Here is a 56,849-nt window from a genome sequence, read left to right as displayed (position 1 = left end):
AACAAAAATTATCGCCATCTCTGTTCCAATTCTACTTGTTGTATATCCAATTGCAATTGTTCTTGTTCTACTATCATTACTTCATAAATATTTCGGTGGATATCGCTCTGTTTATGTAGGTGCTTTAATTGGAGCAGCATTCGTAAGCGTATTTGATGGATTAAAACAAGGTGGTATTTCAGTTTCATTTATCACTCCATATTTTGAATTCATCCCTTTATATAATGAAGGAATCGGCTGGCTCATACCAGCATTAGCCGGAGCTCTTATCGGCCTTATAATCGCTAAGTTAAGCGGTGCGAAAAAAGTGCCCTTACTAAACGAATCTCATGAAGTAAAAGCATCCTAAAAAAACTCCCTTTCGGGAGTTTTTTACATTTGAAAAGCAGTATGGTTAAAACTACTTATTTTATAAGCTTTCGTATAATAGTCGATATTTGTATCCACTGTTTCTACTTTGACAACATCGTAGCAATCTTCTTGTTTCACTAAAAATAAATAGTACTCTTCTGTCGCCTCAACAATTGCAATTTTATCTGTTTCCACATTATATTTTTCACAAAGCGCTTGCAATGCGTTCACATAATCCCCTAATTTTTTAGACTTATCCATGCCAAATATAGTTTGAACTAACATATACATTCTCCCCTTTGTATGTACTGTTAACAACTTAATGATAACGCTTACATCAATTAACGTCAATAAAAAGATTTGGCACAAACTAATAAGCAGTGGAGATAACCCCCACTGCCTAAAGTTTCACTTTATCATTTCGTCAATTGATGTCTAAACGCATAAATAACCGCCTGCGTACGATCACTTACATTTAATTTATTTAATATATTACTTACATGTGTCTTTACCGTTTTAAGTGCAATAAATAGCTCATCCGCAATCTCTTGATTACTTTTCCCCTCTGCAATTAATAACAAAATTTCAGACTCTCTTTCTGTTAACTCCTCATGCAAAGGTTGTTCTTTCTTCTGACGCATACGAGACATCATTTTACCAGTAACTTTTGGCTCTAATACCGTTTCTCCATCATAAGTAGCTCGTACAGCGTCTGCTATATCACTCGCTCTTGATGTTTTTAATAAATAACTAGTCGCTCCCGCCTCAATAACAGGATACAATTTCTCATCATCTAAAAAGCTCGTTACAACTACAATTTTCGCTTCTGGCCATTCCTGAATAATAGCACGTGTTGCTTCAACCCCATCCATCTCGTCCATGACAAGGTCCATCAAAATAATATCTGGTCTTAATTGCAAAGCTAACTCTGAACCTTTTCTTCCATTTTCAGCTTCTCCAACTACTTCAATATCTGGTTGCGTTGATAAATATGCTGATACACCCATTCGAACCATTTCATGATCATCAACTAATAATACTTTTATCATGACTCTCCCCCTCTCTCAATCATAATCGGTACTTTCACTTCTATTTGTGTACCTTTATTTGGAAAACTAAGTACTTTTAATGTACCACCAATTTCATGAACTCGCTCTTGCATTGATCTTAAGCCATACGAACCAGCTTTATTAACCCCTACTTTAAAACCGACACCATCATCAATAATTTTCAATATTGCATATTGCTCAATTTTGCGTAGACGTACTTCCGTTTTCTTTGCTTTCGCATGCCTTAAAGTATTAGACAGCGCCTCTTGTACAATACGGAATAAATGATCTTCTACACCCTTTTTTAATTGAATTGGTTCAATTAACCATTCAATTTTCATATGTTGCTTTCTAGACAGTTCTGTTAATAATTCTTCTATACCCTCTGTTAGTTTCTTGCCTTCTAACTGCACTGGGCGTAGATGAAGAAGCAATGCTCTCATTTCTGACTGTGCATTTACAACCATATTTTCAACAAGCTGCAACTGCTTTTTCGTCATTTCTGGAATTTCAGCTACTTGTTCATTAATAGCCGACATCATCATTGACATTGCAAAAAGCTGCTGACTTACAGAATCATGCAGCTCCCTCGCTAATCGATGCCTTTCCTGGGAAATCGCTTCTTGTCTCATCTCTTCATTCCAATGAGCTCGTTCATTCGTTACTTTTTGAAAGAGTCCAGCTTGCTCCTCTAATCGACGAGCCAAAACGATTACTTTTCGTTCCACTTCATGAAATTCATCATCTGCCGTAAACGAAACATCGCTCGGAAAATTCCCTCGCTCTACTTCAAATAGAAACGTATTTAATCCTTGTATACGCTGCTCTATATAGTAACCGATTGCATATCCTACAATTCCCCCAATAAGTAAACTTGTAGTCATAATAAACAAGCCAATTGGAACAGAAGCGATGGATTCCTTCCATAATAAATCATACACTTGTTGCTCGCTTTTCCATACATATACAATTGTACAAATAAGTGCGATACTCACAGAGGACAACATAGAATAACGAATATACATCCACGAAATATTTTTTTGTTTTTTCATTATACTTTCCTCACTTCCGTATCGCCTACGACAAGCGAAGAAATAATTTTAATACGACGAGGAGCCTCTTTATACTGCTCTGTTCTAAATGTAACATTGCGGTTAAATCCTGTTTCTTCATGACCTGGCAGAAGCACACGTCCGACAAGAACAGAATGATTTAAAGACAGTTCAATATCATATGGCACATATAAACGGATATTACCAACGACACCGCGAATAACAATTACCGTCTCCCCTTCTGGGATCATAGCAGTTGTTAAATCTATTTCCACATCACAAGCACCATATTGAACATTAATATCCTCAAGTTCATAAATATGATCCATCATTCGTATATTCCCTACAAACATATTTTTTAAATACGGTTCTGTACGATATATTTGCTTCTCTTCGTCTATAATCCCTTTTTCTTTAATTTCAACCTTCATTGCTTTTTGCTGATGTCCTTGTTGAATCAGTTGATAACCAATTAAAGCTAAACAAGCAAATACGACAAGAACAAATGCTGCTGAAGAAAATAAGAAGAATAAAAATACGATACCACCAACAAATAAAAATACATTTCCCCGTACGTAACGATTCTTTTTACGATAATGCCTTCCAAACATAAGCATAATAAATGCAAAAATGAGACCACCTGGTTCAAAATGTCCAAGTATCATATCAAGAAAAAGACCGAATCCAAATATGATGAGGAGCATCCCCATTAATTGTGTTTTTGAAAAATGCTTCTTCATTTCAGCTCCCCCCTTCTTTTCACATATACATAGAAGAAAAGGCATTGCTTTCCAACACCTTTTCTCCTATCACTATATCATAAGCCTGTTTTATAATATACTACTATTATTTTGTTAACTCTTTCGTTAACGATACATCATTCTTTTCTTTCATTTCACGCTCAAGCTTTGCAATCTTCATATCAAATGTGTCACGTTCATGCTCCTCATTTATACGAGTTTCTAAGTCACGAATATGATCATCAATTTCTTCAAAACGTAAGAACGGATTGTTTTCATCCATTTTATGCATCGCTGTATTCATACGACGATTTGCATGTGCCATATTTTCACGCGCCATTAGTTCCATACGCTTTGCGTGCATTTCTTTTAATTTGTTTTTCATTTCAGAAAGACGACGCTCTAATTCATCGATTTGCTCTACAACACCTGCATACATTTCTTCTAAACGAGTTACTTGCCCTTCATAATAAGCTACTTCTTCTAATGCACGTTCGTGTAACTGTAATTCGCCTGCTTCTTGAGCGATGATAGCCTGTTTTGATCTTTTATTAACGAAATAACGTGCTTGCTCAAGCTCACGAGCAAAATTAGATTTTAATGTTTTATGACGCTGAATTAACTTCTCAATTTTTGTTGTTTCACGCTCACTATCGCGTAAATATTGGTTTAACATAGCGATTGGATTTTTTCTTTCTTTCTCATCTAACACATTATGAAAATCTGCTAAAATTGCATCGCGTACACGTCCGAATAAAGATTGTTTCATTATAATCTTCCTCTCTTCTACTTTATAAATTTAATTTGATTTTTATTATTTTTTTATTAGTTTTTCATTAACTTGTTCCACTCATCTTCAAAGTTGCTATATGGTTTAGAACTTTCTGGTGCAGAATCAACAACTACATTTTTTTCTTTTTTCCACTCACGGTATCCGTAGTATAAAACTACTAATGCTGCGATACCGATTAGTGCTGGGGAATGAGAAAGGGCGATGGACAAGCCGATCAAACCAACAATACCCCAAGCTAACTTTCCAAAAAATGATTGTGCTCGCACAAATGATTTATAGCTCCAGTACACAACTCCTGCTCCAATTGCGAACCCTATAATACCAGCAAGACTGCCAAGAGCAATTAAAGCTAAAATACCAGCCGCGATAAACGCTAGAAATTGTTTCATCTTGTGCTTGCCTCCCTTCGATTTGATACTCTTATCTTAACTATTTTTTCATCTTTCCATAACGAGCTTAAGAACCGTTTTTAACTCAGACTTAAGACCGAGTCGCGTTCAGCCTTTTGTAAAAACTACGATTGGATAAGCTGATTCACTTTTTTATCGCACATAAAAAGCCGTACAGAGAATATTCTCTGTACGGCTTTCGTTACGATTCATAAACTTCATTTTTCATTATGCTGTTTTATGATACTCTTTCTTTCCCGTCACTTTAGAAAACCTCGGGAAACCAATTAATATAGAAATGACTCCACATACTCCAACTAAGATTGGATAAAACGCATATGGTAACAATTCAACCGGAGATAACGCCGCAAATCCTGCTGCTGTTAACATTTGGGCACCATACGGAATTAATCCTTGCACACAACATGAGAAAAGATCTAATACACTCGCTGATTTACGAGGATCAATTTCATATTGATCTGCAATGTTTTTCGCAAGTGGGCCTGTAAAGATAATAGAAATCGTATTATTCGCTGTACACATATTCGTCATCCCCACTAAGCCAGCGATACCGAACTCTGCTCCTTTTTTCGAACGAATGTTACGCGTTAAAATATTCATTAAATATTGAATGCCACCATTATATTGAATCAGTTCGACCATACCGCCAATTAAAATAGCAAGTAATACTAACTCCATCATACCGCCCATTCCAGTCGTTACACTTTTAAAGAAACTCTCTAACGTGTAACTTCCATCTAAAAGACCGATAACGCCGGATAATACAGTCCCACCAGTTAACACAATAAGTACATTCCAACCAAGTAGCGCTGTAATAAGTACTCCTGCATACGGTAAAATCTTTATCCAGTCAAAGCTATGTGCTTTAACCTGCGTATCGCTTCCTAAAGTAATGATTACTAATAATACAATTGTAATAATCGCTGCTGGCAATACAATTAAAAAGTTCGTTTTAAACTTATCTTTCATTTCTGTTCCTTGTGAACGTACAGCTGCGATTGTTGTATCTGAAATAAATGATAAATTATCACCAAACATCGCTCCGCCAACAACTGTCGCCATCGTAAGTGCAATTGAGATATCAGTTTGCCCACTAATACCTACAGCAATTGGTGCTAATGCCGCAATTGTTCCCATTGAAGTTCCCATCGCTAATGAAATAAATGCCCCTATAACAAAAATTCCAGCTACGATAAATCCTTGCGGTAAAATGGATAACGCTAAGTTAACTGTAGAATCAACGCCACCCATTCCTTTTGCTGTTTCAGAAAACGCTCCTGCAAGCACAAAAATTAGAACCATAATCATAATATCTGGGTTCCCTGCACCTTTAGCAAATCGTTCTACTTTTACATTAAAGCTTTCTTTACGATTCATTGCTAAAGCGACCCCTACAGCAATTGAAATTGCTACAAGTATCGGCAATTTATAGAAATCACCTGTAATAATTCCAGAACCAATAAATAGCGCCAAAAATATCCCAAGTGGTAATAAAGCCAAACCATTTCCTCTCGTTTCTTTCAAAGTACCATCTCTCCCTAGTTTCAACCTTTTTTTAATGAATAACAAAAGACCTCTTCCAATGAGAAGAGGTCTTATACATCTATAAGAAACGCTCTTCTCATCTTTCAAGCACATGCTTGCTGGATTTGGCACAGCACTCTGAAATCGAGTCCGCTGCCGAGGCATCGTAGGGCCAGTCCCTCCGCCTCTCTTTATAAGAAGGTTTCATATTTATTTTTTAATAATAATTTCTTCCCTAACTTTACTCGCTTACAAAACAAAAGTCAATTATTTTTTGTATAGATTTTTTTGGTAATTATGCAAAAATTTGAATACAATAATCATTTTAACTTTTTGATTTCTTCTTCCAATATTGAAATCCAATAAAATTCACTATTTTTTATTGCATCTATGATCCATTTCGTAGTGTACCAAGCTAACTCATACTCTTCTTTTGTAACATCGCCACTTTGATAAGCATCCTCTAGCTCATCTTCATCCAATATATACATTTTACCGTTTGGTAATAACACTACATCTAAATATAAATCATCAAAATAAGGTAAACCACGATCGTCTATTTCATATTCTTTCGCCACATCAATATAATATTGCACTAATTTTTTCTGATCATCTAACATAGCTGTAATCGCAAAGTTTTTCCCGTCTACGAAATATTGAATCCACGTATACTGATTCCCCGCAATACAAAGTTCTTTACCATCATATTCTTTACAACTAGGTTCTCTCACCTTTTTTATTTCCAGTATTCCTAGCATTCCCTCTTCTATTTGCTTAACTGTATAATCTTTCTCTATTAGTCGCTTCCACGAAGAACCGTCACCATATTTACGTTTCATTACGTCCGCTTCCCTTCTATATAGAAAAGCCCCCACATATTATGTGAGAGCTTGTTCAAATTATAATTAAGCTGCTTGCTTATTAGAAATCTCTTTCAAATAGGCCTGTCCTTTTTCAGCGTCATACTGACCTTCCCACTTAGACATAACTACAGCCGCTAAAGAGTTACCTACAACGTTAACTGCTGTACGAGCCATATCTAAAATACGGTCAATACCAGCGATGAAGGCTAAACCTTCAGCTGGAATACCTACTGTACCAAGTGTCGCTAATAATACAACGAATGATACGCCAGGTACACCCGCAATACCTTTTGATGTAAGCATTAATACAAGTAATAATGTAATTTGTTGTGTAATGGATAAATCAATACCGTACATTTGCGCTAAGAAAATAGCTGCAATTGCTTGATATAAAGTTGATCCATCTAAGTTAAATGAATAACCTGTCGGAATAACGAAAGATGTAATTGCCTTCGGACAACCGAACTTCTCCATTTTCTCCATGATTTTCGGTAAAACTGTTTCTGAACTCGCTGTAGAGTATGCTAAGATCAATTCGTCTTTTAAAATCTTAAAGAATTGGAAAATGTTAATTCCAAATATTTTCGCTGTAATCCCTAATACGACTACAACGAAGAAAATCATTGCTCCGTATACTACAATTAATAATTTCCCTAATGGAATTAATGAAGAAAGACCAAATGTAGAAACTGTGACTCCAATTAGTGCAAACACACCAAATGGTGCAAATTTCATAACTTGGTTTGTTACGTAAAACATTGCATCAGCTACACCTTGGAAAAATTGAAGAACCGGTCTTCCTCTTTCACCAATTGCCGCTACACCTAAACCAAATAATACAGAGAAGAAGATAATAGCAAGCATATCTCCGTCAGCTAATGACTTCATAATGTTCGTTGGAACAATATTTACAAATGTATCTGCAAATGAATGACTTTGTACTTGCTCTGTCGTATGTGTATATTTTGAAATATCTGTCTTTGTTAACTGCTCCATATTTACGCCTTTTCCTGGTTGGAAAATATTCGCAATCAATAGACCGACAATAATTGCAATTGTTGTAATAATTTCAAAGTAAATAATTGTTTTTCCGCCTAGTCGGCCTAATTTTTTAACATCGCCAACACCAGCAACCCCAACAACAATACTTGCTACAACAATCGGTACAACGATCATTTTAATTAATCGGATGAAAATATCACCAATTGGTTGTAAGTAACTCACCACTGCCGGATTGCCAAAGAAAATCGCCCCAACTGCAATACCTAGCGCAAGTCCTATTAATATTTGCCATGCAAGTCCTATTCTTTTCATATTTGTTGTAACCCCCTCTTCGATGTGTCACTCTATCTCTCATTCTATCTCTATAAAACTTGAAATTAAGAGTATTACATATTATTCGACAATTCACTACATTTTGTCCCTGTTAAAAATCATAAATCAAAATTTAAAATCTGACAACAAAATAAGTTTGCCCGAACGCAAATAATTTTCTTGACAAAAACAAAACCCATGTCAGAAAACCTCACATGAGAACGATTCCTTATCAGTGTTTTATTGGATTTCTATCTACTAATTAATTATATAAAACAAATATTTTTTCCCTTTATTTTACAACAAAAACCAAAAAATACATCCTTGTTACACGAACAAAAAAGTGCATCCAACATGACAATTATCATTAAAAGATGATAAATTCCGACAAAACTTAGCAATTTTATAAAATTTTCTTTACATTATGATTACAACGATAGACACTCTTCTTCTTATGATATATAACATTCATAGGGAAAGGAGCCAGACAACCATGAAAAAGAAATTTGCAGCGTTTAGTGTTTTAGCAGCAGGAACGATTTTTGTTTCTCCGCTACTTTCACCCGTATACGCTGAAACGAATCAAGATAAATTATCTAATATTCAATCTGAATTAGAAGGAAAACAAAATGACTTACAAAATAAATCAGCTGAGAAAGACCAAATAGAAAAAGAAATTCAAGAATTACAAAAGAAAATTGACGATTTAACTACTTCTATTAATAAAAACGAAGCTGAATTAAACGATACAAAAAAAGAAATTAGTAAAACACAACAAGTAATTGCTGAAAAAAAGAAACATATAGAGCAATTACAAACAAACATAGATACGCGTCAGGAAGTTATTAAGCAACGTTTACAATCTATGCAAGAAAAACCTCGTACAAATATTATTACAGAGGTAATAACAACTTCTACAAATATCGCTGATCTTGTTGATAATATGTACTCTGTAAGCTTAATTTTAAACAACGATACTGATATTGTGAAAAAACAAACAACTGATCAAAATGCTGTAACGAAAGAAAAAGAGGCTGTTGAGAAAAAAGAGCAGCAACTAAAAGAAGCTGAACAAAAATTAGTTCAAAAACAACAAGAGTTGCAAACGAATCAACAACAGCAGCAAACATTTATTAGCGATCTACATACGAAAGTAGCAAAAGTAGATTCAGAGATTGAAGGGTTAGAAGAATCTAAAGGTATTTTAGAAAATCAGCGTCAAGCCGTTCAAAAAGCAATTGAAGAAGAAAAACGTGCGGAAGAAGCTCGTAAGGCTGAAGAGGCACGTAAGGCAGAGGAGGCTCGCAAACAAGCTAATACATCTGCTCAAACAGCTCAAGCAGCTCCAACACCACACGATACAAATATTGGCGGTTTTATTAAACCAGCAGCCGGATCAAAAACTTCTGGATTTGGTGTGCGCTCTATAGATAACCATAAAGGAATCGATATCGCAGCTTCAGGAACTGTTCCAATTATAGCCGCTGCAGATGGCGTCGTTATTCGCTCAGAATTATCATCTAGTTATGGAAATGTTGTGTACTTATCTCACCGTATAAACGGAAAAACATACACAACAGTATATGCTCATATGAGTAGCCGTTCTGTATCAAATGGACAAACTGTAAAACAAGGTACTCAACTCGGATTTATGGGGAACACTGGCCAATCATACGGACAACATTTACACTTCGAGCTTCACCTTGGAGAATGGAATGTCGGCAAAACAAATGCAGTTGATCCATCTCCTTATATCGGATTATAGAAAAAAACTCGGTGCATACCGAGTTTTTTATTTATACTTCACACAATATAGGCTTTCCACATAGACTAAAACTAAATGCCTATAGTTTACGGGGTGATCAACTATGAATACACAATTGCTACAAGAAATAGAAGAAGCTAGAGAGACGTATATCGGCCGGATATTTACGTTTGGCGGTTCAGCGTTATTTTTAATCGGATCATTCTTCGCAGTCGTCACAGCCTACAAAGCATACAATCGCTTATTAAATACACCTCCAACACAATAAAAAGACGGAGAATTCTCCGTCTTTTTTTATGCAAACATTTTAAATACGCCTATCGCATTTAAAAATACAATAATTACAGTTACCGGAATAACATAACGAAGCAAGAAGAACCAAATGTTAAATAATGTTTTCCCTTTCGTTTCCGTAACTTCTAATTCTTTCATTAGCATTTCTTTACTCATTTTATTTGGTACGAATAGCGAGATGGCTAGTACGCCAAGCGGCAGTAATACATTACTTACCGAAAAATCGACGAAATCAAAGAATGTCTTACCAAATATTTTCACATCACTCATAATTCCAAACGATAATGCTGACGGGATTCCAACTGCAAAAATAAGAATACCAATTAATAATGATGCTGACGGACGCTTTTTCTCATTATCTTTCGCAACAGATGCTACTACAATTTCAAGCATAGAAATCGCAGATGTTAACGTTGCAAAGAAGAATAAAACTAAAAACATAATGAAGAAAAATTGTCCAAATGGTATTTTCGCAAATACTGCTGGAAGGACGATAAACAGTAGTCCTGGTCCTTCAGTCGGCTTAACGCCTAATGCGAAAATCGCCGGGAAAATCGCTAATCCTGCAAGCACTGTAATAAAAACAGTTAAACTTACAATAGATGTTGCTGATTTAGCTAAATGTTCTTCTTTCTTTAAATATGAACTATACGTGACCATTACTGAAGCACCTACTGTTAGCGAGAAGAACGATTGTCCCATCGCGTATAAAACCGTATCTGCTGTCAGCTTTGAAAAATCTGGTTTTAAGAAGAACTCTACCCCAGCAAAAGCACCATCAAGTGTTAAAGCACGAACTATAATCGCAATAAACAAAATAAATAATAGTGGCATCATATACTTACTTGCTTTTTCTATCCCTTTCTCGACACCTTTACTTACAACAAAAATAGTGCAAAGCATAAAGATAAATTGCGCTCCAATCGCGCTTACTGGATTTGAAATTGTTTCACCAAATAATTTCCCGTAATCAACAACACCATTCCAGAAGCTTCCTGTAACACTATAATATAAGTACAGTAAAATCCATCCACCTACAACACTATAAAAAGATAGTACACTAAAACAAGTAACAACTCCCATACGACCAATCCAAGGATATAACTTACTATTTGGCACCAATACTTTATATGCTGTCACTGCCTCTTTTTGCGTACTACGGCCAATAACAAATTCAGCTAAAAGAAGCGGCATACCTATAAATAAAGTTAATAGTAAAAATACAAGGAAGAATGCGCCTCCCCCACCATTACCTGCAACATATGGAAATTTCCATATGGCACCAAGACCTACTGCGGCTCCGGCTGCTGCGAGTACAAAGCCTATTTTCGACGTCCATTGCTGTGTTTCTTTCATCATAATTTCTCCTTTTCTGAATATTTAAACTTTTATCAATTATACACTTTCATTTCATACTCGCACACCTCCTTTAGAAAATAAAAAAGTCCCCTACACGCAAATATGCATGTAGAGGACGATATATGTAATGTAAATACCGTGGTACCACCTCAATTGGATTGATAAATCCCACTTGTTCAAGTACAGGAAACATTCCGATACTCTATCCTTTTAACGGCGGAACCCGGGTTGCCTACTACAATGTTCAACATACCTCTCGCAAGCCCATTCTGTATATTTTATCGTACCGGGCTCACACCTTACCCCAGCTCTCTGATCGTATCAAATATACGTACTCTTCTTGCTCATCGATTTTATCTATTGAAGTTACTTGTGATTATAAATTATATTTTTATAGTTGTAAAGTACAATTTCTTCATTATCCTATATGAACTCTTCTCTCTAATTCTTGTAAAAACAATTCTCTTTTTTGTTCATTTTGAACATATACCGACTTTAATACTTCTTGCAACAATATATTTCTCTGCTGTTTCTCTATTTGTAATTCTTTCACTTTAATTCTAACTTCGTATAAAAAATCAAGATATGATTCATACGCCTCATCATATTTATTTGCGATATCATCACGAATTTTTTTTGCAAGTTTCGGACTCGCTCCTCCAGTAGAAACAGCCACATTCAGTAATCCACGATGAATCGCCGCCGGAAAATGAACATTCCCACTTTCCGGGTTCGTAATAACATTTACTAATTGATTCTCTGCACTATCTTCAGCAACTTGTTCATTTAATACAGCATCACCACTCGCTGCAACAACTAAAAAAGCACCTTGAATATCACTTTTTTCATACTCCCTTTGATACCAACGAATTTGCTTTTCTTCCACAAGTTTCACTAAATTCGCATCCAATTCAGGACTTATCACAATTATATCCGCACCTTGTTTTAATAAAGGAATAATTTTGAATCCCGCGACTTTTCCTCCTCCAATGACAACAACACGTTTCTTCTCAACTCGCACTGTAAGTGGATACATATTGATCTCCCTTCAATAATTTCTTCGTTTTCTGAATTAACATATATTGAAACGCTTCATTCTTTCCTAAATACGGACTTATTTTTATCTCATCCGACTCATATTGGCGCACTTCTTTTTCAATATGTTTCATAAGTAAACCGGTAAATAACAAGTAAGGCAGCACAACAATGTTCTTTTCTTTTCGTTCTACAACTTCCTTTAACTTCTCCTCAAATTTCGGCTCGGCAGCTGCTAAATAGCAAACCTCTACTTTTTTAATTTTCTCTTCCGTTTGAAATAAAGAAGCGATCCAGTTTATATCCTTTAATACTTCAGGATCGCTACTCCCTCTTGCAACGAGAAGTAACGTCACTTCATTCGTCTCTTCCTGTTCGATCCCACTTCCGTTATACACTGATTTAACGAGTGTTTCTGATACACCAAACGGATTACCATAGGTCACTTTAACACTTGAAAATTGATTATTTAACTTTTCTAATTCAAACGGGATATCTTTTTTCACGTGACCTGCCGCTAATAGAAAAACCGGAATAACAATAATCTCTGTAGCACCACGGTTCACACATGTACGGAACCCTTCATCAATAGTTGGACTCGCTAACTCTAAAAAACAAACTTCTTGAATACTTGCCTCTACACGATTCATACATGACGTAATAAATGCAACCGCTTCTTCTTTAGCTGCTTTCAAACGACTTCCATGACATATATATAAGATGGCTTTCATTTTATAACACTCCGCTTACTTGATACGTACTTTCAGTCTGCTTCTCAAACCAATGGATTTTTTCTCTAAAACGGACCACTTCTCCAATTACAATCATGCTCGGATTTTGAATTTGTTCTTTTTTCGCGACATCTACAATTGTTCCTAGCGTCCCGACAACTGTGCGCTGCATAGAAGTCGTTCCCCTCTCAATAATAGCAGCAGGCGTACTTGTATCTTTTCCATGTTTCACCAGTTGTTCACATATGTAGGGCAAATTACTAACCCCCATATATACGGCTAACGTCTCTACACCTTTCGCTAAATGTTCCCACTTCACTTCCTCTTCAGCATCTTCTTTCCTATGCCCCGTCACAATAGCAAAACTTGCACTCGCATCACGATGCGTCACTGGAATACCAGCATAAGCAGGAGCAGCTATTCCAGCTGAAATACCCGGAACAATTTCAAACGGTACACCTTGCTTCGCTAATGCTTCAGCTTCTTCTCCCCCTCTACCAAATACAAATGGATCCCCGCCCTTTAGCCTCGTTACAACTTTTCCTTTTTTCGCGTATTCAATAAGAAACGTATTAATTGTCTCTTGCTTCATCGTGTGATAATTTGGCAGTTTTCCGCAATAAATTAAATCCGCTTCAGGCTTTGCGTATGAAAGCAACTCTTTATTTACGAGACGGTCGTATAAAATAACGTCTGCTTTCTCAATACATTTCAATCCTTTCACAGTAATTAAATCTGGATCACCAGGACCTGCTCCAACGATATAAACCTTCCCCATCATCTCTCCTCATTTCTACTATTAAAGTGAAACTTCCATCCTTATATACGAATGGAAGTTTTCATCATCTCCTATTACCTGTTCTCTACTCATGAATAACAAATGCCGCACCTTTTCGAATCTTCTTTTTTTCAAATAGAGAAATTTCCTTTACTTCTGGCAGCGGTAAAAAATGCTTTTCAAGCTCCATCTCCGCGAGCTTAAATGCCTGTTCTTCACTTTGAGCAACGACAACAATCGGAACAATACTATTCACTAACACGGCTTCAAATCGATATAAATCCATATTGTCCCTCCTAAGACGCTAGTACTTCTTCTAACACGGTATTTAACGCTATTTGTAGTGTGTCTACACCGATACGACCAACAAAATCATAAAACGTTTCAGCTGGTAATTTATTCTCTTTGAAATAACTTATAAATGATGCAAGTACATCAGGTAGATCCTCGCCATCTATTTTCCCTTTTAACTTTTGATTGTAAGCACCGCCATCTAACAACGTTCCACCTACGTATATTTCAAATGCTTCAACAATCCCTTTTTCCTTCGTTTTCATTTTCACCCCTTGTAATCCAATGTCAGCAATTTGACGTTGACCACATGAATTCGGGCATCCTACCATATGAATACGAACCGGAACATCGAGTGCAATTTGTGTATCTAAGTATTCGGCGATTTTGCGTAATCTTTCTTTCGTTTCTACTAATGCAAGATTGCAATATTCAATACCAGTACAAGAAACCGCATGACCAATAAACGATTTCGGACTTGCTGATATTGCTTCAAACAATGGTTCATTTAATAAACCCGTTACATTTTCTGGCGGAACATTCGGAATAATAAAGTTTTGCGAGTTACATGTGCGAATTTGTCCATTTCCATACTGCTTAGCAATTCTCGCAATTTCAAACATTTCTTCTGCATGTAGACGTCCTACTGGTACATTAAAACCTACATATTTAAGGCCATCTTGTTTTTGATCTTGAACTCCATAAAAGTATCCCGCATTCCAGCCTTTTAGAGCACTTTCCCCTTTACTTTGCAATGGTCCTGTATACTCTATTAGTTTCTCTTTAAATTTCTCTGCTCCCCAGTCTGCAACAAGAAATTTCAAACGAGCTAAATGACGTTTTTCACGGTATCCAAAATCACGGAATATCGTAGCAATCGCAATCGCTACCGCCTTCACTTCTTCTGGTAAAACAAATACATCTAATTCATCAGCTAAATATGGACGAGCTGATAATCCACCGCCTATTTTTATATGAAAACCAACTTTTTTCTCACCATCTATTTCTTTCGTAGCAGGTGTAAATGCCACACAGTTAATCTCTGCGTTCGCTGAATTATAAATGTTAGAACTAATAGACATTTTAAATTTACGTGGCAAGTTAGAAAACTCCTCATTATGTTGGAAATAGTCGTATACCTCTTTCACAATACCAGTTGTATCAAACAGTTCATTTGCATCAATGCCAGCAAGTGGATTCCCTGTAATATTACGCGTTATATCACCACAAGCCCCAGCTGAAGATAACCCAACCCTTGCTAATCTTTTAAAAATATCTGGCATTTGATGGATTTCTAACCAATGAAACTGAATCGCCTGTCTTGTTGTAATATCTATTACGTCACGCCCATAATCCTCAGCGATAGAAGCAAGCACTTCTGCCTGCGCATTCGTAATAATCCCTGAAGGAATATTTACACGCATCATAAAATAACCAGCTTCTTTCGGTCTTTGTAAATACAAACCTGCCCATTTGAATGCGTCCCACTCTTCTTTCGGAATAGATTCGAAGCCATTCTCTGCATAGTAAGGAATATCATTAAAGATTTCCAATCCATCTTTTTTTAATTTATTTTTCTCAGTCTGATTTAATTTTTCATTGTTAGCCCATACTTTTTCATAACTCATTTTTTAATCCCCCTATATAAAACTACGCTCTTGTAAGTACTTCACAATTTGCTCTGCACATTCTTCAATAGAATACTTGTGCGTTTCTACAATTAATTCTGCTTGTTCTGGTTCCTCATACGGCGAATCAACACCAGTAAACTCTTTAATATCGCCTTGTCTTGCTTTTTTATAAAGCCCTTTCGGATCACGCTTCTCACACTCTTCAATTGGACACTTTACAAACACTTCTATAAACTCATCTACCGCTAATAAATCCCTAACTTGTTTTCGGTCTATTCGAAATGGTGAAATAAACGCTGTAAGAACAACAGTACCTTGATCTACAAATAGCTTCGCCACTTCGCCAATCCGTCTTATATTTTCCATACGATCACTTTCAGAAAAACCTAAGTCTTTATTTAAACCGTGGCGTATATTATCACCATCTAGTACATAGTTTCCAATATTCTTTTCAAATAGTTTACGAGCAACCGCGTTCGCCACCGTAGATTTACCTGAAGCTGATAGACCAGTAAACCAAACTACAAAACTATGATGCCCATTTTTTACTCTTCTCTCATCTTTTGAAACAGATGCTGTATGCCAAGTAATATTTGTATCCATCTCATTCTCTCCCTATTCTGTTACTACTTCTTTTTTCAAACCTTTAATTAGCACTTCCACTACTTCTTTACGACTAAATGTACTCGGCGGAACCTCACCGTTTCTTAATAGTTCTCTTACTTTTGTACCTGATAAAATGACATGATCCTCTTTTCCGTGCGGACATGTTTTCGTGGAAGCCATCGCTTCACATTTCGTGCAGTAAAAACTATGTTCAAAAAATAGCGGTGTAATCCCTAACTCTTCCACTGTAAAGTTTGTAAAGATTTCTTGCGCTTCATAAGTACCGTAATAATCTCCTACCCCAGCGTGGTCGCGCCCTACGATAAAGTGAGTACATCCAAAATTCTTTCTAACTAATGCATGAAATATCGCTTCCCTCGGCCCTGCGTAACGCATTGCTGCAGGAAATACACCTAAAAAGACACGATTTTTCGGATAATAGTTATGAAGTAATACTTCATAACTTTCCATCCTTACATCAGCAGGAATATCGTCCGACTTCGTTTCCCCAACGAGTGGATTCAAAAAGAGACCGTCTACAATTTCAAGAGCAGATTTTTGAATATACTCATGAGCACGATGTACCGGATTTCTCGTTTGAAATCCGACTACTGTTTTCCAACCACGTTTTTTAAATTCTTCTCTCGTTTCAATTGGATCTAAATGATAAGAAGGAAACTGATTATTTTCAAATCGTTTCGTAAGAATAATCGCTCCACCGACATAAACGTTCGGTCGTTCATATAATTTTTTCACTCCTGGATGAGCCTCATCAGTCGTTTTATATACAAGTAATGCTTCTTTCTCTTTATCAGGTACAAAAATATCTTCTATTTGAATGACACCATATACATTTCCGCTATTAACAAGCTTTACTTCTTCTCCAGCCTTTAGGCTTTCTGCCACTTCTTCCGTTACCGGTAATGTAATTGGTATACTCCATACGCTTCCGTTTGCTAAGCGAAGCGTTTCTACAACCGAATCATAGTCCTTCTTTCCTAAAAAACCAGTGAGCGGGCTATATCCCCCTGTCGCTAATAGCTCTAAATCACTTAACGCAATGTTGTCTAGCCCAATTTCTTTTTCGATTTGTGATACGTCGTATGTCTCGTCTATAAGGTTTACTAATTCGTTTCTTGTACTCATTTTCTATACCCTCTCTTAGCTTTATTTTCAAATTCATCTTATTGGTAATGAAGACCACATTCTGTTTTCACTTTCCCGGCCCATCTACCATCCCTCGAATCGCCACCCTCTCCTACAGGTAACGTACACTTCTCGCACCCAATACTTGGATATCCAATATCATGCAGCGGGTTATACGGCAAACTATGTTTGTATACATATCGCCATACTTCTTTCCACGTCCAATGAATGAGTGGACAAACTTTAATCGATTGAAAACGATGATCTTGATTTATAAACTTTGTATGCTTACGTGTTTCTGATTGTTCCCTCCTTAAGCCCGATATCCATGCTTTTTCCGCTGCTAATGATTTTTCTAACGGTAAAATTTTCCTGATTTTACAACAAAGGTTCGGATTACTTTCCCATAATTTCTCACCATGCAACTTCGCTTGTTCATCAAGTGTAAGTTCCGGCTGTTTTTCTATAATATTTAATAAAGGAAATCGTTCCCGCACTTTTTGAATTAATTCATACGTTTCGCGAAAATGAACATTTGTATCTAAAAATACAACTTTAGCAGATGGATTTACTTGGTTTATAAGGTGCAGTAATACCATTCCTTCTACCCCAAAGCTACATGCGTATACAATTTCACTTTCATATTCTTTATAAGCCCAACTTAAAACAGATAGCGCGCCTTTTGTTTCATCTTCTTCTGAAAATGAAACATTATTTTCTTCCCACGTTTCATACGTCAACATGTTTTTTCCCCCTGTAAAAGCAAAAAGGCGGTTTTAACCTAATCAAAATAGGTTAAAACCGCCTCTAGTTTTTCTAGTCAGCGCTTTTTACTTTAAACGTACCTTTTCACTTTTCTCTAATTGAATGACTTTTCCATCTTGCACAACAATTGTAATTGAACCATATTTCATATCAGCAAGCATCGCTTCAATTTTCTCAGACACTTCCTCAAAATGTTCCCGTACACTCACGCGAACAGCCCCCCTTTTTATTCATAAAAAAAATCTTTCCCATTTCGAAAAGACTGTTCGGTAATATATTTTACCTTATCTTTCAAAATGGATTCCATTTTGCTGGATTTAGCACCTTGCTTTCTATAAGCAGGTTGCCGAGCTTCTTCGGGCCAGTTCCCTCCGCTTCTCTTGATAAGCTTTGTATTTGTATTTTATCACAATTCTGATTTTTTTCAATCCTAGTTTTCCGATATATTTTATTTATTTTATTTTTATAAAAAAGGAATTGCCCATTCGAACAACTCCTTTTTCCCATTTACACAAGTTCTTTAATACGTATGCGATCGTTCCCAATAATATTTTCATATGTTTCGCGCTCTACAACAATTTGTGATGTACCGCCTTTCGCGAAGACAACAGCTGGCCTACGAATCCGATTATAATTATTTGCCATCGAGTACCCATATGCCCCTGTACAAGAAATTGCTAATAAATCGGCAGAAGCAACTTTCGGTAGAGTAATATCCCAAATTAACATATCTCCACTCTCACAACACTTCCCAGCAATCGAAACGACTTCCTCATTCTCATCATTTCCTCGATTCGCTAACATCGCTTCATAACGAGCGTTATATAAAGCAGGTCTTAAATTATCAGTCATTCCACCATCCACTGATACATATTTCCGAATACCAGGAATATCTTTCACAGATCCAACTGTATAAATTGTCGTTCCAGCATCACCTACAATACTACGGCCTGGTTCAATCCATATTTCCGGCAAGGGATAATTACATACTGTAAACTGTTCCCTCACTGCACTTGTTACAGCTCGCACATATGTCTCAAGAGTTAATGGTGTATCTGACTCTGTGTAGCGTATTCCGAATCCTCCGCCCACATTTAATACTTTTACTACATAGTTCGCTCTCTCTCTCACTTCTTCTAAAAATTGATGAAGAACTTCAATCGCTCGAACAAATCCAGCCGTTTCAAATATTTGCGATCCGATATGTGAATGAATTCCTAACACATCATAATTTGATTTTTGTAAAGCAAGCTCAATTGCTTGCATCGCTTGACCATTTGAAACTCCAAACCCAAATTTCGAATCATCTTGACCTGTTGTAATATATTCATGTGTGTGCGCCTCTACTCCAGGCGTTACACGGATTAATATGTTCACAAATTTCCCATGTTGCACTGCTAAATCATGCAAAATTTCTAACTCTAAGAAATTATCGACAACAAAACAACCAATATTCGCCTGAAGTGCCATCACAATCTCTTCTTCTGTTTTATTATTGCCGTGAAAATGAATACGCGATGCTGGGAATCCCGCTTGAAGCGCAGTATATAATTCCCCTCCAGAAACAACATCTAACGACATATTCTCTTCACGAGCTACTCGGCACATCTCCATGCACAAGAACGCCTTGCTTGCATATGCTACTTGATAAGAGAACCCACTTTCTTTAAAAGCACGATGAAACGCGCGGCACTTTCCTCGAATAGACTCTTCATCGTATACATAAAGTGGTGTTCCATATTGTTTTGCTAGCTGCGTCGTATCGCACCCTCCAATTTCTAAGTGTCCTTGCCCATTGATTCGGCTTGTGCCGTGTAAATACATTTGAATTCCTCCCTTATTTCCTCTAAAACTCATAACCCCAATCTTCTATTCATTGCAGCACGCTTTTAGATAGACAAAAAACGCGCGGAACAATGTTCACACGCGTTTCTTATTAGGAAAAATATATATTGAAAAAATAAACGAGTTGTTATCTCCTCAAAATAAGAAACCGCATCAACATCTCCAAATAGCTCTCCATAAAAGAAATCTTATGACAGTACTACATTTATTCAATGTAGTCCCAATATATGAATAAGATGGTTATTCTTATATTTCGGCAATAGTCCCTTTCAACCTATGATCACAGATTCCATTAAATCTCCCATAGCTTACTCTTTCCTATTGCGGCCTCTACCTTTGAGAGTAGATGAGGTAAGTCTATTTAATTTTCAAACATCTAATTGTTGCTATTAACAATACCAAAGGACCATTTTATTTGTCAAACAATTTTTTATATTGTTTTTTTACAGTTTAATTTCGTATCATTTGGTAAGCGCTTTACTAAAATCTTTGTCACTTCCCATTCGCCTTCTTCATTATTAAAAGTAATTGTTACTTTTTCAAATGGCGGAACAATTTTCCCACCAACCTGTTCATATTTCGTCACTTCAATAACCGCTTGAAATAAATATGTACCGCTATATACTTTTTTTAAACTAATAATTTTAGGACATTGATAAGGCTTTAAGCTCCCATATTGTTTTTCAATGGCTTTATTTATTTTCGGAAACAAAACAGAATAAAGGGCATCTTCCATAAGAGGTGCATCATATTGGGCTACCGACACACTTGGTGAAGCAAAAAGTATAACACTACTGCATACTATACAATATAATAATTTTCGCATGATAACCTCCGTATTGTTACACGATTCTTTCTGCACACGATAATAATCATACATAGAAACTCCGTTTTATTGTCTCCTACTGCCCTTTTTCTACTCAATTATTATAAAAAAGCCCACAACTCTCTTTTATTTTCGTATAATGATACTCATAGTATAATAAACATAATAATAAAGGACTGTTCGTATATATAAAATGAGGTGCTAATCAAACCAGCTCACAAGAACGGTCATGCTTTTAGGAGAGGAGTATATTATGCTACAACGTCTGTTTCCAAAACTGCGATTTGCACTCGTTGCAGTCGTTTTATTATGGATAAAAACATATATTGTGTACAAGCTAGCATTTGATATTAAAATCGATAATTTCTTTGAAGAATTTATGCTTTTTATTAATCCACTAGCTGCATTACTTTTATTTTTCGGTTTTGCTTTATTTGCATCTAAACACCGAAACCGCATTATAATTGGAATCAGTTTTATACTGTCCTTTATTTTATTTGGAAATGCAATGTTTTATGGGTTTTATAACGATTTCGTTACATTCCCAGTTTTATTCCAAACAAATAATATGGCTGATTTAGGGACGAGTATAAAAGAACTCTTTACGTACAAAACATTACTTTTATTTGCAGATGCGATTATTTTAATGTTTCTTTCACGTAAATTCCCAGCATTTTGTGACAAGACGCCGCTTTCACGCTCTGAGAAGCGAACTTTCTTTACCGGTGTAACAGCTTTATTAGCACTACAAATTGTTGTTTCCGTTATTTATAAACCACAAATGTTCTCACGCTCATTTGATCGTCAAACAGTCGTGAAAAATTTAGGTTTATACACATATCATCTATTTGATATTACACTTCAATCTAAATCTTCAGCTGAACGTGTATTTGCAAGTGGAGATGGGTTCTCTGAAATTAAAAACTATACAGACTCAAAAGATAAGCAAGTTGATAAAAACTTATTTGGAGCTGCAAAAGGTAAAAATGTTATTTTGATTTCCATGGAATCTACACAAAGTTTTGTTATTAATAAAAAAATAAATGGAAAAGAAATTACTCCATTTTTAAATGAATTTATTAAAGATAGTTTTTATTTCGATAACTTCTATCATCAAACGGGACAAGGTAAAACTTCTGATGCTGAATTTATCGTTGAAAATTCACTTTATCCGTTAGACCGCGGTTCTGTATTCTTTACTCACGCAACAAATGAATATACAGCTACACCAGAGCAATTAAAAAAATACGGATATTCTTCTGCTGTCTTCCATTCAAACGATAAAACATTTTGGAATCGTGATGTAATGTATCCTGCACTTGGATATGATCGTTACTTTAATTTAAATGATTACGTAGGCACAGAACAAATGTCTGTTGGCTGGGGATTAAAAGATAAAGAGTTCTTTGAACAATCGATTCCAAAGCTAAAATCTTTACCACAACCGTTCTATACAAAATTTATTACTTTAACAAACCATTTTCCATTTCTTCTAAATCCCGAAGATCAATATGTTGATGAGTTTAATTCGGAAAGTGGTGTTGTAAACCGCTATTTCCCAACCGTTCGTTACACAGATGAAGCTCTTAAATTATTTATTAAACAATTAAAAGAAGAAGGACTGTATGATAATTCTGTTATTGTCATTTATGGAGATCATTACGGCATTTCAGAAAACCATAATGCAGCTATGGCCCAGTTCCTTGGGAAAGACGCTATTACACCGTTTGATTCTATGCAATTACAACGCGTCCCTCTCATTATTCATGTACCTGGTCAAGAAGGAAAAGTCATTTCTAAAGTATCTGGTCAAATTGATATTAAACCAACGCTACTTCATTTACTTGGTATTAAAACAAATCAATCCGTTGAATTTGGAACTGACTTATTTATTAAAGAAAAAGATCCACTTATGGTAATGCGTGATGGTAGCTTCGTTTCGGAAGAGTATGTGTATACAAAAAACATGTGCTATAAACGAAATACAGGTGAAGAAGCTGACATTTCATTATGCCAACCAAATATTGAAAAAGCAAAAACTGAATTGAAACTCTCCGATAAACTCATTTATGGAGATTTATTACGTTTCGATCCTAACAATCGTTATAAAACTGGAACAATGACAACGAAATTTGAGTAGTACTAGAAGCAACTTTATAAAAGTTGCTTCTTTTTTTACTTATTTTTCAAATCATTCTTCTATGAAATCTTTCACAAATTGGGAATTTCTTTCGTATGAGGAAGAAATTTATGGTATGATAAAATAAGTAAAATTTCATACACTAATTAAGAATTTATTACAGAAAGCAAGGGATCAGATTTTGTATAGAGCAGCTATTCCAAACTTATTTACGCTCGGAAATTTATATAGTGGATTCTTGTCAATCGGCTATGCATCTTTAGGATATTATAAATCAGCTGCTATTTTAGTACTTATCGGGATGATGTTAGATAGTCTTGATGGGCGTGTTGCTCGTTTATTACGCGTTGATTCACAAATGGGAAAAGAGCTTGACTCACTTGCGGATGTCGTGACATTTGGTGCAGCACCTGCTGTTCTTATGTATTACACATCTTTCTCCAACTACGGAATCATCGGACTATACATAGCGGGACTATTCCCTCTTTTCGGAGCATATCGTTTAGCACGATTTAATGTAACACCATCTTCTACTTCAATGAAATATTTCACTGGGGTACCGATTACAGCAGCGGGAGGGCTTGTTGCTTTCTTAACATTATTTTCACATATCATTCCAAAAATCGTTCTTATTACAGTCTTTGTAACGTTCGCATTTTTAATGGTGAGCCGCATTCGTATCCCAAGTTTAAAAGATGTACCACTTCCACGATATAGCATCATTATTACACTATTTTTAGTTGGAAGCATTATCACAATGTACCAAACAGGGATCGGTAACTTTTCTGTTTTCTTATTCATTGCTATTCCACTATATATTTTGTATATGCTATCTCAATTTCTTAGACAAAGACCATCTAAAAGAGCAAATAAAGAAAAATAAGAAACCTTCCGATTTCGGAAGGTTTCTTTTTATTTTGTAACTACTGCTTTTTGATTTACAGGTGTTACAGGCTCTTCACCTTTTAATACGGCTAAAATATTTCTTACTGCCATTTCAGCCATCGCATCACGCGTTTCGAATGTTGCATTTCCTACGTGAGGAGCAAGTACTACATTCTTTAATCCTTTTAGCTCTTCAGTAATTTTCGGTTCAAATTCAAATACGTCAAGAGCCGCTCCTTCAATTTCATTCGTTTTTAATGCTTGAGCAAGTGCCGCTTCATGCATAATTGGTCCACGTGAAGCATTTACAATATACGCTGTTTTCTTCATCATTTTAAACTGTTCTTCATCAATCATATGATGCAATCTTGGATTATACGCACAGTTAATTGTAATAAAGTCTGCTGTTTGTAATAATTCTTCCAATGTTACATATGTTGCTTCCAGTTCACTTTCAGCTTCAGGTTTTCGATTTGGCCCTGTATATAAAACATTCATTCCAAACGCTTTCGCACGCTTTGCAACTGCTTTTCCTATTTCTCCAAGGCCAATAATTCCAATTGTTTTCCCATGCACTTCACGACCTAGGAAAAATAATGGTGCCCATCCGTTAAATCCAGTTGTACGACATAGCGTATCACCTTCCGGAATTCTACGTGCAGCTGCTAAAAGAAGTGCAAATGTTAATTCCGCTGTCGCTTCAGTTGATACTTTCGGTGTATTCGTTACCGCAATCCCTTTTTCTCCGGCATACGAGTAATCAATATTATCGTAACCAGCACCGTAGTTTGCAATAATTTTCAAATTAGGTGCCGCATCGATCACTTCTTTTGTCACTTTTGTAGAAAGTAGGCTTAACAATGCATCTTTATCTTTTGCACGCTCTGTTAATTCATCTAAAGAAATTAAAGCCTCTTTATCGTACATTTCTACATCATGATCCTTTAATAGTTCTAATCCGATTGCTGGAATTTTTCCTGCTACTAATATTTTCGCCACTACTAACACCTCTTCTATAGAAAATAAGATACCTCTTATCTTTCATTGTAAGAAATCCACATATAAAAACCAAGGAATTTGATTATAGTTTTGAAAATCGACACTTTTCCATAAAAAAAGAGGAGATGCAAGTCTCCCCTCTTCTTATGCTTTTTCTTGCGATTCTTTTCCAAGCTTCACATCGATTGTTCCTTCTGCAACTGTATCACTAATTTGTTCCTCAATAACGGATTGAGATGTAGCATTCGTTTCAGAAGTATACGCTTGTTGCTGTGCACTTTGTACATTTTGTTTATTTTGTTGTTTCGCCATTTCTTACCCTCCTTTTTATTCTTTCTTATTTTGAACAAAAAGGAGAGTTTTCATCAAAAAATCGTGATCATTTTGAAATGGATACTTCTTCTTCCAGTAATCTCATCGTTCTTACTCGTTTCGTAAAGGTAGCTAAGTGTGAAATATCATGATTACGTAACGTCTTTATATTCTCTTCCACATATTTTCCTAAATCATGCGGATAATGCGCATCTGAGGAGAGAGTAATCGGAACCTCGTGCTTAGCTAATACTTGTAAATATAGTGGACTCGGACACATTTCGCGCACAGGATAGCGATAGTACAATCCTGCATTTATTTCCGTTGCCGTATTAGTTTCTACTAATGCACGCGCAATGTCCTTATAATACGAAAGTTGTTCATTCTCATCTAACCGATAATTAAATACTTTTATGTTATCAAGATGAGCTATTATATCAAATAACTGAGAGCGAACTGCACACTCAACCGTTTTGAAAAACGTATCATATAAAGCATATAAGTTATGCTCCTTAAAATATTCTTTCGTGTCTGGATTATCAAATCCCCAGCCATTTAAAAAATGGACAGAACCAATTACATAATCAAAGTCTCCTAATGCTAGTAAAGATTGTAATTCTTGTTCACCACCAATAAAATAATCCGCTTCAATTCCAAGTTTAAGCGTCACGCCTCGTTTACTCCAACGTTCTTTCGCTTCTTCTATTGCCTTTGTAAAATCATGTAGTGATGCTACCCTTACTTGATCTAGCCATTCCTTCTGTAAACGACCAAGCTTAGAATCACTAATATCGACATATCTTTCATAGTATTCTTTCGCTTCATAAAAACGGTATAAATGATCGACAATACCAACTTCTTTTATACCTTTTCGCAAAGCTTCTTCTAAATATAAATCAATCCATTTCATTGTAAATGGCCCTTCTTTCACACGTCTTTGTAGGCGTTCTTGTGTTTTCACAAGCCATTCCATAGAATGTTTTTCTTCTTTAAGCGGTTCATACTGTTGCAATGATTCATTTATTTTAGCTAGCCACCCTATTGAATATGGCCCTTCTTCTAAATGAATGTGATAATCCACCTTCATCTATATTCCCCCTTATAATGTATCTATGTCTCTTCTGTCCCCTACTCGCGAAAGCTTCCCATTTCTTTCTGTCACTTCCTCCATAACATCTTCTAATGATATATTTTTTTCGGCTAATAAAACGAAGCAGTGATACAATACATCCACCATTTCCTTCACCAATTCTTCTTTATCATTATTTTTAGATGCGATAATTACTTCCGTGCATTCCTCACCAATTTTCTTTAAAATTTTATCTTCTCCTTTTGAAAACAAGTAATTTGTATACGATTCAGGAACTGGATTTCTCTTTCGTTCTTCAATTGTTTCAAATAGTAATGTAAAGGCGTTTCCCATATGTATCCCCCTATATAATTTTGTAATGAAAACACGTTTTCTCTCCCGTATGACAAGCAGGTCCTACTTGTTTTACGACAACAACGATTGAATCTTGATCACAATCTAAATACAGAGATTGCACATATTGGACATTTCCTGATGTTTCTCCTTTATTCCATAACGCCCTTCTTGAACGAGAATAAAACCAAGTTCTTTTCGTTTCTAGCGTTTTTTCATATGCTTCTTCATTCATATAAGCTAGCATTAAAACCTCGTTTGTACCTTCTTCCATTACAACTGCTGGTAGTAATCCTTTTGAAAAGTTTGGTTTCATAACCGCACCTCAACGTTTGCATTTCTTAATTTTCTCTTTACGTCCTGCACTGTCGCCTCACCGTAATGAAAGATTGATGCCGCTAACGCTGCATCAACTGTTGTCTTTTGAAAGACTTCTATAATGTGATCAACATGACCGCACCCGCCTGACGCGATGACTGGTACGGAAACGCTCTTTGAAATTTCTTCTGTTAAACGAAGGTCATATCCATTTTTCGTTCCATCTGCATCCATACTCGTTAACAAAATTTCGCCTGCCCCTAGCTCGGTAACGCGCTTTGCCCACCAGGTTGCATCCATTCCCGTATCAACTCTTCCGCCGTTCACATATACATTCCACTTATCTTCCGCTATTTTTCTAGCATCAATTGCGACGACAATACATTGTGAACCAAAGTGTTCTGCCCCTTCTTTGATTAGCTTTGGATTTCGCACTGCCGCTGAGTTAATTGAAACTTTATCTGCTCCCGCTCTTAGTAAATTGTACATATCTTTAACACTTGAAATCCCCCCGCCAACTGTAAGAGGAATAAATACTTTCGAAGCTGTTTGTTCTACAACATCGATAATTGTTTTTCGTCCTTCATGTGTTGCCGTAATATCTAAAAATACAATTTCATCTGCTCCCGCATCATTGTATAAAGCAGCTATTTCAACAGGATCACCGACGTCTTGTAATCCTATAAAATTTACACCTTTTACGACTCGCCCTTCTTTCACATCTAGACATGGAATAATGCGTTTCGCTAACATAACTTTGTTACCTCTAACACTTCTTCTAAATTAATCGTTTTCTCGTAAAGAGCCTTACCAATTATGACGCCGTATATATTCATATCATTTAATTTTTTCACATCTTGAATAGATGCCACTCCTCCAGAAGCAATAAGACGAATGTCCACACTTTTTTGTAGCAACTCCAATTGCTCTACATTCGGCCCTGCAAGTGTCCCGTCTTTCGAAATGTCTGTAAACACAATCGTTTGAACACCTACATTCTCCATTTGCTTCGCTAAATCAATGTAAGAAATGTCAGACACATCGAGCCAGCCTCTCGTTGCTACGAAACCATTTTTCGCATCAATTCCAACAATGATTTTTTCTTTATATAGACGAACTGCTTCCTCTAAAAATGCCTTATCATAAAGAGCAGCTGTTCCTAAAATTACTTTATCTACACCTACTGACAATAACTTTTCTACCGCTACAAGTGACCGAATTCCGCCTCCAACTTGCACTGGAATACGTACTGCCTTGCAAATCCTTTCAATGACGAGCAAATTTACTGACTCCCCTGCAATTGCACCATCTAAATCAACAATATGCAGTGTTTTCGCTCCTGATTTTTCGAATATAATCGCTTGCGCAACCGGGTCTTCATTCATTACTGTTTCTTTACTAAACTCTCCTTGATACAGTCTAACGCATCGTCCCTCTTTTAAATCGATAGCTGGGAAGATTTCCATACTTCTACCACCCCTTTGAAATTTTTCAACATTTGCATCCCAATGTCTCCACTTTTTTCAGGATGAAACTGTGCGCCGTATATATTTCCTTTCGCTACAAAACCAGGTACTTTCAATCCATATTCACTTATTCCATATACAATTTCATTAGGACAATCTGCATAATAAGAATGGACATAATATACGAAAGAACCGTCCTCTACTCCATTCCAAAGCGCTATTTCTCCCTCTTTATTTAACTCATTCCATCCCATATGTGGAATTTTATAAGGAACTTTTAGCTTTCGAATAACACCTGGCAATAAACTTAATCCGTTACAGTCTTGTAGTTCCTCACTATTTTCAAATAAAAGCTGCATTCCTAAGCAAATGCCTAGAAGCGGTTTTCCTGAACGCCCGACTTCTTTTAATACACACACTAAATCTTTTTCTTCCAATACATCCATTGCTTTTGGAAATGCACCTACTCCTGGTAAAATCACTCCATCACTTTTAAAAATTTCTTCTTTATCACTCGTTACGATGTACTCTGCTCCAATATATTTTAATGCTTGTTCTACACTACGAATATTTCCCATTCCATAATCTATAATAGCAATCAATTACAACATCCCTTTCGTTGAATTTACACCAGTAATGTTGGTATTTTTATCAACTGCTTCCCTAAGCGCTCGACCAAATGCTTTAAATAATGCTTCAACTTTGTGATGTGTATTACTTCCATATAAAACGCGAGCATGTAATGTAATATTTGCAGCATGAGCAACTGCTCTAAAGAATTCTTCTGTTAGTTCTGTATCAAAATCCCCTAGCTTCGGATTTGTTAATTCTCCTTGAAATACAATATACGAGCGTCCGCTTATATCAATTGCGACAAAACCTAAAGATTCATCCATCGGTACATAAGCAGAGCCATAACGGTTAATCCCCTCTTTATTTTGCAATGCTTCTTTCAAACAATTTCCGAGCACAATTCCAACATCTTCAACTGTATGATGTGCATCAACGAACACATCGCCTTCCGCCTCCACTTGCAAACCGAATCTTCCATGCCTTGCAAATAAAGTTAGCATATGATCAAAAAATCCAACTCCCGTTTGTACAGAAACATCCTTTCCTTCATCAAGCTGCAAACTTAATTTTATTTTTGTTTCTGTCGTCTCACGTATTTGACTAGACTCACGCATTATTCTTCCTCCTCCTCAAATCTTATTTGAATTGCTCTCGCATGCGCATGTAACCCTTCTTTATTCGCAAGTTCTACAATGTGATGTTGTACATCTCTTAACGCTTCCTCTGTATAAGACAAAAAGCTTGATTTTTTCACGAAATCATCAACTGATAACGGTGAGAAAAACCTTGCCGTTCCACTTGTCGGTAACACGTGATTCGGTCCTGCTACATAATCGCCAAGTGGTTCCGGCGCATATGGTCCAAGAAAGATAGATCCTGCATGTTTCACGTAAGTTAGTGCATTCATCGGTTCTTTTATATGTAACTCTAAATGTTCCGGGGCGATTTCATTCGATAATTGCAGTGCCTCATCTAAAGAGGGAACGATACAAATGGCTCCATTTCTATTTATCGATTCACGTGCAATTTCGCTTCTTGGTAATGTTTCTAACTGTCTTTCTATCTCTTTTTCTACTTCTTTTGCTAACTCTATATTCGTTGTAATACAAATTGCTGTCGCTCTCTCGTCATGCTCTGCCTGTGATAGTAAATCAGCAGCAATATATTTTGCATTGCCGGTTTCATCAGCGATAACTACAATTTCTGACGGTCCAGCAATCATATCGATATTTACTATTCCATATACTTCTCGTTTCGCTAGAGCGACGTACAAATTTCCTGGTCCAACTATTTTATCCACTTTCGGAATCGATTCCGTCCCGTATGCTAAGGCAGCAATTGCTTGCGCACCACCTATCATATAAATTTCATCTACCCCTGCAAGACTTGCAGCAACTAAAATATGTGGATCAATTCCTCCTTCTCTCGGCGGTGTTACCATTACAATCTTTTTCACACCAGCGAGTTTCGCTGGTAATACATTCATTAATACCGATGAAGGATAGGAAGCAGTTCCGCCTGGCACGTATACTCCTACATTTTCTAATGGCCGAATGATTTGTCCCCTAATGATGCCTTCATTCTCGCAATCGAATATAGATTGCCTTTTTTGCTTTTCGTGATACGATATAATGTTTTTCTTCGCCTTTTGTAACGCTTCTAAAAATGAATTTTCTACAAACATACTCGCTCGTTCTATTTCTTCTTCACTTACACGAAACTCTTTCATCTCCACACCATCAAACTTGTTTGTATAAAAAGATAGGGCCTCATCCCTATTCTCCCTTACATTTTGAACGATCTCTCTTACACTTCTTTGAACAGTTTCTTCTATTATATTAGCGTTTTCTCGTAGCAATTTTATTTTCGATAACGCCTTTTGAAAGTCTTCACAAACGATCTCCATTTCAATTCCCCCTATTTTCCTGACAAAATTTCTTGCTCCATCATATTTACAATACTGAATATTTCGTCTTTTTTAGTTTTTAATGCAGCCTTATTTACAATCATTCGAGCAGATATAGAATACATTTCCTCAAATACAATGAGTCCATTTTCTTGTAATGTTGTTCCTGTTTCAACAATATCAACAATTGCATCTGCCAATCCAAGAATAGGAGCGATTTCTACAGAACCTTCTATTTTAATAATTTCTACATCCTCTCCTTTATCATGAAAATAGTTAGAAGTAATATGGGGATATTTCGTTGCAATACGTTTCTTCCGGTAGCTCTTCGGATTATAAGTAGGAATAGAAGCTACACAAAACTTACACACGCCTACTCCTAAATCCAACATTTCATAAATATCTTTCTCATTTTCCATTAAAATATCTTTTCCAACGACCCCAATATCCGCTACTCCATGTTCTACATAAGTAGCAACATCTACTGCTTTCACTAAAATAAATGAGATATCTGTATTCTTACTTTGAAAGACAAGCTTTCGCCCTTTATTTTTGAGCTCTGAACAATCAATTCCAATCTGCTCAAAGAGTGGAATCACATGCTTTTCTAATCTCCCTTTCGTTAACGCAATTTGAATGTTACGCATGAGGTCTCTCCTTCTTTCTGGACTACCCATTTCTCTTTCCATACATATTCCACTAATGATTCATTCTTCGCCTCAACGACCGTTACTATTTGATTTTTTCTTGCAAATTGAAAGGTGTCGTTTACATTAGAGAATAAGGATAGCTCTACTTTTTTCCCGTCCTTTTGAAGTAAACTTCTTAATCTTTCCGCTTCTGCTAATCTATTTAACTCATAATGAATGATTATATCTATTCTCTTTCGTTCATATGCTTCTTGCTGCTCTTGCAGCGCCTTCACAATTTGATTGACTTGCACCGCGAGTCCAACAGCCGGCAGCATTTCTCCAAAATTTCCAATTAACTCATCATATCTTCCACCACTAACAATTTCTTCTCCAATTTCATATATATACCCTTTGAAAATAACTCCTGTATAGTAATCTAGATGTTGGATCATACCTAAATCAATTGATATGTAAGATCCATAGCCTAGTTTTTCAATGGCTACATATATTTCTTTCACTCTTGCGATGGCCATTTTCATTTCATTACTTGAGGCGAGTTTTTCCGCTTCCTCAATTACTTCTAAATTCCCAAATAACCTTGGTAATTTCTCAAGTAATCTTACTGTTTCATCACATCGATCTAATTTCTTTTCTCTAATAAAATTTGATAGAGCAGCATAATTTTTACTTTCAATATATGTTCTAAGTACTCTCTCTTCTTCCTCATGAATGGAGAGCTTTTTGACAATACATTTATATAACTGCACTTGCCCAATCTCTATTGTAAAAGATTGCACCTTCACCTTTTGAAGTGATTGAATGACGCTTATAACACATTCAATTTCAGCTCTTACATTATCAATCCCAATAATTTCAATACCACTTTGTATAATTTCATTATATTTACCAGTAAGAGACTCATTCGCCCGAAATACATTCCCGCCATACGTCAGTTTTAGCGGCGTATCCCACCTCTGCGTTCCCATCACTCTCGCTAAAGGAATTGTCATATCTGGACGCAAGACGATAATCCGTCCCTTTTCATCAAAAAATTTATACATCTTTTCTTCATCTATCGGTCTATTTTGAAAGGCAAACACATCATAAAATTCTATTGTTGGTGTCCTTATTTCCTCATAACCTCGCTCTAAAAAAGTACGTCTTAATTTTTGCTCCACTTCTTCAATTAACGTACATTCTTCGAATAAATAATCTCTCGTTCCATTTGGATTTGCACGTTTCCATTTTGTCATCTAAATTCTCACACCTTTCCCTTTCTAATGTATGCCTATTTCATTCACCTAAACCGAAAATAAAAAGAGCCTTGTAGACAAAATACCTACAAGGCTCTTTAGTAGAGTGTAGGTACAACGGGAATAACCCTTGTGCCTACACGTTTTCACGCTAGGTTCAAGGGCTTTATGTATGATGATGTAGTTGTGTAAGCATTTCAATAGGTTGCACGATATTCATAATACTTACTCCCTTTCTCCTCTGATTTTTTACATAGTATATAATACTTAATTCTGAATGTAAATACATTTCGAACATTCCGTTATTTCTTAATATAAAGCTACTTCCCTTTCATATTCTACAATTTTTTGTTCATATTGCATTGTAATACTAATTTCATCTAGACCATTTAATAATTTCTCTTTCCACATTTTCTCGATTGTAAAATGAAACTTGTGCGTACTCGTTGTGATGACTTCATTCTCTAAATCTACTTCTATTTGTTCTCTCGCATCCGTTTTAGCAAGTTGTTCTCGCATTTCTTTATCCATTACAATTGGTAACATACCATTTTTCATACAATTCATATAAAAAATATCTGCAAACCCGCCAGCGATAATAACACGGAAACCATAATCAGCAAGCGCCCATGGAGCATGTTCTCTTGAAGAACCGCAACCAAAATTATCACCTGTAATTAATATACTTGCTCCTTTTCTATCTTGTGCATTAAGTGGAAAATTAGGGTTTTCATGGCGGTTATTATCATAACGCCATTCATCGAATAAATATTTTCCAAATCCCGTCCTTTCAATTCTCTTTAAATATTGCTTCGGAATAATTTGATCTGTATCAATGTTATCATTCATCAGTACTGCGGCAGTACCTTTATGAATACGAAATGGCTCCATCATAACTCTCCTTTCTAGTATCAACAAAATGACCATATAACGCAGCTGCTGCCGCCATTGCTGGGCTAACCAAATGTGTTCGCGCTCCTTTTCCTTGTCTTCCTTCAAAATTTCGGTTTGAAGTGGAAGCACAATGTTCTCCTTCAGGTACTTGATCTGGATTCATTCCAAGACACATTGAACATCCAGGCTCTCTCCATTCAAATCCTGCTTCTTCAAAGATGTGATGTAGCCCTTTTTGCATCGCAGCTTCTCTTACTCTTTTCGATCCAGGCACAACGAGTGCTCGCACACCTTCCTTTACCTTTCTCCCTTTCACAACAGAAGCAGCAATTTCTAAATCAGAGAGCCTGGAATTTGTACAAGATCCAATAAAAACATGCTGAACTGGAATGTCATACGTACTTTGTCCTGGGCTTAATCCCATATAAGAAAATGCTCTTTCATCATTTGCATCATGCTTTTCTGGCAATTTTTCATCAATACGAACACCCATACTCGGGTTTGTTCCCCACGTAACGTACGGTGCTAAATCCGCCACATCAATTGAAATATGTAAATCATAAATCGCATCTGAATCTGTATACAGTTCAGAACATTTTTTCTCGAAAGTTTCATAGTCTTTCGGTGCATATTGACGTCCTTTTACATAAGTAAATGTTTTTTCATCTGGTGCTATAATACCAGCTTTCGCTCCTCCTTCAATTGCCATATTACAAAGTGTCATTCTCTCTTCCATCTCCATAGCTCCAATTGTCTCTCCGTAAAACTCCATTACGTATCCGGTTCCAACTGCTACACCGTACTTCGAAAGGAGATGCAAAATAATATCTTTTGCGTAAACACCTTTCTGTAATTTCCCTTTTAACTCAATGCCCATCGCTTTCGGTTTACGTTGCCATAACGTTTGTGTCGCCAATACATGTTCCACTTCACTCGTGCCAATGCCAAATGCTAGCGCGCCAAACGCACCGTGTGTTGCTGTATGACTATCACCACAAACAATTGTTTTTCCTGGCTGCGTGAGCCCAAGTTCTGGTCCGATAACATGAACAATCCCTTGCTCTTCATCTCCAATATCCGCTAACGGTACCTGAAATTGTTTACAATTTTCCCGAAGTGTATCTAATTGCTGCTTCGCAATGCGATCGGTAATATTCCAAACATCTTTCGTTGGAATATTATGATCCATCGTTGCGAATGTTAAATCTGGTCTACGGACCGTTCGATTTGTAAGCCGCAAGCCTTCAAAGGCTTGCGGTGACGTTACTTCGTGAACAAGATGAAGATCGATATATAATAAATCCAACCCATTTTCGTTTGTCGTAACTATATGTCTTTCCCAAAGTTTATCTAGCAACCTTTTCCCCATTATCTCCCTCTCCCTACTAACGCTTGCTCTTCCATTTCTTGCATAACTGCCTTCGTAAATGAAGTTGTCGTTTCAGTCCCCCCGATATCTGCTGTACATTTCCCTGATGTAAGGACTGCAGAAATTGCTTCTTCAATTGCATACCCTTCTCTCGTTAATCCGAACGATTGCCCAAGCATCATTGCAACAGAGCGCATCATTGCAATTGGATTCGCTTTATTTTTCCCAGCAATATCCGGTGCTGATCCGTGAATAGGCTCGTATAATGAAGGTCCCTTTTCCGCGTGACTTGCTGATGGAAGCATCCCTAATGATCCAGCTAATACAGAAGCCTCGTCACTCAAAATATCTCCAAATAAATTTTCCGTTACAATTACATCAAACCGTCCTGGATTTCGAATTAATTCCATCGCAGCGGCATCTACTAAAATATGTTCTAGTTCAACGCCTGGATAACGAATTGCTACTTCTTCTGTCACAGTTCGCCATAGTTTACTAGACTCTAAAACATTCGCCTTATCAATTGATGTTACTTTCTTCTTCCGCTTGCTCGCTAATTGAAAAGCATACGAAACGATACGTTCAATTTCATGACGATGATACGTAAGTGTATCTGTTGCTACTTCGTCCGTTCGTTCTTTCGGATAAGAAAAATAAATTCCGCCTGTTAATTCACGAACGACAACGAAATCAATTTCATCAGCCTTTTTTAATGGCGATAAATGTGCCGTTGCGCTTTCTACCGTTACAGGGCGAACATTCGCAAATACGCCGAGTCCTTTTCTTAAAGCTAATAATCCTTTCTCTGGTCTTTCTTTCGCACTATCCCACCTTGGTCCACCAACTGCTCCTAGTAAAACTGCATCACTTGCTAAACAGGCGGCAAGCGTTCGTTGTGGTAATGGTTGCCCAATTAAATCGATAGCACTCCCACCAAAGTACTCATCTTGCAAATGAAAACGATGCCCATATAATCTCTCTACCATATGCAATACTTCCTTCGCACTTTCCATAACTTCCGGGCCAACACCATCACCAGCTAAACAAACGATACGTTTTTCCAATTTCAACACTCCTTTTAACTGAATTTTCAGAACTTTAATTTGATAGGTGAGGAAAGCTTCTCTCACCTATCAACGACTTATTTCACAAGCTGGATAAAAGATTTTAATTTCCCCGCCGCATGGACATATGCTCTCGCCGACGCTTCCAATACGTCTTGCGCGACACCAAAACCTGATACTTGATGCGTTCCTTCTTTTAATTCAACATGAACATGAGCTAGTGCGTCTTGACCTTGTGTAATAGATTGTATGCGATAATCCGCCAATTCACATTCTAATCCTAGAATTCTTTGGATTGCATTATAAATCGCTTCAATACTACCAGAGCCAGTAGCTGCATCTTCGTATACATTTCCTTCCTCATCTTTTAGCACAACTGTCGCGCATTGTGCACTATTTGATACGAAATGTACTTGCAGTTGCGTAATGGTATATTGCTGAGCCGCAAATGCTGCTTCACCAAGCATAAGTGCACGTAAATCTTCCTCCGTAATTTCCTTCTTACGATCAGCTAATTTTTTAAACGCTTCAAACACCGCATCTCGTTCTTCCTTTGTAAATTCATAGCCAAGCTCTTTCATTTTTTCTGTAAACGCGTGACGTCCAGAATGTTTTCCAAGTACAAATAGATTTTGAGACTCGCCTACTAGCTCTGGTTCAATAATCTCATACGTTGTCACTTCTTTTAATACACCATCTTGATGAATTCCTGATTCATGAGCGAATGCATTTGCTCCAACGATTGCTTTATTTTTCGGTACAACCATACCTGTTAATCTACTTACTAATGTACTCGTCGCTTTAATTTCTTTTAGCGTCATAGAAGACTCCGCTTTATAGAAATCTTTTCTAATATGAAGAGCAACTGCGACCTCTTCTAACGCCGCATTCCCTGCTCTTTCTCCAATCCCATTAATTGTTCCTTCTACTTGCAATGCTCCACCTTCAACCGCAGCTAATGAATTGGCTACAGCCATCCCAAGATCATCGTGACAATGACAAGAGAAAATTGCTTTTTCATATGAAGGAACGGATTCTTGTAAGTATTTAAAAAGAGAATAATACTCTTCTGGATTCGTATATCCAACTGTATCTGGAATATTAATTACATTTGCTCCTGCACGAATCGCAACTTCTACTGCTTCAGCTAAAAAATCTCTTGCTGTTCTTGTCGCATCTTCTGCAGAAAATTGTACTGTCGGAAATAACGATTTCCCAAGTGTAACCGAGCGATGAATACTATCTAACACATCTTCCTTTGACATACAAAGTTTATACTTCATATGAATATCACTCGTAGCTAAAAATACGTGTAGACGGGGAGATACAGCACCTTTCACCGCTTCATATGCTCTTCGAATATCACTTTCTTTCGCTCTAGCTAAACTCATAACTGTAGCATTTTGAATCGTATTTGCGATGCGTTTTACCGATTGAAAATCCCCTTCGGAAGCTGCTGCAAAGCCAGCCTCCATGACATTAATACCCAATCTCTCTAATTGCCTTGCAATTTGCAATTTCTCTTGTTCATTTAAATTCACTCCTGGTGATTGTTCGCCATCACGTAGCGTCGTATCCATGAACAAAATCTGCTTCATATTATTTGACCCCTGCCTTTACTCGTGGCTGTACGAAAGGCATCATTTCACGTAATTTACGTCCAACTACTTCGATTTCATGTTCATTCTCTTTCTCATTTGTCGCATGGAAATTTGGTTTTCCTGCTTTATGCTCTGCAATCCAACCTCTAGCAAATGTACCATCTTGAATTTCGGCTAGCACTGCACCCATCGCTTTCTTCGTATCTTCCGTTACAACGCGTGGTCCTGATACGAAGTCGCCCCACTGCGCTGTATCTGAAACTGAATATCTCATATTTTCAAGTCCACCTTCATACATAAGGTCAACGATTAGTTTTAATTCATGTAAACATTCAAAATATGCAAGTTCAGGCTGGTATCCTGCATCAACTAGCGTTTCAAATCCAGCTTTTACTAGCGCAGTTACTCCGCCACAAAGTACAGCTTGCTCTCCAAATAAATCTGTTTCTGTTTCTTCTTTAAACGTCGTTTCTAATACGCCAGCTCTCGTCGCTCCAATTCCATCAGCATAAGAAAGTGCCTTTTCAGTCGCAACTCCTGTCGCATCTTGGTATACGGCAAATAATGCAGGAACAGCTCCGCCTTCAGCAAACGTACGGCGTACAAGGTGCCCTGGACCTTTAGGCGCTACTAGAAATACATCTACATTAGCTGGTGGTTTCACTTGATCAAAGTGAACATTAAATCCGTGTGCAAAAACGAGAGAATTTCCTGCCTGTAAATTTGGTGCAATTTCCGCTTCATATACTTCTGGCTGCAGTTCATCCGGTAGTAAAATCATTACTAAATCAGCCTGCTCCGCTGCTTCTGCTACTGTATATACAGAAAATCCATCTTCTTTCGCTTTATCCCAAGACTTACCTTTTCTTAAACCTACTACTACATCAAATCCGTTATCACGCAAATTTTGCGCATGCGCATGACCTTGCGAGCCATATCCGATGATTGCTACTTTCTTTTCTTTTAATACATTTACCGTTACATCTTTCTCATAATAAACTTTTGTCATTTTCATTTCCCCCTATATTTAAATGATTATTGAATTAACATAACTTGCTTATCTTGTTTTTTCATACTACGCGTAAATGCTGTTACACCTGTTCTAGCAATTTCTTTCAAACCGTATGGACGAAGTAATTCAATTAATGCTTCTACTTTCTCCTGCGTACCGGTTACTTGCACAACTATGGAATCCTTCCCAACATCTATTACAGCGGCTCGAAACGGTTCAATTAAACTATATAATTCTGCTCTTGCTACTGATGTTGCGACTTTAATAAGTGCAAGTTCTCTTGCGATCATCGCTTCTTCCGTAATATCTGATACTTTCAGAACATCAATTTGCTTATGAAGTTGTTTAATTAACTGCTCAACTTGCTGTTCATTTTCCACGTGTACAACAATCGTCATCCGTGATATGTCCGATGATTCTGTATGACCTACTGAAATACTTTCAATATTAAAATGCCTTCGTGTCATAACACCTGTAATTCGGTTTAACACACCACTTTGATTTCGAACTGTCGCTGTAACAATTCTCTTCACCTTTTTTCCACTCCCTCCATTTGGTGAACACCTTTCCCTGGCGCAACCATCGGCATTACCTTTTCTGATTGAAGTACACGGCAATCAATTACGACCGGTTCTTGTAATTCAATCGCATGCTGTATTTGCTTCTTTGCAAGAAGTGGATCATCTATGCGAACTCCTTTTATGCCATACGCATTCGCAAGAGCGACGAAATCTGGTTGACACGATAGTAAAGAGTGCGAATATCTTTTGTTATAAAATTCATCTTGCCATTGTCTTACCATTCCTAAAGCTTCATTATTTAAAATAAACACTTTAACTGGTAAGGAGTGTTCTTTTAACACACTTAATTCTTGCAGCGTCATTTGAAATCCAGCGTCACCGACAATTGCAATAACTAGTTCATCAGGCTTTGCAATTTGTGCCCCAATTGCTGCTGGAAATCCGAAGCCCATCGTTCCTAATCCTCCAGAAGTTACCCATTTATCTGGGTTTTTCAGCGGATAATATTGTGCGGCCCACATTTGATGTTGACCAACATCTGTTGTTACAATCGCTTCTCCTTTCGTAAGTTCATATAATATATCAATTGCGTATTGAGGCTTAATACTTTCCGAATTCCGTTTATAAGATAGTGGATATTTTTCTTTTCTACTCTTTAATAAGGAAAGCCAATTATGATGATTTTCTTTCCTTCCTTCCGGTTGAAGTAATACTTCCAACGCTAGCTTAGCACTTGCAACAATAGGAATTTCAGTCGGCACATTTTTTCCGATTTCTGCTGGATCAATATCGATATGCGCAACAGTCGCCTCTTTAGCAAAATAAGCTAAATTTCCAGTAAGCCGATCATCGAATCTTGCACCTATATTAATAAGTAAGTCGCATTCATATAACGCCATATTGGCTGTGTATGAACCATGCATTCCTCCCATTCCCAGAAAAAGTTCATCATCTGGCGGAAAGCCTCCAAGACCAAGTAAAGTATGCACAACTGGGATTTCATATTTACGAGCAAAACTTGTTAACTCTTTTGATGCTTTCGCATGCAATACACCTGCTCCAGCTAAAATTAACGGCTTACTTGCAGCACTAATTGCTTGTAATAATTTGTTTATTTGGAGTAGATTCGGTTCATAATTCGGGTTGTATCCTGGTAAATCCATTTGTACGTCATTACATCGTTCCCCTTGCTCTACCACCATATCTTTTGGAAGGTCAATAACGACTGGGCCTGGTCTTCCTGTTCTAGCAATATGAAATGCTTCTTTAATAATTCGAGGTAAATCTGAAGCTTTTCGCACTTGATAGTTATGCTTTGTCACCGGCATCGTAAGCCCCATAATATCCGCTTCTTGGAAAGCATCACTTCCAATTAACGTTGTTGCTACTTGCCCTGTAAATACAACAAGTGGTAACGAATCAATCATGGCATCTGCAAGACCTGTAATAACATTTGTAGCACCTGGTCCACTCGTTGCAATAACAACCCCTGGATTACCAGTAATTCTGGCATACCCTTCAGCGGCGTGAATAGCACCTTGCTCATGCCTTGTTAAAATATGCGGAATTTCACAGTCATAAAGTGCATCATAAAGAGGTAAAACAGCACCACCAGGATAACCGAAAATCACTTCTACTCCTTCCTTTTCTAGCGCTTCTAACAATAGCTGTGCACCAGTTGCCAGTTTCTCTTCCGTTTTTGAAGACATTGTTTTTATAAGCCCCCTTTTTGAAAACTTTTATCAATAAAAAAAATCCTACGTCCACACTCCAGCTATGTGCTGAAGGGACGAAAGATTTCGCGGTACCACCCTTCTTCGCAAGAATACTCTTGCCTCAGTGACCCATTAATGAGTCTAGCTAATAACGGAGCTACCGTCTAAGCCTAGACAAATGCTTCAGCTTAGCACTCAAGGGCGATGTTCGTCGACGTGAACCATCGGTTTTCAGCAACCACCGACTCTCTGTGAGGCTTCACAATCAACTACTCCTCCCTCTCAACGCTTTCTTATGTTATTAAAAGTTGTTATCCAACTTTATTTTCTTCGTAAATTTTCTCTCCATCTTCTATAACTAACTTTCGGAATTCTTCTAATAAACGATTCGTATGTGGACCTGTTTGCCCTAAACCAATCGTTCTACCATCTACTGTCGTAACAGCAATTACTTCAGCAGCCGTTCCTGTTAAAAATACTTCATCAGCTACATATACATCATGTCTTGTAAATAATTCTTCTCTAACGTCATATCCAAGTTTTTCACCGATTTCTAAAATAGCGTTTCGTGTAATACCTTCTAACGCTCCAGCAGAACTTGGTGGTGTAATTAATTTATTTCCTTTTACAATAAACACGTTATCTCCTGAGCCTTCAGCTACGTATCCTTGATCATTTAACATAAGTGCTTCTTGTACTCCAGCTAATTTCGCTTCAATACGAACTAAAATATTGTTTAAGTAATTTAGTGATTTTACTTGAGGCGACAAAACATCTGGACGGTTTCGGCGCGTTGCAACTGTTACAACCGGAATCCCTTTTTCATAATATTCTTGTGGGAATAAAGATAGTTGTTCTGCAATTACGACTACATTCGGTTTCTTACAAGAATCAGGATCTAATCCAAGATTTCCTGCACCTCTCGATACAACAAGGCGAATGTATCCATTAGATAATTTATTTTGTCGAATCGTCTCAACAACAATATTCGTTACTTCATCTAAAGAATATGGAATTTCTAACATGATGGATTTTGCTGATTCATATAACCGGACAAGATGCTCTCTCAAACGGAAAACATTACCGCTATAAACTCTAATTCCTTCAAATACTCCATCTCCATATAAATAACCATGATCATATACTGAAACTTTTGCTTCGTCTTTTGGAACAAATTCTCCATTTAAGAAAATCCATTGCTCATTCACTGGAAAGCGCCTCCTATGTTCTATGAATTTTTTATTGTTTCCTAGTTTACTCTCCTTTCTAAATAAATCAAGTGAATTTTTAGAAAATTTATAATTTTTAATCGTACGTACATCTTTGATTATATTGATTTGACAGCATTGTTAACGTTTACAAAAAGTCAAAAAATTTTTTTCGCCAAATTCCACTAAAAAAAATATTTGTTTAAAAGAAGGATTTTCATCAATTGATACGAATCTATTGTATTCAATAAACGGACGTCCGTTTTTATAAATTCGGGAATATACAACGACTTTTGCTGAAAAAGGGGGAAAATAAGAAAAATAACGCTGTCTAAAAATAACATTCATATTTTTCATCTCGCAATCATAATCCTATTTTTAAAAAACAATTTGTCAAAATGAAGGAGGAAATCAATATGGCGTGTGTACAAATTAAAGGAACGAGACAAGAGGTAGTAGAAATGCTTCAACTATTTGATCTAATGGATACGAGAGGTTTTTGTAAATTCGATAATTATGTAGAGGTAGAACCAAATAATAAAGAACATAATAATTTTATTGCTTCAATCGACATTCATTCAAATACTTCTTCCGCCCAAGATACTTTAAACGATCAATTCGTAAGTCAAATGCTTACTGGTGTATATAACGACTAAATAAAGTGAAACTTTAATCAGCCTTCACCAATCGGACTTTAATGGGCAACCCGATCCCACCTAACTTCTTTGCTTTCGCTGAATTTTGAGGTAGGGGTCTTACTGCCCATTAAAGCGGGATAAAGTGATACGTTAATTAAGCTATCCTTCAATAACAGAATAAATATAGGCTTCCTACCGTCTTTGCATAAATATATGCGATGTACTTGAGCATACTAGCAACTAGATGGTAGGAGGTGAGAATTATGGCTAGAATTGGCGTTGAAAACTCATTAACAGATGTTCAACAAGCTCTTAAGCAACAGGGACATGAGGTCGTTACCCTTCACTCCGAACATGATGCACAAGGGTGCGATTGTTGTGTTGTAACTGGGCAAGATTCCAATATGATGGGTATTGCAGATACATCTATTAAGGGATCGGTAATTACAGCTCATGGTTTAACAACAGATGAAATTTGTCAGCAAGTTGAGAGCCGCACTTAAAAAAGAAAGAGGACTCCTTTTGAAAAGGAGTCCTCTTTTTTATATTCACCTAACGGGAAAGTAACATATACTGGATGAAAGCCCTACCTCTCTCTCATCATCACGGTTCCAATGACCGCTCCTTGATTCACTAGTATACCTATAAAGCCTACAATTATAATTTATAGGGTTTGTTCACAAAAGTTGTTGGTAAGACTACCCGATCTTTCGCAAACTTTTCGTATTATATTTATAAGATTTATTTACTTTACACTAGCTGTAACCGAGACACGAATTAAAATTTTAACACCAATACAATAACTTGTCAACATTTTTTACAAATTAAAAACAGACGGTAACGGTTTGTCTGTTTTAGAATGGAGCTTTTTCTTTTATTACATATACAACAAAACCGCTTACTAACATACATAAGCCAACTACTAAGTTTTTGATATTAATCATAAATTCCTCTCCCTTATTCCACACATCATATATATTTACAGTTCAATTATTCCGATCATCCTAAAGCGCACTTTTTCTAATATATCATAATTCCTAAAAAATGCAAGTTCACTTTTGGCGACCATTTACAAATTTATCTACAGTGCTTGGTACAGTATTTAAAGCCTTTTCAATTAAATGCGTACTACTATTGAGGTGCAATACTTGCACACCGTTAGCACCAACTACTAAAAAAGCAACTGGACTAATAGAAACCCCAGCCCCGCTTCCGCCTCCAAATGGATGACTTTGCTTGTTCTCTTTATGTTGCCCTTGTCCGTTATTATGTTTTTCAGAAATAAAATCACCTTTAAAATCACTTCCGCCGGCACCAAAACCAAAAGCCACTTGAGATACTGTTAATACTACATTTCCATCAGCCGTTGAAACTGGGCTTCCGACAATTGTATTTACATCTACCATCTCTTTTAAATTTGTCATTGCTGTTTTCATTAAATTTTCAATTGGATGTTCCATTATGTATTGCACCCTTTCCTTCTTATTCTTTTTTATACTTTCCAAAATAGAGGAAGTCATACTAACTTTTCCTATTTCAAAAAAACAATTTCTTCCTTCTAAATGGATATTACTTCCTGTACATACTCGGATAAAGTGAAACTTTAATCAGTGGGGGTTTTCTTCATCCCCCACTGATTATTAGCCCTCACCAATCGGACTTTAATGGGCAGCCCGACCCCCACCTAACTTCTTTGCTTTCGCTGAATTTTGAGGTGGGGGGCTTACTGCCCATTAAAGTGGGATAAAAAAGAAAAAGAGAAACATACTACTATTGAACCTTGTTATGAAAGGAGTTATGACTTTGACTGAGAAATTTGATGAGTATAAAAAAAGAGATAGAATAGATAGTGATTATAGTGACTATAACGAAGAATATGCAGCTGAGGTTGCACCACAGCGCATTGATTATGATTACGATGAGAAAGATCATAAAGATGATGTAAGATCGTCAGCCGCTGGATCAACTGCTGGCTTTATCGCTCTTGCTTTATCTATCTTATCACTCTTTACCTTCCCAACATTATTTGGTCTTGTTTCTGTATTACTAGGGATTTACGCTTATAATCGCGGAGCTACTGTAACTGGTGGTATCGCTGCGATTGTCGGCGGAATTGCAGCACTCATTGCAATTTTATTCCGAGTAGCACTTGTCGGATTATTGTTCTCCCTTTTTTAAAATGAAAAAGGTATCTCGCTTATGCGGGATACCTTATCCTGTAAATACATCTTCCGATGGATATTTAATTTTTTGTTTTGCTGGTCGCGCTAAAGAAAACACAAGTGTTAACGGTCCAATTAATCCGCAAAACATAACAAACATAATAATGCATTTTCCAAACGCTGATAGCTTTGCAGTAATCCCCATCGTTAACCCTACTGTACCGAACGCTGAAATTGTTTCAAATAGTAACTGAATAAAGCTGAAGTTTTCTGTAAGCATTAATACAAATACAGCTGCAAAAATGAGGATTTGACTGGCAACAGCAATAGCTAACGCTCTCGTTACTGTCGACATTTTTATTGTGCGCTGAAATAATACGATTTCCTCTTTCTTTCTAAAGAAAGAAAGGACAGATGTAACTAAAATAACAAACGTTGTTAATTTAATCCCTCCACCCGTTGATACACTTCCTGCACCAATAAACATTAAAACCATCGTAAATAATATAGATGATTCTTCCATACCCCCGTAGTCAACTGTATTAAATCCAGCAGTACGAGGAGTAATACCTTGGAAAAAAGAAGCCCATAACTTTTCATTTAAAGGTAAATTCCCTAACGTCTTCACATTATTATATTCCAATACAAAAATCACAATCATCGCTATAACATTTAACGCTACTGTTCCAACAATCATAATTTTGGAATGAAGCGATAGTTTTCGAAAACTACGGCTATACCATATATCAATTAATACAGTAAAACCGAGACCACCTATTACGATTAAAGAGCAAATCCCTATATTAATAATAGGATCTCCTACATACCTTGTTAAGTTATCCGGCCATAGAGCAAATCCAGCATTATTATAAGATGCAATCACGTGAAAAATGCTATAGTATACACCTTTTCCAAAACCAAACTCTGGAATAAAGCGAAATGATAAAAAGATGACTCCAATCAACTCAATACAAATTGAAAATATAAAGACACGTTTTACTAATTTTACAAGACCACCTATATTTGTCTGATTAAATGCCTCTCCAATTAATAATCGATGGCGTAATCCGATTTTTTTACCTAATACCCAAACAATTAAAATGGCAATTGTCATAAGACCTAAACCGCCTGTTTGAATTAAAAACATAATAACAATCTCGCCAAACATCGTAAACGTACTTGCAGTATCTACTACTCCCAATCCCGTTACAGTTGCTGCTGACGTTGCCGTAAAGAAAGCATCTACCCAACTAATATGTACTTTCGTTGCGAATGGTAACTTTAATAACAAACCGCCAACCACAATTAAGCAGAAAAAACCTAATGCTAATATTTGTGGTGGATTTAATCGTATAAAACGATTATACAACCCTTGTCTTTTCGTTACTTCCATATTCACTAACTCCCTTTTTCTCCTCATAACTAAAAGCTTATAACAAACCTTACATAGCGGGATAAACCTTATATTCTCATAATATAGTTGAGCATAATCCTTTTTTTCATAGTTTTCAACTTTTATTTCATTTTATGACGAGACACTTTCTATTCTATTTATTCTCACTCTATAACTCTCGCAACAATCATGTTATATGTATCATTTCTCAAATCCTCATACCTTTCACTCTATGTTCACGCCAAGGTCACATCTATCTTTTATAGTATATGTATCGAAGTTGTTCCTCCCTAATTTATAAGACATTCCCCAGTGTCTTGAACAACTTCCATCCCTAATTAAATTGACATAAATTGTCCCCTTCCTTGACCATCTCTTATGTGATGGTCTTATTTTTTTGTCTTTATCCTTTATGTAAAACTCCCTCTCTCTTTCACTCTATGTTCACACCCCGGTCACATCCATCTTTTATAGTATATGTATCGAAGCTGTTCCTCCCTAATTTATAAGACATTCCCCAGTGTCTTTGAATAGCTTCCATCCCTAATTAAGTTGACATAAATTGTCCCCTTCCTTGACCATCTCTTATGTGATGGTCTTATTTTTTGTTTACTCTAGCTTCTATTTAAAACTCCCTCTCTCTTTCACCCTATGTTCACACCCCGGTCACATCCATCTTTTATAGTATATGTATCGAAGTTGTTCCTCCCTAATTTATAAGACATTCCCCAGTGTCTTGAACAACTTCCATCCCTAATTAAATTGACATAAATTGTCCCCTTCCTTAGGCCATCATTTGTGATGGTCTTATTTTTTTGTTTACTTTATCCTTTATGTAAAACTCCCTCTCTCTTTCACCCTATGTTCACATAGGGGTCACATCCACCTTTTATAGTATATGTATCGAAGTTGTTCCTCCCTAATTTATAAGACATTCCCCAGTGTCTTGAACAACTTCCATCCCTAATTAAATTGACATAAATTGTCCCCTTCCCTAGACCATCCTATGTGATGGTCTATTTTGTTTTCTAACTAGATTTCCCGATTTTTTGCTTACTCTAGCAAAAGCAATCTATATTTAAATAGATATTTTTATACTAAATATTCAGAAAATATTGTCAAAATAGGTAGTTTTTCGGTACAATTAATGTAGAAAGTAATTTCACAAAAATAAGGGGGGGTTATATTGAAACAAACAAAAGCAATTTTAATTGCATTATTTCTCGGTTTAGTTGTCGGACTCACTTTAAATTTAGCTGCACCATCCATTTTTGAACCATTAAATCAATATGTGTTCAATCCACTTGGTCAATTGTTTATTCGACTCATTAAAATGCTAGTTGTTCCTGTTGTGTTCATTTCTATCGTGCTTGGGGCTGCTGGGCTTGGAGACCCGAAACAACTTGGAAGAATCGGCTTAAAATCAATTTCATTCTTTCTTGTCACTACAGCCGTTGCCATTTCTATTGCAGTTACATTTGCACTGATTATACAACCAGGATCTGGTGGTAACTTTAAAACCGAAGGGCTTAAATATGAAGGTGCAAAAACCGAAACATCTTTCGTCGATACACTACTCAATATCGTACCAGATAACCCAGCAAAAGCGATGGCTGATGGAAACATGTTACAAATTATTGCTTTTGCCGTACTAATCGGACTCGGTATCGCTATTTTAGGAAAACGAGTTCAAGGTATCCATTCATTACTTGAACAGGGCAACGAATTAATGATGTATCTTGTTAATCTCGTTATGAAATTAGCTCCAATCGGAACATTTGGATTGCTCGCTTCATCCGTTGGTAAAATGGGTCTTGCAGGCGTCGCTGCGATGTTCAAGTCTATGATTGTCGTTATGCTAGTACTTATTATTCACGGCGTCTTCGTCTATGGTGGATTATTAAAGGTATTAGCAAAAGAAAGCATTGTCCGTTTCTTTAAACATTTCGGACCAGTAATGGCAATTGGATTTAGTACATCTAGCTCTAATGCATCTCTTCCATTTGCAATGAAAACAGCACAAGAAAAACTTGGTGTTCCAAAAGCGATAAGTTCTTTTGTACAACCACTAGGTGCAACTATCAATATGGATGGTACTGCCATTATGCAAGGTGTAGCAACTGTGTTTATCGCTCAAGTATATGGAGTTGAGCTTACTATATCCCAATTAGCTGTCGTCGTATTAACTGCTGTACTAGCTAGTATCGGTACTGCTGGTGTACCAGGCGTTGGACTTGTAATGCTTACGATGGTTTTAAATCAAGTAAATCTACCAGTAGAAGGTATTGCCTTAATTATCGGTATTGACCGTATTCTAGATATGTCACGAACAGCTGTAAATATTTCTGGCGATGCGATTTGCGCAATGATTGTCGCAAAATCAGAAGAAAAATATAATACGGATCAATCTGCAGCATCTTAAATCAAAAAAGGAGTGAAATGATTCACTCTTTTTTTGATTTACTTCCTTTTTTCGAACGATATTCTTTTCCTTTGTTATCATTACCAGTCTCAAATTCAGTGCTAAACTCTTGCTGAAATTGACCTGATTTCGGTGAGCCTTGATTTCCGCTCCCTTTACTACCATTTCGATTTGTCATATTTTTGCCCCCTTCCTTTACTAGTAGTATGTTACATATTTTCTTTTTTATAATCTTTTACATACGAAAGAAGACCTTCCTCATATAAGGAAGGTCTTCTCCTTTTTAATGTAAGCGTTTTCTTATTTGTAACGAATTAAATAAGTTTTTTAGAAATAGATATCATGATATTCATTTCTTCTTCTGAAAGGGCGGAGAATCTTTCTTGTAAATATTTCTTTTTCTCCCCTTCCATTTTCGCAACCAAATCTTTTCCTTGCTCTGTAATCTCTAAATATACAACTCTGCGATCTGATGTAGAACGTGAACGGGTTACAAAGCCTTTATTAATTAATTTTTCTGTAACAGCTGTAATATGACTATTCGATACATTTAATTCGTTAGCTACACGTGATACCATTTCTTTATTCGTACGGTTCAATATTCTAAGGACGATGAACTCATTCCACGGTATGTAACCACCAAATATTTTTCCAATATCATTACGCAACGTGCGAAACATAGCAAACACATTTGTCGATAGTTCTTCCATTAATTGCTCTCGATTTTGAGACAATTTTGACAGCTCCTTTTATTTCATTTAATTAAATAAAAACCTTATTAATAATTTTACATGAAATCTTACTTTTTGTCACCTTATTTTCCCATAATTCGTAGTTTTTTAATATACATTTCATGATACAATAAAATTAAATTTCCAAAAAAAGGAGATGAGATAGTGAGTGAAGAAGACAAATTTTCTAATCTTAATCTAAAAGATAAGACTTTGATTATTGGTTTTGTTATTCTATTTCTCATTATAATTTTTGCATTTATTTTCTTTGTATATGTAGGAATCTTTCATATGACAGGTATAGAGTATAGATCACGCACTGCTTTACTTCTATTTTTTTTATTAATCACTTTCTTAGACGGTATTACATTCTTTATATTCGGTTTCCTCAAGGCGTTGCTATACCCAATGACAAGAAACATGCCCAATCGGCTGGCTATTACCCTTTTTGCAATCATTGAAATTACGTTAGATTGGTTCGTCATTCATACTGCCGACGATTGGATAGAGAGCGTACAACTGTCCAACATAGCTGAATTATGTGTCGTACTATTCTTTTTCCTAGTAAATACATTATTAAGCGACAAGAAAGAGTAAGAATACAAGCTTTTCTATATAAAAATTGGTACAATGAAAACAAATCATACTAAAGAGGTGTTACTTATGAACTTACAACAATGGGCTGATAAAGGTATGTCCTTTGATACATATGTGAATGAAATGAAAGTAAATCAATACGAGCTACTACACATTTACAATAACTTTTTAATTCCAAATGAATTACTTCCTGTATTAGAAGAACGCCAAAATGATGGCTGGCGTGTTATCGTATTAACTGCTGATTGGTGTGGTGACGCTCTTTTATGCGTACCTGTTATGAAACGAATTTCTGAAGTTGCAAATATTGATATGAGATTATTAATTCGCGATGAAAACTTAGAATTAATGGATCAATATTTAACAAATGGAACAGCACGTGCCATTCCAATCTTTATTTTCATTGATAAAGATGGAAATGAACAAGCCGTTTGGGGACCACGCGCTCCAAAAGTACAAGAATTAGTAACTTCTATGCGCGCTACATTGCCTGAAAAAGAAGATCCAACATTCGAGGAAAAACAAAAAGAAATGTACGCTAACTTCCGTGCTACATTAGCGGATGACACTTCTCTTTGGGAACATGTAATGGAAAGTATGATGGAAAAAGTAGTAAAATAAAAAACTGCCGAACTCGGCAGTTTTTTTATTACATAATGAAGAAGAAATAGAATACCGCAGCTAAAATGAAACGGTAGTAAGCGAACGGTGTTAGTTTTACACGAGCTAATAATTTTAAGAATGAAACAATTGCAAGCATCGCAACAATGAATGCTGTAATAAATCCTGTTGCAAATAATGGGATATCAGCCGTACTTAATACATCCCAGCTTTTAATTAAATCTAAACCACTTGCAGCTACCATCATTGGTACTGCTAAAATAAATGTATATTCAGCCGCCGCTGTATGTGACACGCGAGCTAATAAACCACCACTTATTGTAGAACCAGAACGAGAAAACCCTGGCCAAAGCGCTAAACATTGGAACATTCCAATTGTAAATGCTTGCTTATATGTGATTTCATCTAATGTTCTTGCTGTACTTGGTTTCGAAAACTTCTCAGCAACAATCATTAAAATACCACCAGCCACTAAACTGATGACAACTGGGCCTGGCCCAAATAAAACTTCTTTAATCGCACTATGGAACAATACGCCAAGTATGCCGGCAGGAATCATCCCGATAATAATATGTAATAAATTTAACGATGGTCCCTCTGTTACTTTCCCTATACCTACTAAAGACCATAGACGCTTCCAAAATATAACAACAACTGCTAAAATCGATCCCAATTGAATAACAACTTCGAAAACTTTCGCTCTCTCATCGTCAAATCCAAGTAAATGACCTGTTAAAATCATATGTCCTGTTGATGAAACTGGTAAAAACTCTGTTAAACCTTCAACAGCACCCATGATTATTCCAATTAACCAATCAGCCACGAGTAGTGCCTCCTTAATAACGAATATGTAATTTTTTCACACCTTATCATAATACCTTATCCCTTTTCAAAGTGCATCCTTTTTTTATCGCTTCCATATGTTCGAAGCGCGTATTTCTTTTCTATTTTTTAATTAAATTGTATGATAGTGAGGGTTTGTTTTTATGCGGAAAGGGGCTTTTATGAAAGAAACTAATTCATTTTCACAAAAATTAAAGCAATTTGTATTACTATTTTTCCCGATTTTCGTAACACAAATGTCATTATTTGCAATGAGTTTTTTTGATACGACAATGTCAGGGCACGCGAGTCCTCTTGATTTAGCGGGTGTTGCTATCGGAACGAGTATATGGCTTCCCGTTAGTACCGGATTAACAGGCATTTTGATGGCTACTACTCCAATTGTTGCACAGCTCGTTGGATCAAAGAAAAAAGAGGATGTTCCCCAAGTTATCATACAAGCAGTATATTTAGCAATTTGTGCTAGTTTCGTGGTCATCCTTATCGGTTTCTTCGCTGTTTCACCTATTTTAAACGGCATGCGCCTGGAAGAACCTGTGGAACGTATTGCTGCACAATTTTTAAGTATTATTGCAATTGGAATTATTCCTTTATTTACTTACACTGTTTTACGCGGATTTATTGATGCATTAGGAAAAACTCGCACAACAATGATCATTACATTACTATCATTACCAATTAACGTAGTATTGAATTATGTATTAATTTTCGGTCATTTTGGTTTTCCAAAACTCGGTGGTGTCGGAGCAGCAATTGCATCTGCAGCAACTTATTGGTGCATTTTAATTATTACCGTTATTATTATTCGTACGAAAGAGCCTTTCGCATCTTTCCATATTTTTAAACAATTATATCGTCCTTCTCTTTCAAGTTGGAAAGAGTTCTTAAAACTTGGCGTCCCTATCGGATTTGCTATCTTTTTTGAAACGAGTATTTTCGCTGCAGTGACACTTATGATGAGTAATTTTAGTACGACAACAATCGCAGCGCATCAAGCAGCTATGAACTTCGCTTCCTTGTTATATATGACTCCTTTAAGTTTAGCAATGGCAATGACCATCGCTGTTGGATTCGAAGTTGGAGCAAAGCGATATAATAACGCAAAACAATATGGATTTATTGGAATTGGCTTAGCACTTGCATTTGCCCTATTATACTCAATTCTTCTCTACTTCTTTGATGATGAAATTGCTTCTATTTATACGACAGATATACAAGTACATCATCTAGCAAAAGAATTTCTCATATTTGCGATTTTATTTCAAATTTCAGATGCAATTGCAACGCCTGTACAAGGGGCACTACGTGGTTATAAAGACGTAAATGTTTCCTTAATTATGACATTAATCGCTTATTGGGTAATAGGTCTCCCTCTCGGTTACATATTAGCAACGTATACTGACTGGGCAGCAAAAGGATATTGGATCGGTCTTATTATCGGTCTAGCATTTGGTGCTATCTTCCTTCTCGTCCGTCTCTTTCAAGTTCAAAGGAAATATACAACAGAAAACCGCCGCTCACGATAGAGGGGCGGTTTTCTTTATGCATATTTTTTCTTTGAACGTATAACATAATGAAAAAGAAAGGTGGATACATATGGACGAAAAAGAAAAAAAGCAATCATTCGATGAAGAATTCGCCCCTGAAATTTCACCTGGATATCGACAAGATGTACATAAGCCACCTAAAAATAAAAACACTTCCTTTTTAATGGGTATTACCATTTTCGCTGCTGTACTACTTGTGCTTATCATTTTTGTTTATTTTTAAGGAAAGGTGACATATTATATGAAGAAACAAAATTCCAATCATACGAAAAGTACTGTAAAAACAGAAAAAGGGTATGCAGGTGATTCTGTTCTTACTCAGAAACAAGTCGAACAAGGAAATTTATACATTGCGCAAAAAGAACTTGGTCAACAAAATGAAAACCTTTAAAATCCCTCAAAGAACTGGGGGATTTTTTTATCGGCTATTTGTAACACTTTATTGTACATACTGCTTTTGTTCTAGCACCTTAAATATATTATTAACCTTTACAATTTTCATTTCATAACTCAATTTCATTTCGCTTCTCTTACCATTTTCAGTACCCGCAACGTACGCTACAGTTTGATAGAGAAAACTTTCATCCGTCACTTCACGCATATCCTCGTTTATAAATTTATACTCTAAATCTCGAAAACGATTTGGATAATAATTTTCTATTAATCGGTCATACCCTCTATTTAAAAATATTTCTTCAGCTTTTCGTTTCACATCTTCTTTATTTTTAAACTCAAACACAGATAATTGCTCTGTCACAAAATGTTCTCCTACCTTTTTCATTTCATTATGAGTTAAAGTTTCTATACTTTTGTTCTGTAATCCCTTGTTTAACCCGTACTGATCAATCGGTTTATAGCTAGCAAAAACCTCCTCTTTATATGACCAAAACAATCCAAAAGCGATACATAAAGAAGTAATTAGTATTCTTTTCTTCATAACAATCCTGCTCCCTCTTCATAATGATAGTTATATTTTAACATATAGAAAGAAAATTCTGATATCATAAACTATGAATAACTTAACTTAGAAATGAGGAACAATTATGGACTCTTACAAACAATATATAAAAGAAGCTTTGCCTAATCTTTCTATACATTCCTATAAACAAAATGAAGAAGGGTGGGATAATGTAGCTGTTATCGTAAATGATGAACTACTGTTTCGTTTCCCTCGAAAACAGGAATATGCAATGCGAATTCCGTTAGAAAAAGAACTATGCACACTTCTCTCTTGTTCACTACATGAAATTGAGGTTCCACAGTATCACCTATTATATAGAAATGATACTGATGCGGTTCCACTTTGTAGCTACTATACACTCATTCATGGTGAACCATTAAAAACAGACATAGTAATCAAGCTTGAGGATAAAGAACTACAAACTATTATTACACAATTAGCTACCTTCCTTGCAACCCTACATAGTATTCCTTTAAAACAAGGTACAAAGTTAGGACTCCCTGTTGAAAAAACACTTACCTACTGGAAAGAGCTACAAACTAAGTTAAATCAGTATGTTACTAATAGTTTTACTTCGTTACAGAAATCATCTTTAAATCGGTTATTCGAAAATTTCTTTACTTTTATCGATACAACCACTTTTCAAAATACAATTATTCACGCTGATTTTACACATCATCACATTTTATTTAATAAGCAGAACAAAAACATTTCAGGGATTATCGATTTTGGTGATGCTCAAATTGGCGATCCTGCTTTTGATTTTGCTGGGCTATATTATGATTTCGGACGTGAATTTACTACATCAGTATATGAACAATACAGTACGCTTATTTCACACGATGACCCATTACTCATTCACCGCATTACGAGTTTTTATCAATACAGTCCTTTACTACATAATATGATTTATAACTTTGAAACAAAGAATGAACTTGAATTCCTAGCGTGTACAGAGCACCTGAAAGTAATACTACAGGGATGAGATTACATTCTCTCCCTATACTCTCTCTCCTCATACATCATTAACTTTTTATCCATTTCAACAATGACTTGATACAATTGAAATGCTTGTAAAATTTGCAGTTGAATTCCAAAAGGAGCATTCTGTTCTTTTAACCATTGAAATACTTTCGTTTCATCTTTCATTGATTATTCCTCCCTTTATCCCGCTTTAATGGGCAGTAAGACCCCCACCTCCAAATTCAGCGAAAGCAAAGAAGTTAGGCGGGGATCAACTGCCCATAAAAGTCCGATTGGTTCAACTAATAATCAGTGGGGGATGAAGAACCCCCCCACTGATTAAAGTTTCACTTTATTAAAATCTGCTACAAATATACGGTAAATGATGAAAAGCTTTTCATGTCAATAACAAAAAAGGATGCAAATTTGCATCCTTTAATGTACGATATTTTTCTTCTGCTTCGCTTCTTTTTTTACTTCTTCCCCTTGGCATTCGCTACGAAATGCACAACTTATACACTCAGAACGAAAATGACGCTCTGTATAATGCTCAGGTTGTTGCAACATTGCTTTCATTCTAGATAAATCAGCCATTCCAGTTATAATATCTTCCTGTTTCGGAACGTACTCGTACTTAGTTCCTTCTATTAAATTAATAACTTCAATTTTTCCGGGAAGAATGCCGAAAGCTTTATAACTGAATACTGTCATTAACTTTTGACAAAGAACAAGCATTTCCTCATCCGCATCGACAACATACTTTTTAATTACAAACGACTCAGTACTCCACTCACCAACTTCTAATGTCAATGACATGTGGACACCTAACTCTTCCATATATGTTTGAAATTTTTCATATAAAAATAACGGCGGTGTTTGACTATCATCTCTTTCAACAAACTGTAATAAATGATCCGTTAACTTCGCTAACACAATATAATACTCCGTCTTTGAAGCAAACATATTAACCCTTACTTTTTTCCAATACTTTTCTATTAATATTAAAAGTACGATTTTCGTTTGTTGGCCCGCAGGTAGTGTGTAATATTCGTTAATAATTCGATTCACAATCATTTGTGCGATTTGTTGCCATTCAAACGAAGAAGGTTCTCTTCTTTTTATATGACGAAAATAAAATTTATGCGGACAACGCATAAAATCATACAAATGATAATCTGTCATCGTTTTGATTGCGATTTTCTCATGCACTTGCTCTTCATCTCCGATACGATAAACTTAACTAAATCTATACAATTCAATCAAATCCACACAAGTTAGTGCTTCATCGTGTTCTCGCAGCCCCAAAGGGACGAGGGGTATAACACTCCACACGAGGCAGTATCGTTACCTCCTATTATCAAGCATTTATTGTACCCATCTTGATAAATTTATCGACGCATTTACATCCCTATCATGATGGCTATTGCATGAAGCACAACGCCACTCACGTATTTTTAAACTCCACTGTCCTTCTGGTTGAACTGAATGGTCGTATTTTACTCCGCAACATGA

67 protein-coding genes, 3 riboswitches and 2 other annotated features (1 of these 72 running past the window's edge) are annotated in these 56,849 nt (G+C 36.3%); of the genes, 15 read left to right on the top strand and 52 right to left on the bottom strand.

What is annotated here, in order from left to right:
• Positions 1–349, top strand: partial view of a branched-chain amino acid transport system II carrier protein BrnQ3 gene (gene brnQ3 / locus FOT98_RS22020; RefSeq protein WP_063261960.1) — the 3' portion only. Its footprint begins 1,007 nt before the window's first position; the window shows 349 of its 1,356 coding nt (coding positions 1,008–1,356); its start codon lies off the left edge, out of view; the stop codon is at positions 347–349.
• A gap of 23 nt (positions 350–372) precedes the next feature.
• On the opposite strand, the gene FOT98_RS22015 is transcribed toward brnQ3, so the two are convergent.
• The 9 genes from FOT98_RS22015 to gltP all read right to left on the bottom strand — a co-directional run bounded on the left by FOT98_RS22015 (position 373) and on the right by gltP (position 8,096).
• Positions 373–711: a DUF3922 domain-containing protein gene (locus FOT98_RS22015; RefSeq protein ID WP_144291146.1), complete on the bottom strand. Its 339-nt coding sequence runs from the start codon at positions 709–711 to the stop codon at positions 373–375.
• Positions 712–767: 56 nt separating this feature from the next.
• Entirely contained in the window at positions 768–1,400 is a 633-nt protein-coding gene (locus FOT98_RS22010; RefSeq protein ID WP_000598709.1) for a response regulator, read from the bottom strand.
• Entirely contained in the window at positions 1,397–2,452 is a 1,056-nt protein-coding gene (locus tag FOT98_RS22005) for a sensor histidine kinase (protein ID WP_000744332.1), read from the bottom strand. The genes FOT98_RS22010 and FOT98_RS22005 overlap by 4 nt, the downstream gene beginning before the upstream one ends.
• Positions 2,452–3,192 (bottom strand): cell wall-active antibiotics response protein LiaF, encoded by a 741-nt coding sequence (gene liaF / locus FOT98_RS22000; RefSeq protein ID WP_000716092.1) that lies wholly within the window; start codon positions 3,190–3,192, stop codon positions 2,452–2,454. The genes FOT98_RS22005 and liaF overlap by 1 nt, the downstream gene beginning before the upstream one ends.
• Positions 3,193–3,298: 106 nt before the next feature.
• Complete coding sequence (locus FOT98_RS21995; protein ID WP_061678633.1) at positions 3,299–3,961, bottom strand: PspA/IM30 family protein; 663 nt, start codon at positions 3,959–3,961, stop codon at positions 3,299–3,301.
• A 56-nt stretch (positions 3,962–4,017) separates the two neighbouring features.
• Positions 4,018–4,374, bottom strand: a complete 357-nt coding sequence (locus FOT98_RS21990) for a lmo0954 family membrane protein (RefSeq protein ID WP_000808634.1) — start codon at positions 4,372–4,374, stop codon at positions 4,018–4,020.
• Between the two features lie 228 nt (positions 4,375–4,602).
• Complete coding sequence (locus FOT98_RS21985) at positions 4,603–5,919, bottom strand: Na+/H+ antiporter NhaC family protein (RefSeq protein ID WP_061678634.1); 1,317 nt, start codon at positions 5,917–5,919, stop codon at positions 4,603–4,605.
• 94 nt (positions 5,920–6,013) lie between these two features.
• Positions 6,014–6,119: riboswitch (SAM riboswitch) on the bottom strand.
• 120 nt (positions 6,120–6,239) lie between these two features.
• Positions 6,240–6,758, bottom strand: a complete 519-nt coding sequence (locus FOT98_RS21980) for a ribonuclease FAU-1 family protein (RefSeq protein ID WP_063261959.1) — start codon at positions 6,756–6,758, stop codon at positions 6,240–6,242.
• Positions 6,759–6,824: 66 nt separating this feature from the next.
• A complete protein-coding gene (gene gltP, locus FOT98_RS21975) occupies positions 6,825–8,096 on the bottom strand; it encodes a glutamate/aspartate:proton symporter GltP (protein WP_000821135.1) in 1,272 nt (423 codons plus the stop codon).
• A 493-nt stretch (positions 8,097–8,589) separates the two neighbouring features.
• Between gltP and FOT98_RS21970 the strand changes: the two genes are divergently transcribed.
• Positions 8,590–9,861, top strand: coding sequence for a murein hydrolase activator EnvC family protein (locus tag FOT98_RS21970; RefSeq protein WP_063261958.1), 1,272 nt, complete (start codon positions 8,590–8,592; stop codon positions 9,859–9,861).
• 103 nt (positions 9,862–9,964) lie between these two features.
• Complete coding sequence (locus FOT98_RS32495; RefSeq protein ID WP_169833828.1) at positions 9,965–10,129, top strand: hypothetical protein; 165 nt, start codon at positions 9,965–9,967, stop codon at positions 10,127–10,129.
• A gap of 26 nt (positions 10,130–10,155) precedes the next feature.
• Here FOT98_RS32495 and FOT98_RS21965 read toward each other — a convergent pair whose 3' ends face one another.
• The 12 genes from FOT98_RS21965 to FOT98_RS21905 form a co-directional block, all read right to left on the bottom strand.
• Positions 10,156–11,511 carry a sodium-dependent transporter gene (locus tag FOT98_RS21965; protein ID WP_063261957.1) on the bottom strand — a complete coding sequence of 452 codons (1,356 nt, stop codon included), beginning with the start codon at positions 11,509–11,511 and terminating at the stop codon, positions 10,156–10,158.
• A gap of 111 nt (positions 11,512–11,622) precedes the next feature.
• Positions 11,623–11,871: a binding site (T-box leader), on the bottom strand.
• Between the two features lie 61 nt (positions 11,872–11,932).
• On the bottom strand, positions 11,933–12,550 hold the full coding sequence (locus FOT98_RS21955; RefSeq protein ID WP_001973399.1) for an NAD(P)-binding protein: 618 nt from the start codon (positions 12,548–12,550) through the stop codon (positions 11,933–11,935).
• A complete protein-coding gene (locus tag FOT98_RS21950; RefSeq protein WP_061678638.1) occupies positions 12,525–13,280 on the bottom strand; it encodes a sirohydrochlorin chelatase in 756 nt (251 codons plus the stop codon). The genes FOT98_RS21955 and FOT98_RS21950 overlap by 26 nt, the downstream gene beginning before the upstream one ends.
• Before the next feature lies 1 nt (position 13,281).
• Positions 13,282–14,058, bottom strand: coding sequence for a uroporphyrinogen-III C-methyltransferase (gene cobA / locus FOT98_RS21945; protein WP_063261956.1), 777 nt, complete (start codon positions 14,056–14,058; stop codon positions 13,282–13,284).
• 85 nt (positions 14,059–14,143) lie between these two features.
• Positions 14,144–14,344: a DUF3906 family protein gene (locus tag FOT98_RS21940; protein ID WP_000366917.1), complete on the bottom strand. Its 201-nt coding sequence runs from the start codon at positions 14,342–14,344 to the stop codon at positions 14,144–14,146.
• A gap of 10 nt (positions 14,345–14,354) precedes the next feature.
• Positions 14,355–15,977: a nitrite/sulfite reductase gene (locus FOT98_RS21935; protein ID WP_063261955.1), complete on the bottom strand. Its 1,623-nt coding sequence runs from the start codon at positions 15,975–15,977 to the stop codon at positions 14,355–14,357.
• A gap of 12 nt (positions 15,978–15,989) precedes the next feature.
• Positions 15,990–16,583, bottom strand: coding sequence for an adenylyl-sulfate kinase (cysC, locus tag FOT98_RS21930; protein ID WP_063261954.1), 594 nt, complete (start codon positions 16,581–16,583; stop codon positions 15,990–15,992).
• A gap of 12 nt (positions 16,584–16,595) precedes the next feature.
• Positions 16,596–17,732, bottom strand: a complete 1,137-nt coding sequence (gene sat, locus FOT98_RS21925) for a sulfate adenylyltransferase (RefSeq protein ID WP_063261953.1) — start codon at positions 17,730–17,732, stop codon at positions 16,596–16,598.
• A gap of 38 nt (positions 17,733–17,770) precedes the next feature.
• Complete coding sequence (locus FOT98_RS21920; RefSeq protein ID WP_063261952.1) at positions 17,771–18,475, bottom strand: phosphoadenylyl-sulfate reductase; 705 nt, start codon at positions 18,473–18,475, stop codon at positions 17,771–17,773.
• Between the two features lie 87 nt (positions 18,476–18,562).
• Positions 18,563–18,706, bottom strand: a complete 144-nt coding sequence (locus FOT98_RS21915; RefSeq protein WP_000116161.1) for a YezD family protein — start codon at positions 18,704–18,706, stop codon at positions 18,563–18,565.
• A gap of 72 nt (positions 18,707–18,778) precedes the next feature.
• A riboswitch (SAM riboswitch) is annotated at positions 18,779–18,887 on the bottom strand.
• A gap of 117 nt (positions 18,888–19,004) precedes the next feature.
• Positions 19,005–20,321, bottom strand: coding sequence for a diaminopimelate decarboxylase (gene lysA / locus FOT98_RS21910; RefSeq protein ID WP_063261951.1), 1,317 nt, complete (start codon positions 20,319–20,321; stop codon positions 19,005–19,007).
• Between the two features lie 180 nt (positions 20,322–20,501).
• Positions 20,502–20,683, bottom strand: a riboswitch (Lysine riboswitch).
• Positions 20,684–20,772: 89 nt separating this feature from the next.
• A complete protein-coding gene (locus FOT98_RS21905) occupies positions 20,773–21,168 on the bottom strand; it encodes a DUF3888 domain-containing protein (RefSeq protein ID WP_180234201.1) in 396 nt (131 codons plus the stop codon).
• Positions 21,169–21,421: 253 nt separating this feature from the next.
• On the opposite strand from FOT98_RS21905, the gene FOT98_RS21900 reads away from it, so the two are divergent.
• Both FOT98_RS21900 and pssA read left to right on the top strand, forming a co-directional pair.
• Positions 21,422–23,308 (top strand): LTA synthase family protein, encoded by a 1,887-nt coding sequence (locus FOT98_RS21900; protein WP_063261949.1) that lies wholly within the window; start codon positions 21,422–21,424, stop codon positions 23,306–23,308.
• Between the two features lie 181 nt (positions 23,309–23,489).
• Positions 23,490–24,191 (top strand): CDP-diacylglycerol--serine O-phosphatidyltransferase, encoded by a 702-nt coding sequence (pssA, locus tag FOT98_RS21895; RefSeq protein WP_000285414.1) that lies wholly within the window; start codon positions 23,490–23,492, stop codon positions 24,189–24,191.
• Between the two features lie 29 nt (positions 24,192–24,220).
• Here pssA and FOT98_RS21890 read toward each other — a convergent pair whose 3' ends face one another.
• From FOT98_RS21890 to FOT98_RS33295, 21 genes are all read right to left on the bottom strand, one after another.
• The gene (locus FOT98_RS21890; RefSeq protein ID WP_063261948.1) at positions 24,221–25,192 is read right to left on the bottom strand and encodes an NAD(P)-dependent oxidoreductase; all 972 of its coding nucleotides are present in this window, start codon (positions 25,190–25,192) and stop codon (positions 24,221–24,223) included.
• 144 nt (positions 25,193–25,336) lie between these two features.
• Complete coding sequence (locus FOT98_RS21885) at positions 25,337–25,504, bottom strand: DUF4025 domain-containing protein (RefSeq protein ID WP_001118891.1); 168 nt, start codon at positions 25,502–25,504, stop codon at positions 25,337–25,339.
• A 67-nt stretch (positions 25,505–25,571) separates the two neighbouring features.
• The gene (locus FOT98_RS21880) at positions 25,572–26,591 is read right to left on the bottom strand and encodes a histidinol phosphate phosphatase domain-containing protein (RefSeq protein WP_063261947.1); all 1,020 of its coding nucleotides are present in this window, start codon (positions 26,589–26,591) and stop codon (positions 25,572–25,574) included.
• 12 nt (positions 26,592–26,603) lie between these two features.
• Positions 26,604–26,927, bottom strand: a complete 324-nt coding sequence (gene hisE, locus FOT98_RS21875) for a phosphoribosyl-ATP diphosphatase (protein ID WP_063261946.1) — start codon at positions 26,925–26,927, stop codon at positions 26,604–26,606.
• Between the two features lie 10 nt (positions 26,928–26,937).
• Complete coding sequence (gene hisI, locus FOT98_RS21870) at positions 26,938–27,243, bottom strand: phosphoribosyl-AMP cyclohydrolase (protein WP_063261945.1); 306 nt, start codon at positions 27,241–27,243, stop codon at positions 26,938–26,940.
• Positions 27,240–27,998 carry an imidazoleglycerol phosphate synthase cyclase subunit gene (hisF, locus tag FOT98_RS21865; RefSeq protein ID WP_063261944.1) on the bottom strand — a complete coding sequence of 253 codons (759 nt, stop codon included), beginning with the start codon at positions 27,996–27,998 and terminating at the stop codon, positions 27,240–27,242. The genes hisI and hisF overlap by 4 nt, the downstream gene beginning before the upstream one ends.
• Positions 27,992–28,711, bottom strand: a complete 720-nt coding sequence (gene hisA, locus FOT98_RS21860; RefSeq protein WP_063261943.1) for a 1-(5-phosphoribosyl)-5-[(5-phosphoribosylamino)methylideneamino]imidazole-4-carboxamide isomerase — start codon at positions 28,709–28,711, stop codon at positions 27,992–27,994. The genes hisF and hisA overlap by 7 nt, the downstream gene beginning before the upstream one ends.
• Positions 28,684–29,313 carry an imidazole glycerol phosphate synthase subunit HisH gene (gene hisH / locus FOT98_RS21855; RefSeq protein WP_063261942.1) on the bottom strand — a complete coding sequence of 210 codons (630 nt, stop codon included), beginning with the start codon at positions 29,311–29,313 and terminating at the stop codon, positions 28,684–28,686. Before hisH ends, hisA begins: the two co-directional genes overlap by 28 nt.
• Complete coding sequence (hisB, locus tag FOT98_RS21850) at positions 29,314–29,898, bottom strand: imidazoleglycerol-phosphate dehydratase HisB (RefSeq protein WP_063261941.1); 585 nt, start codon at positions 29,896–29,898, stop codon at positions 29,314–29,316. It lies immediately after the preceding gene.
• A complete protein-coding gene (gene hisD / locus FOT98_RS21845; RefSeq protein WP_063261940.1) occupies positions 29,898–31,190 on the bottom strand; it encodes a histidinol dehydrogenase in 1,293 nt (430 codons plus the stop codon). The genes hisB and hisD overlap by 1 nt, the downstream gene beginning before the upstream one ends.
• A gap of 11 nt (positions 31,191–31,201) precedes the next feature.
• Positions 31,202–31,837, bottom strand: coding sequence for an ATP phosphoribosyltransferase (gene hisG, locus FOT98_RS21840; protein ID WP_063261939.1), 636 nt, complete (start codon positions 31,835–31,837; stop codon positions 31,202–31,204).
• Positions 31,813–33,075 carry an ATP phosphoribosyltransferase regulatory subunit gene (gene hisZ / locus FOT98_RS21835; protein ID WP_063261938.1) on the bottom strand — a complete coding sequence of 421 codons (1,263 nt, stop codon included), beginning with the start codon at positions 33,073–33,075 and terminating at the stop codon, positions 31,813–31,815. Before hisZ ends, hisG begins: the two co-directional genes overlap by 25 nt.
• 309 nt (positions 33,076–33,384) lie before the next feature.
• Positions 33,385–33,966 (bottom strand): 3-isopropylmalate dehydratase small subunit, encoded by a 582-nt coding sequence (gene leuD, locus FOT98_RS21830; protein WP_063261937.1) that lies wholly within the window; start codon positions 33,964–33,966, stop codon positions 33,385–33,387.
• A complete protein-coding gene (leuC, locus tag FOT98_RS21825; RefSeq protein WP_063261936.1) occupies positions 33,944–35,338 on the bottom strand; it encodes a 3-isopropylmalate dehydratase large subunit in 1,395 nt (464 codons plus the stop codon). The genes leuD and leuC overlap by 23 nt, the downstream gene beginning before the upstream one ends.
• Positions 35,338–36,402: a 3-isopropylmalate dehydrogenase gene (gene leuB / locus FOT98_RS21820; protein ID WP_063261935.1), complete on the bottom strand. Its 1,065-nt coding sequence runs from the start codon at positions 36,400–36,402 to the stop codon at positions 35,338–35,340. Before leuB ends, leuC begins: the two co-directional genes overlap by 1 nt.
• A gap of 77 nt (positions 36,403–36,479) precedes the next feature.
• Positions 36,480–38,000, bottom strand: a complete 1,521-nt coding sequence (gene leuA / locus FOT98_RS21815) for a 2-isopropylmalate synthase (protein ID WP_063261934.1) — start codon at positions 37,998–38,000, stop codon at positions 36,480–36,482.
• Between the two features lies 1 nt (position 38,001).
• The gene (ilvC, locus tag FOT98_RS21810; RefSeq protein ID WP_063261933.1) at positions 38,002–39,012 is read right to left on the bottom strand and encodes a ketol-acid reductoisomerase; all 1,011 of its coding nucleotides are present in this window, start codon (positions 39,010–39,012) and stop codon (positions 38,002–38,004) included.
• A gap of 26 nt (positions 39,013–39,038) precedes the next feature.
• Positions 39,039–39,548: an acetolactate synthase small subunit gene (gene ilvN / locus FOT98_RS21805; protein ID WP_000822948.1), complete on the bottom strand. Its 510-nt coding sequence runs from the start codon at positions 39,546–39,548 to the stop codon at positions 39,039–39,041.
• Positions 39,545–41,245 (bottom strand): acetolactate synthase large subunit, encoded by a 1,701-nt coding sequence (gene ilvB, locus FOT98_RS21800; protein WP_063261932.1) that lies wholly within the window; start codon positions 41,243–41,245, stop codon positions 39,545–39,547. Before ilvB ends, ilvN begins: the two co-directional genes overlap by 4 nt.
• Before the next feature lie 73 nt (positions 41,246–41,318).
• Positions 41,319–41,546 (bottom strand) — a binding site (T-box leader).
• Positions 41,547–41,562: 16 nt separating this feature from the next.
• Positions 41,563–42,459: a branched-chain-amino-acid transaminase gene (ilvE, locus tag FOT98_RS21795; protein WP_001005497.1), complete on the bottom strand. Its 897-nt coding sequence runs from the start codon at positions 42,457–42,459 to the stop codon at positions 41,563–41,565.
• 141 nt (positions 42,460–42,600) lie between these two features.
• Entirely contained in the window at positions 42,601–42,816 is a 216-nt protein-coding gene (locus FOT98_RS33295) for a hypothetical protein (RefSeq protein ID WP_071722330.1), read from the bottom strand.
• Between the two features lie 59 nt (positions 42,817–42,875).
• Here FOT98_RS33295 and FOT98_RS21785 point away from each other — a divergent pair, with 59 nt between their 5' ends.
• Together FOT98_RS21785 and FOT98_RS21780 are read left to right on the top strand one after the other, a co-directional pair.
• Entirely contained in the window at positions 42,876–43,115 is a 240-nt protein-coding gene (locus tag FOT98_RS21785; protein ID WP_063261931.1) for a DUF3911 family protein, read from the top strand.
• Positions 43,116–43,360: 245 nt separating this feature from the next.
• Positions 43,361–43,600: a YkuS family protein gene (locus FOT98_RS21780; protein WP_061678665.1), complete on the top strand. Its 240-nt coding sequence runs from the start codon at positions 43,361–43,363 to the stop codon at positions 43,598–43,600.
• A gap of 351 nt (positions 43,601–43,951) precedes the next feature.
• On the opposite strand, the gene FOT98_RS21775 is transcribed toward FOT98_RS21780, so the two are convergent.
• The gene (locus tag FOT98_RS21775) at positions 43,952–44,041 is read right to left on the bottom strand and encodes a hypothetical protein (RefSeq protein WP_000608225.1); all 90 of its coding nucleotides are present in this window, start codon (positions 44,039–44,041) and stop codon (positions 43,952–43,954) included.
• Positions 44,042–44,149: 108 nt separating this feature from the next.
• Positions 44,150–44,617: a GerW family sporulation protein gene (ytfJ, locus tag FOT98_RS21770; protein WP_063261930.1), complete on the bottom strand. Its 468-nt coding sequence runs from the start codon at positions 44,615–44,617 to the stop codon at positions 44,150–44,152.
• Positions 44,618–44,882: 265 nt separating this feature from the next.
• On the opposite strand from ytfJ, the gene FOT98_RS21765 reads away from it, so the two are divergent.
• Entirely contained in the window at positions 44,883–45,275 is a 393-nt protein-coding gene (locus FOT98_RS21765; protein WP_116758375.1) for an imidazole glycerol phosphate synthase, read from the top strand.
• 33 nt (positions 45,276–45,308) lie between these two features.
• On the opposite strand, the gene FOT98_RS21760 is transcribed toward FOT98_RS21765, so the two are convergent.
• Entirely contained in the window at positions 45,309–46,652 is a 1,344-nt protein-coding gene (locus FOT98_RS21760; protein ID WP_000454120.1) for a TrkH family potassium uptake protein, read from the bottom strand.
• Positions 46,653–47,838: 1,186 nt separating this feature from the next.
• Here FOT98_RS21760 and FOT98_RS21755 point away from each other — a divergent pair.
• Positions 47,839–49,074, top strand: a complete 1,236-nt coding sequence (locus FOT98_RS21755; RefSeq protein ID WP_063261928.1) for a dicarboxylate/amino acid:cation symporter — start codon at positions 47,839–47,841, stop codon at positions 49,072–49,074.
• Between the two features lie 22 nt (positions 49,075–49,096).
• Here the strand turns inward: FOT98_RS21755 and FOT98_RS21750 are convergent, their stop codons facing one another.
• Both FOT98_RS21750 and FOT98_RS21745 read right to left on the bottom strand, forming a co-directional pair.
• Positions 49,097–49,252, bottom strand: coding sequence for a hypothetical protein (locus FOT98_RS21750; RefSeq protein WP_000184933.1), 156 nt, complete (start codon positions 49,250–49,252; stop codon positions 49,097–49,099).
• Positions 49,253–49,388: 136 nt separating this feature from the next.
• The gene (locus tag FOT98_RS21745) at positions 49,389–49,808 is read right to left on the bottom strand and encodes a MarR family winged helix-turn-helix transcriptional regulator (protein ID WP_000081442.1); all 420 of its coding nucleotides are present in this window, start codon (positions 49,806–49,808) and stop codon (positions 49,389–49,391) included.
• Between the two features lie 162 nt (positions 49,809–49,970).
• On the opposite strand from FOT98_RS21745, the gene FOT98_RS21740 reads away from it, so the two are divergent.
• Both FOT98_RS21740 and FOT98_RS21735 read left to right on the top strand, forming a co-directional pair.
• Positions 49,971–50,402, top strand: a complete 432-nt coding sequence (locus FOT98_RS21740; RefSeq protein WP_063261927.1) for a regulatory YrvL family protein — start codon at positions 49,971–49,973, stop codon at positions 50,400–50,402.
• A gap of 33 nt (positions 50,403–50,435) precedes the next feature.
• A complete protein-coding gene (locus FOT98_RS21735; protein ID WP_002070995.1) occupies positions 50,436–51,023 on the top strand; it encodes a thioredoxin family protein in 588 nt (195 codons plus the stop codon).
• 28 nt (positions 51,024–51,051) lie between these two features.
• Here the strand turns inward: FOT98_RS21735 and uppP are convergent, their stop codons facing one another.
• Positions 51,052–51,846 (bottom strand): bacitracin resistance undecaprenyl-diphosphatase, encoded by a 795-nt coding sequence (uppP, locus tag FOT98_RS21730; RefSeq protein WP_063261926.1) that lies wholly within the window; start codon positions 51,844–51,846, stop codon positions 51,052–51,054.
• 181 nt (positions 51,847–52,027) lie between these two features.
• On the opposite strand from uppP, the gene FOT98_RS21725 reads away from it, so the two are divergent.
• The 3 genes from FOT98_RS21725 (at position 52,028) to FOT98_RS32490 (ending at position 53,804) form a co-directional block, all read left to right on the top strand.
• Positions 52,028–53,392 (top strand): MATE family efflux transporter, encoded by a 1,365-nt coding sequence (locus FOT98_RS21725; protein WP_063261925.1) that lies wholly within the window; start codon positions 52,028–52,030, stop codon positions 53,390–53,392.
• Positions 53,393–53,462: 70 nt separating this feature from the next.
• On the top strand, positions 53,463–53,636 hold the full coding sequence (locus FOT98_RS21720) for a hypothetical protein (protein WP_000343557.1): 174 nt from the start codon (positions 53,463–53,465) through the stop codon (positions 53,634–53,636).
• A gap of 18 nt (positions 53,637–53,654) precedes the next feature.
• Positions 53,655–53,804 (top strand): hypothetical protein, encoded by a 150-nt coding sequence (locus FOT98_RS32490; RefSeq protein WP_063261924.1) that lies wholly within the window; start codon positions 53,655–53,657, stop codon positions 53,802–53,804.
• Between the two features lie 48 nt (positions 53,805–53,852).
• Here FOT98_RS32490 and FOT98_RS21715 read toward each other — a convergent pair whose 3' ends face one another.
• On the bottom strand, positions 53,853–54,350 hold the full coding sequence (locus tag FOT98_RS21715) for a hypothetical protein (RefSeq protein WP_063261923.1): 498 nt from the start codon (positions 54,348–54,350) through the stop codon (positions 53,853–53,855).
• A gap of 106 nt (positions 54,351–54,456) precedes the next feature.
• On the opposite strand from FOT98_RS21715, the gene FOT98_RS21710 reads away from it, so the two are divergent.
• Complete coding sequence (locus FOT98_RS21710) at positions 54,457–55,359, top strand: aminoglycoside phosphotransferase family protein (protein WP_063261922.1); 903 nt, start codon at positions 54,457–54,459, stop codon at positions 55,357–55,359.
• A 2-nt stretch (positions 55,360–55,361) separates the two neighbouring features.
• On the opposite strand, the gene FOT98_RS32485 is transcribed toward FOT98_RS21710, so the two are convergent.
• From FOT98_RS32485 to FOT98_RS21700, 3 genes are all read right to left on the bottom strand, one after another.
• The gene (locus FOT98_RS32485; protein ID WP_016088745.1) at positions 55,362–55,523 is read right to left on the bottom strand and encodes a hypothetical protein; all 162 of its coding nucleotides are present in this window, start codon (positions 55,521–55,523) and stop codon (positions 55,362–55,364) included.
• A gap of 249 nt (positions 55,524–55,772) precedes the next feature.
• Positions 55,773–56,546, bottom strand: a complete 774-nt coding sequence (locus FOT98_RS21705) for a hypothetical protein (protein WP_063261921.1) — start codon at positions 56,544–56,546, stop codon at positions 55,773–55,775.
• A gap of 156 nt (positions 56,547–56,702) precedes the next feature.
• Positions 56,703–56,849, bottom strand: a 147-nt coding sequence (locus FOT98_RS21700; protein ID WP_144291144.1) for a zinc ribbon domain-containing protein, incomplete at its 5' end; no start/stop codon positions are given.

The sequence above is a fragment of the Bacillus sp. HY001 genome, assembly GCF_007558965.1.
In the GTDB taxonomy this organism is placed as follows: Bacteria; Bacillota; Bacilli; order Bacillales; family Bacillaceae_G; genus Bacillus_A; species Bacillus_A mobilis.
Note: the sequence above shows the minus strand (reverse complement) of the source record. Positions and strands in the feature narration are given on the sequence as shown.

Excerpts from the sequence above, each read along its gene's own strand:
- FOT98_RS21760 (WP_000454120.1), bottom strand. The coding sequence starts at position 46,652 with ATGGAAGTAACGAAAAGACAAGGGTTGTATAATCGTTTTATACGATTA.
- FOT98_RS21715 (WP_063261923.1), bottom strand. The coding sequence starts at position 54,350 with ATGAAGAAAAGAATACTAATTACTTCTTTATGTATCGCTTTTGGATTG.
- hisI (WP_063261945.1), bottom strand. The coding sequence starts at position 27,243 with ATGAAACCAAACTTTTCAAAAGGATTACTACCAGCAGTTGTAATGGAA.
- ytfJ (WP_063261930.1), bottom strand. The coding sequence starts at position 44,617 with ATGACTTCCTCTATTTTGGAAAGTATAAAAAAGAATAAGAAGGAAAGG.
- lysA (WP_063261951.1), bottom strand. The coding sequence starts at position 20,321 with ATGTATTTACACGGCACAAGCCGAATCAATGGGCAAGGACACTTAGAA.
- FOT98_RS21905 (WP_180234201.1), bottom strand. The coding sequence starts at position 21,168 with ATGCGAAAATTATTATATTGTATAGTATGCAGTAGTGTTATACTTTTT.
- FOT98_RS21980 (WP_063261959.1), bottom strand. The coding sequence starts at position 6,758 with ATGAAACGTAAATATGGTGACGGTTCTTCGTGGAAGCGACTAATAGAG.
- FOT98_RS21995 (WP_061678633.1), bottom strand. The coding sequence starts at position 3,961 with ATGAAACAATCTTTATTCGGACGTGTACGCGATGCAATTTTAGCAGAT.
- FOT98_RS21935 (WP_063261955.1), bottom strand. The coding sequence starts at position 15,977 with ATGAGTTATGAAAAAGTATGGGCTAACAATGAAAAATTAAATCAGACT.
- FOT98_RS21725 (WP_063261925.1), top strand. The coding sequence starts at position 52,028 with ATGAAAGAAACTAATTCATTTTCACAAAAATTAAAGCAATTTGTATTA.
- FOT98_RS21970 (WP_063261958.1), top strand. The coding sequence starts at position 8,590 with ATGAAAAAGAAATTTGCAGCGTTTAGTGTTTTAGCAGCAGGAACGATT.
- FOT98_RS22010 (WP_000598709.1), bottom strand. The coding sequence starts at position 1,400 with ATGATAAAAGTATTATTAGTTGATGATCATGAAATGGTTCGAATGGGT.
- FOT98_RS21990 (WP_000808634.1), bottom strand. The coding sequence starts at position 4,374 with ATGAAACAATTTCTAGCGTTTATCGCGGCTGGTATTTTAGCTTTAATT.
- FOT98_RS21780 (WP_061678665.1), top strand. The coding sequence starts at position 43,361 with ATGGCTAGAATTGGCGTTGAAAACTCATTAACAGATGTTCAACAAGCT.
- ilvC (WP_063261933.1), bottom strand. The coding sequence starts at position 39,012 with ATGACAAAAGTTTATTATGAGAAAGATGTAACGGTAAATGTATTAAAA.
- FOT98_RS21900 (WP_063261949.1), top strand. The coding sequence starts at position 21,422 with ATGCTACAACGTCTGTTTCCAAAACTGCGATTTGCACTCGTTGCAGTC.
- hisD (WP_063261940.1), bottom strand. The coding sequence starts at position 31,190 with ATGGAGATCGTTTGTGAAGACTTTCAAAAGGCGTTATCGAAAATAAAA.
- FOT98_RS32490 (WP_063261924.1), top strand. The coding sequence starts at position 53,655 with ATGAAGAAACAAAATTCCAATCATACGAAAAGTACTGTAAAAACAGAA.
- gltP (WP_000821135.1), bottom strand. The coding sequence starts at position 8,096 with ATGAAAAGAATAGGACTTGCATGGCAAATATTAATAGGACTTGCGCTA.
- hisE (WP_063261946.1), bottom strand. The coding sequence starts at position 26,927 with ATGGGAAACGCCTTTACATTACTATTTGAAACAATTGAAGAACGAAAG.
- FOT98_RS32485 (WP_016088745.1), bottom strand. The coding sequence starts at position 55,523 with ATGAAAGATGAAACGAAAGTATTTCAATGGTTAAAAGAACAGAATGCT.
- FOT98_RS21775 (WP_000608225.1), bottom strand. The coding sequence starts at position 44,041 with ATGATTAATATCAAAAACTTAGTAGTTGGCTTATGTATGTTAGTAAGC.
- FOT98_RS21965 (WP_063261957.1), bottom strand. The coding sequence starts at position 11,511 with ATGAAAGAAACACAGCAATGGACGTCGAAAATAGGCTTTGTACTCGCA.
- sat (WP_063261953.1), bottom strand. The coding sequence starts at position 17,732 with ATGAGTACAAGAAACGAATTAGTAAACCTTATAGACGAGACATACGAC.
- hisB (WP_063261941.1), bottom strand. The coding sequence starts at position 29,898 with ATGCGTGAGTCTAGTCAAATACGTGAGACGACAGAAACAAAAATAAAA.
- cobA (WP_063261956.1), bottom strand. The coding sequence starts at position 14,058 with ATGGGGAAGGTTTATATCGTTGGAGCAGGTCCTGGTGATCCAGATTTA.
- FOT98_RS33295 (WP_071722330.1), bottom strand. The coding sequence starts at position 42,816 with ATGAAAAATATGAATGTTATTTTTAGACAGCGTTATTTTTCTTATTTT.
- cysC (WP_063261954.1), bottom strand. The coding sequence starts at position 16,583 with ATGGATACAAATATTACTTGGCATACAGCATCTGTTTCAAAAGATGAG.
- FOT98_RS32495 (WP_169833828.1), top strand. The coding sequence starts at position 9,965 with ATGAATACACAATTGCTACAAGAAATAGAAGAAGCTAGAGAGACGTAT.
- FOT98_RS21720 (WP_000343557.1), top strand. The coding sequence starts at position 53,463 with ATGGACGAAAAAGAAAAAAAGCAATCATTCGATGAAGAATTCGCCCCT.
- FOT98_RS21885 (WP_001118891.1), bottom strand. The coding sequence starts at position 25,504 with ATGGCGAAACAACAAAATAAACAAAATGTACAAAGTGCACAGCAACAA.
- FOT98_RS21710 (WP_063261922.1), top strand. The coding sequence starts at position 54,457 with ATGGACTCTTACAAACAATATATAAAAGAAGCTTTGCCTAATCTTTCT.
- FOT98_RS21750 (WP_000184933.1), bottom strand. The coding sequence starts at position 49,252 with ATGACAAATCGAAATGGTAGTAAAGGGAGCGGAAATCAAGGCTCACCG.
- FOT98_RS21735 (WP_002070995.1), top strand. The coding sequence starts at position 50,436 with ATGAAAACAAATCATACTAAAGAGGTGTTACTTATGAACTTACAACAA.
- FOT98_RS21880 (WP_063261947.1), bottom strand. The coding sequence starts at position 26,591 with ATGAAGGTGGATTATCACATTCATTTAGAAGAAGGGCCATATTCAATA.
- hisF (WP_063261944.1), bottom strand. The coding sequence starts at position 27,998 with ATGTTAGCGAAACGCATTATTCCATGTCTAGATGTGAAAGAAGGGCGA.
- ilvB (WP_063261932.1), bottom strand. The coding sequence starts at position 41,245 with ATGTCTTCAAAAACGGAAGAGAAACTGGCAACTGGTGCACAGCTATTG.
- FOT98_RS21765 (WP_116758375.1), top strand. The coding sequence starts at position 44,883 with ATGAAAGGAGTTATGACTTTGACTGAGAAATTTGATGAGTATAAAAAA.
- FOT98_RS21920 (WP_063261952.1), bottom strand. The coding sequence starts at position 18,475 with ATGTTGACGTATGAAACGTGGGAAGAAAATAATGTTTCATTTTCAGAA.
- hisZ (WP_063261938.1), bottom strand. The coding sequence starts at position 33,075 with ATGACAAAATGGAAACGTGCAAATCCAAATGGAACGAGAGATTATTTA.
- leuC (WP_063261936.1), bottom strand. The coding sequence starts at position 35,338 with ATGGGGAAAAGGTTGCTAGATAAACTTTGGGAAAGACATATAGTTACG.
- leuD (WP_063261937.1), bottom strand. The coding sequence starts at position 33,966 with ATGGAGCCATTTCGTATTCATAAAGGTACTGCCGCAGTACTGATGAAT.
- leuA (WP_063261934.1), bottom strand. The coding sequence starts at position 38,000 with ATGAAGCAGATTTTGTTCATGGATACGACGCTACGTGATGGCGAACAA.
- FOT98_RS21950 (WP_061678638.1), bottom strand. The coding sequence starts at position 13,280 with ATGAAAGCCATCTTATATATATGTCATGGAAGTCGTTTGAAAGCAGCT.
- hisA (WP_063261943.1), bottom strand. The coding sequence starts at position 28,711 with ATGGAAATCTTCCCAGCTATCGATTTAAAAGAGGGACGATGCGTTAGA.
- FOT98_RS21785 (WP_063261931.1), top strand. The coding sequence starts at position 42,876 with ATGGCGTGTGTACAAATTAAAGGAACGAGACAAGAGGTAGTAGAAATG.
- FOT98_RS21940 (WP_000366917.1), bottom strand. The coding sequence starts at position 14,344 with ATGGATTTATATCGATTTGAAGCCGTGTTAGTGAATAGTATTGTTCCG.
- liaF (WP_000716092.1), bottom strand. The coding sequence starts at position 3,192 with ATGAAGAAGCATTTTTCAAAAACACAATTAATGGGGATGCTCCTCATC.
- hisG (WP_063261939.1), bottom strand. The coding sequence starts at position 31,837 with ATGCGTAACATTCAAATTGCGTTAACGAAAGGGAGATTAGAAAAGCAT.
- FOT98_RS22005 (WP_000744332.1), bottom strand. The coding sequence starts at position 2,452 with ATGAAAAAACAAAAAAATATTTCGTGGATGTATATTCGTTATTCTATG.
- FOT98_RS21955 (WP_001973399.1), bottom strand. The coding sequence starts at position 12,550 with ATGTATCCACTTACAGTGCGAGTTGAGAAGAAACGTGTTGTTGTCATT.